Below are 55,673 nucleotides of genomic sequence, written 5' to 3'. Positions count from 1 at the left end.
CCCTGCATCTGCTGGGCGGCCTGTGCCTGATCTGCGTGCATCGCGAAGGGCCAGGGCAAGTCATCCATCAAGCCTTGGGCGCGGTGAACGTCGGTTATCACAGTGGTCCATCCAGCAATGACGCCGCCTGTATGGCGATTGTCGAGGAGGGTTCCGGGATGTTCCGCGCTGCCGGGATCGATTCCCAGGCGATGCCCAATCTGCAGCAGGCGCGCTGGCAGAAACTGGTGTGGAATATTCCCTACAACGGCCTGTCGGTGCTGCTTGGTGCTGGCACCACCCAGCTGATGGCTGATGCCGACAGCCGCGCATCGATTCAGGCATTGATGGCTGAAGTGGTGCAGGGTGCCAAGGCCTGTGGCCATGAAGTGCCGCCGGGATACGCCGACTATCTGTTCATGATGACCGAGAAAATGCTCGACTACTGGCCGAGCATGTACCACGACTTTTTACATAAACGACCGCTGGAGCTGGAAGCGATCTACGCTCGGCCACTGGCAGCGGCGAAAGCGGCAGGCTGTGAGTTGCCGCGCATCGAAGCGTTGTATCGCAATTTAAGTTTTATCGACCGGCGCAACGTTTAAGCCGGTCGCTCTGGGGGAAGGCATGGCCAAAAACATCGATGACAAACTGGTGCTGGCGATTTCGTCGCGCGCGCTGTTCGACCTGAGCGAGAGCCACAAGGTCTATCTGTCGAGCGGCGTCGAAGCCTACCGGCAATATCAGATCGAGCACGAAGACGAAATCCTTGCGCCCGGCGATGCCTTCCCGCTGGTGGAAAAACTCCTGAGCCTCAACAGTCGCCTCGGGCGGGCGCGGGTCGAGGTGATTCTGGTCTCGCGCAACAGCGCCGACACCGGGCTGCGTGTGTTCAACTCGATTCACCACTACGGCCTGGCGATTTCCCGCGCGGCGTTCGTTGGCGGGCGCAGTCCGTATCCTTATTTGAAGGCGTTTGGTTGCGACCTGTTTCTTTCCACCCATGCGGAAGATGTGCGCGCGGCGCTGGACGCCGGGTTCGCGGCGGCAACGATTTTGTCCGGTGGTGCCAGCCGTGCCGCGAGTGATGAATTGCGCATCGCCTTCGACGGTGACGCGGTGATTTTTTCCGATGAGTCGGAGCGCGTCTATCAGTCTGGCGGGCTCGAAGCGTTCCAGGCCAAGGAGCGCGAAGCGGCCCGCGAGCCTTTGCGTGGCGGCCCCTTCAAAGGCTTTCTGGCGGCGCTCAATCTGTTGCAGCGCGAATTCCCCGACGACGATTGCCCGATCCGCACGGCGCTGGTAACCGCGCGTTCGGCCCCGGCTCATGAACGGGTGATCCGCACGTTGCGCGAATGGGACATTCGTCTCGACGAGTCGTTATTTCTCGGTGGCCTGACCAAATCGGCGTTTCTCGAAGCGTTCGCCGCCGACGTCTTCTTCGATGATCAGGCCGGCCATTGCGAACTCGCCCGCGAAGTCGTTGCCACTGGCCACGTGCCGCATGGCATCAGCAACGAACCGTCGATCTAAACCCCTGTGGTTCAAGACGTTGCGCCGCACGTCGTACTCGCCAAGGCACTGCTAAGCTGAATCAAATCTCCGCCATGTTGGCACGCGAGGAGGTCATATGATTCGTTCGATGCTGTATGCCACTGACCTCGGTCTGTACGCACCGTTAGTGATGCAGCATGCCTTGGCATTGGCGCGAACATTCAATGCCGATTTATACGTGGTGCACGCGGTAGAGCCGATGGGGCTGTTTGCCGAGTCGGTGTTGCAGAGCTATCTCGACGAGCAGGCATTGAACGAATTTCACAGCCAGGGTCTGAAAACCGTCATCGCCAATATCGAACAGCGGGTGCTGGAAAGCTTTCGTGAAGAACTGGGGGAAGAGGGCGAACAAGACCTGCAGCGCATTCGCGCAGTGCGCGTGCTGCAGGGCGATCCGTCGCAGGTGATTCTCGACCAGGTGCAGAAACTCTCTGTCGATTTGCTGATCGTAGGAAGTCACAGCCACGGGGTGGGTGCGGAAACGCCATTGGGGCGCACGGCGGCCCGGGTCCTGCAATTGGCCAAGGTGCCGGTTTATCTGGTGCCGCTGGTGGAGCGTCGGCGCCGGGAGGATCGCTGAGGCAGGAATAATGGCACTATGATAAAAAAGTTCTAGATTTATTCTTCAAACCATTAATATAGTTATATACCGTCGCTGATGCCCGTGGCGTCTACCTGCTTTGAGGGATTCATATGAAGCTTCAACAATTGCGCTACATCTGGGAAGTGGCGCACCACGACCTCAACGTTTCCGCTACAGCCCAAAGCCTTTACACCTCGCAACCGGGCATCAGTAAACAAATCCGTCTGCTCGAAGACGAACTCGGCGTTGAAGTCTTTGCCCGCAGTGGCAAGCACCTGACCCGCGTCACCCCGGCCGGCGAGCGCATCATCACCACAGCCGGTGAGATCCTGCGCAAGGTAGAAAGCATCAAGCAGATCGCCCAGGAATTCTCCAACGAGAAAAAAGGCACCCTGTCGATCGCCACCACCCACACCCAGGCGCGTTATGCCCTGCCGCCGGTGATCAGCAATTTCATCAAGCAATACCCGGACGTGGCGCTGCACATGCACCAGGGTTCGCCGATGCAGATCGCCGAAATGGCCGCTGACGGCACCGTCGATTTCGCCATCGCTACCGAAGCGCTGGAGCTGTTCGGCGATCTGGTGATGATGCCGTGCTACCGCTGGAACCGTTGCGTAGTCGTGCCGCAGGGCCACCCGCTGACCAAGCTGCCGAAGCTGACCCTTGAAGCTCTGGCCGAATACCCGATCGTGACTTACGTGTTCGGTTTCACCGGCCGTTCGAAACTCGACGAAGCTTTCAGCCATCGCGGCCTGACGCCGAAAGTGGTGTTCACCGCCGCCGACGCCGACGTGATCAAAACCTATGTGCGTCTGGGTCTGGGTGTGGGCATCGTCGCTAAAATGGCGGTCGACACCAAACTCGATAACGATCTGGTGGTGCTGGATGCCAGCGAACTGTTCGAGTCGAGCATCACCAAGATCGGTTTCCGTCGCGGCACCTTCCTGCGGGGTTTCATGTGCGACTTCATCGAGAAGTTCGCCCCGCACCTGACCCGCGAAGTCATGGCCAAAGCGATTCAGTGCCACAACAAGCAAGAGCTGGAAGAACTGTTCGACGGCGTCGAACTGCCGGTTCACTGATCAGTTGTTTCAGAGCACCTCGGTGACAGCGAACTGTTGCCGGGTGCCCGCCACCAGAATCTCCACCTCATCGCCTTCGAACTTGCCCAGCAGGCTTTTGCCCAGCGGCGAGCGCGGGGTGATGACGGTAATCGGCTGACCGACCACGTCGACTTTCAGACCCGCCGCGTCCGGCGCCAGAAACAGCCATTGTTCGCGACCCTTTTCGTCCTCCAGACCAAGCAGGGCGCCGATTTCGATACCGCGATTTTCATCGTAGGCACGTAGCGTCAGGTTCTGACACAGCGCCAGTGACTGACGAATTTCCTCAACCCGTTTCGCCTGACCCGCCGCCAGATACGACGCCTCAAGCCCCAGCGTGTCGTACTTGTTTTCGGCGATGTTTTCTTCGTGGGTCGCGGTTTCGTAAGCGGTTTGCGCAGCGCGTTCGGCAACGTCGAGGTCGATGCGCAGTTTGTCGAGAATCAGTTGGTGGACGATGTGCTTGTTCATGATCAATCGCAGAATTGCAAAACGTTGGCGCGGCTTTTTTCGCTCGGGGCGGTCTGGTCCTGTTGCAACCAGAACTGGCATTTTGGGTTGGACTGATTTCGCGAGCTGCTGCGCGCTTGATCGAGTCGAGCCTGCTGTTCGTTCTTGCGCAGGTTTTCTTCGTACTGGTCGAACAACGGGCTCTGCGCTGGAATATCCGGCTGCACCTGCACGGCCGCCGGTGGCTTGGCCAGTTCCTGCACCGCCTGCGCGACCGGTGCCAATTGTTCGCTGAACAGAAAACGCGACAGCAGCCAGCAGGTCAGCGCGATGGCGAGAAAACCCAGCCACATGCCCAAGGCAATGCTGCCGGTCAGATGCAGCGCGCTAAGCTGTACAGGCAATGGGCGGCGCGGATTGGGACGATAGGGCATGGCTGCCTCCTGGCGGATGATTACGGGCAAGTGGCGATTGTCGCACGAAGATTAATACTCGTCGGCTCTTCTGCACGAGGTCATTTATGCGGACAATCGCTGCTTTTGCCAACGGGAGTCTTGAATGCCGGAAGTGAACACCCGCTGGGATATTTTTTGCACCGTAGTCGACAACTATGGCGATATCGGCGTGACCTGGCGTCTGGCCCGGCAATTGGTCGCCGAGCACTCTTTGGCGGTGCGCCTGTGGGTCGATGACCTGCGTGCGTTCGAACGGATCTGCCCGGACATCGACGTCAACGCCGTGCAGCAATGGCGGCAGGGCGTCGAGGTGCGGCACTGGCCGAGTGAGTGGGCACACACTGAAGCGGCGGATGTGGTCATCGCTGCGTTTGCCTGTCAGTTGCCCAGTGATTACATGGACGCCATGGCCGAACGCGAAAAGCCGCCGTTGTGGATGAACCTCGACTACCTCAGCGCCGAGGACTGGGTCTTTGGCTGTCATGGTCTGCCATCGGTGAAATACAAATCGGTGCAGAAAATCTTCTTTTTCCCCGGCTTCCGGCCCGGTACTGGCGGCTTGCTGCGTGAGCGTGGATTGCTTGAGCAGCGTCAGCAGTTTCAGCAGGATCCCGAGGCGCAGCGACAATTCCTGCAGGGCCTGGGCATTGATCGCACGCCTGAGGCGCAGCTGATTTCGTTATTTGCCTACGAGAATGCCGGGCTGGCCAGTTGGCTGGACGTATTGGCAGCGGACGCCACGCCAACCCATCTACTGGTGCCGGAAGGGCGCATTCTTGGCGATGTTGCGCGCTGGCTCGGGGTTGAAACCCTGACGGTCGGTGCGATCCATGTGCGGCAGTCATTGACCGTGCAGGTCCTGCCGTTCGTCCGACAGGATCAATATGATCACCTGCTGTGGTGCTGCGATTTCAACGCCGTGCGCGGCGAGGATTCGTTCGTTCGCGCGCAATGGGCGGGGCGGCCGATGCTCTGGCACATCTATCAGCAGGACGAAGACATCCACCTGGACAAACTCGACGCGTTTCTTGCGCTGTACACGAAAGGCCTGTCGCCGGCTGCTGCTGAGGCGATGAACGGTCTTTGGCGAGCCTGGAGTGCCGGGCAGCCGATCGGTGATCACTGGCTGGCGAGCCGCAAACACTGGCCCGAACTGCAGGAAAATGCCGAAAAATGGTGTCTGGAACAAGGCTTGCAGGCCGATCTTGCCGCAGCGCTGGTACAGTTTTACCTAAATTGGATATGATACGCGGCCTAGATTTTTGTAAATCCCATCCAAATTCGGATATTCGCAATGAAAACTGGTAAAGAACTGAAACCCGGTACCGTGATCCGTCTCGAGAACGATCCTTGGCTGGTTCAGAAAGCTGAATTCACCAAGTCGGGCCGTAACAGCGCGATCATGAAGACCAAGCTGAAAAACCTGCTGACCGGTTACAAGACCGAGATCGTTTACAGCGCTGACGACAAACTGGACGACGTAATCCTCGACCGCAAAGAAGCGACCCTGTCCTTCATCAGCGGCGACACCTACACGTTCATGGACACCACTGACTACACCATGTACGAGCTGAACGCTGAAGACATCGAAGCTGTTCTGCCTTTCGTTGAAGAAGGCATGACCGATGTTTGCGAAGCGATCTTCTTCGAAGAGCGTCTGGTTTCCGTAGAGCTGCCGACCACCATCGTACGTGTAGTTGACTACACCGAAGGTTCGGCCCGCGGCGATACTTCCGGCAAAGTCATGAAGCCAGCCAAGCTGGCCAACGGTACCGAGCTGCAGGTTGCTGACTTCATCGAAATCGGTGACAAGATCGAAATCGACACCCGCGAAGGCGGTTCCTACAAAGGCCGTGCCAAATAAGCACTGCTTTTCGCGGAAAGAAAAAGCCCGACCATTGAGTCGGGCTTTTTTGTGCCTGGGTTTTGTGCTCCACACCTATTCCCTGTGGGAGCGAGCCTGCTCGCGAATGCGTTCTGTCAGCCAGCACATCACCGGATGACACTCCGCTTTCGCGAGCAGGCTCGCTCCCACAATGGGATTGTGGTTACTTCAGGTGTTCCTTGAGTTCTTCAGATGCCTGCAACATCGCCGAACGCACTGCTGGCACCTGACTGACCACGTTGAGCAAACCGTAATCGTGAATCATGCCGTTGTACCGCACTGACGTCACCGGCACTCCGGCCTCGTCCAGTTTGCGTGCGTAGGCTTCGCCTTCATCACGCAAGACATCGGCGCCGGCGGTCTGCACCAGCGCGGGCGGCAGGCCCTTCAGTTGTGCGGTGGTGGCCCGCAGCGGCGAGGCGTAGATCTCGCTGCGCTGTTTGGCGTCGGTGGTGTAGTTGTCCCAGAACCACTTCATCATGTTGCGCGTGAGGAAGTGTCCTTCGGCGTACTGGTTGTAGGAACCGGTATCGAAATTGGCATCCGTCACCGGCCATAGCAGCACCTGGAACTTAATCGCCGGCGTGCCCTTGTCTTTGGCCATCAGTGCAACCACAGCCGCCATGTTGCCGCCGACGCTGTTGCCCGCCACGGCCAGACGTTTGCCATCGACATTGATCTCTTTACCGTGCTCTGCGACCCACTTCGTTGCGGCGTAGGCCTGGTTGATCGCCACCGGGTAATGCGCTTCCGGCGATGGCGTGTAATTGACGAACACCGCCGCCGCTCCAGAACCGACCACCAGATCCCGCACCAGCCGCTCGTGCGTCGGGAAGTCGCCCAGCACCCAGCCGCCGCCATGGAAGAACATGAACACTGGCAGCTCGCCCTTGACCCCGGCCGGCCGGACGATGGTCAGGCTCAACGGTTGGCCATCGACCTGGATGGTTTTCTCGCTGACGTCCGCTTTGGGCAGCGTCAACTTGACCCCGGACTGCGCGCCGACCAGCACGGCGCGGGCATCTTTGGGCGTCAGCTGTTCCATCGGTTTGCCGGTGCCGGCATTCAGCACATCGAGGAATGCCTGAGTGTTGTGTTCGACATCACCGGCAAATGCACTGTGGATGGACAGGGCGAGAAGGGTACCGGTCAAGACTTTGCTGAAAGTGTGCATGTTCATTTCCTGTTCGGGCCTGGGCTATCAGCAGTTAAACGGTGACGTGCAGACGCACATCGACGTTGCCGCGGGTGGCGTTGGAGTACGGGCAGACCTGGTGAGCAGCGTCGACCAGCGCTTGTGCGTCGGCTTGTTCCAGGCCAGGCAGGCTGATGTGCAGGTCGATGTCCAGACCGAAGCCACCGGGGATCTGGCCGATACCGACGTGGGCGGTGATCGAGGCATCGTCAGGGATTTTGCGTTTGCTCTGGCTGGCGACGAATTTCAGTGCGCCGATGAAGCAGGCCGAGTAGCCGGCAGCGAACAGTTGCTCCGGGTTGGTCGCCGCGCCGCCGGCACCGCCGAGCTCTTTCGGGGTGGCGAGTTTGACGTCGAGAATGCTGTCGCTGGAGATCGCACGACCATCACGGCCGCCAGTGGAGGTTGCGATTGCGGTGTAGAGAGTTTGCATGGTGTGAGCCTCATTGGGTGTGGTTGTGTGCGCTAATTGTTTGCGCGCTAAGTAAGTGCGAGATAAATGTATCGCGCGAATATATTGCGCGCAAGACAAATTTTAAAAAAAGCTGCGCTTTGACGAAGCGGCGGGTATGAGAGGGTGGCTGTAAGGCTCGAGTTAGAGCGGATTGCGCGGTAGATCAGATGGTGAAAATATTTTCTTGTCGATGAAATCAATGTGGGAGCGAGCCTGCTCGCGAATGCGGTGTATCAGTCACCATTCATATCGACTGACACTACGCATTCGCGAGCAGGCTCGCTCCCACAGGGACTGTGTGGAAGTCAGATCAGGCTTTCTTGCAAGTGACCGCGCAGTGCCTGCAATTCCGCTTGCAGCTTTTGCAGGCGTTCCAGGGTGAAGCCGCTGGCGCCGAGGATGCATTGCGGAATGGTCTGCGCCTTGTCTCGCAGCGCGCGGCCTTGCTCGGTCAACTCGACAATCACCACCCGCTCATCCTCTCGACTGCGCGTGCGGCTGAGTAACCCTTCGCCTTCCAGGCGTTTGAGCAGTGGAGTCAGCGAACCGGGGTCGGTCAGCAACCGTGTGCTGATCTCTCCGACCGTCAAACCATCCTTTTCCCACAACACCATCATTGCCAGGTACTGCGGATAGGTCAGATTCAACGCTTGCAGCAGTGGCTTGTAGACCTTGGTCATCATCAGTGAAGTGGAATGCAGGGCGAAGCAGGCCTGGTTATCCAGTAGCAGTTCTTCGCAAAGGTCGGGGGTATTGCGCTCGGATTTCATAACAAAGCCTTGATCGGTGATGGTCATGAATCTAGCGCCCGAATGTTTAATGCGCTAGATAATTCTCCAGCCTCAGTGGCGGCCCAAATCTCGCTGTAGCGCCAGATCCCAGGGCGGCACCGGGCTGAAGCGGCTTTTCAGATACTCCAGCAACAAGCGACTACGCGAATTCGTCTGCTGTTCCATGCGCAACGCGTAAATGCCGGTGGACTCCGGATTGGGTAGCCCGCTTTCGCAAAACAAAGGCAGCAATTCGCCGCGTAACAGGTATTCACTGGCCAGCCAGGTCGGTAGATGAGCAATGCCCAATCCGGCCAAGGCGCCACAGACCAATGCTTCGGCGTTGTTGGCGCTCATGCGGATTCGCCCCGGGCGGTGCAGTTGCATCTGGCCGTCCTGTTCAAAGCGCCAGGCGAAGGGCGGTGCGAGGCCGTCCCAGTCGAGGCCGTCATGCTCGCTCAGTTGCGCCGGCCTGCCGGGCACACCACGGCGTTTGAGGTAGTCAGGGCTGGCGCAGGCAATTCGCACCATGCTCGCCAAGGGTGTGGCGACCAATCGGGTATCAGCCATTTGCCCTGCGCGCAGGACCAGATCGACTTTGCCAAGATTGGAACCGGCCATATCGACGAAGCTGTCGATCAAGTGCAATTGCACGTCCAGGCCCGGATACAGAACGAGAAAGTCAGCGATTACGGGTGCCAGATGCCGTCGCCCGAAGGCTGCCGGGGCATCGATGCGAATCAGGCCCTCTGGCGCACTGCTTAGCGACACCGCTTCAGCTCGGGCCAGTTGCAATTCGGCGACGATCCGCCGGGCCCGTTCGGCAAACGCGAGACCGGCCGGCGTGGCGAGTACGGCGTGAGTGCTGCGAATGAACAACTGGCTGCCGACCGCGCTTTCCAGGCTGTCGATCCGCCGCGCGACCGCCGAAGGTGTCAGCGGATGACGGCGCGAAGCGGCGGAAAAACTGCCACTCTCCAATACATCGAGAAACAGCCCGAGTTGCTCGGTCAATAAATCAGGGTTCATGTTCAGTGCTGCGCTTGTGCGAAATCGGCATAGCCATTGTGCGTTGCTATGCGTTTCCACGCCAGCCGCGACTGCGTAGGATGATTCGCCTGACGTGAGAGGAATTCGGCTGTGATGGAGTTTTTGTTGTACCTGCTGTTCGGCGCGGCGCTTGGCACACTGGGTGGCATCTTCGGCATCGGCGGCGGCTTGATCGCCATTCCGTTGCTGGGCGTTTGGTTCGGCCTGGATCAACAGATCGCCCAAGGCACGGCGCTGGTCATGGTCGTGCCTAACGTGATGCTGGCGCTGTGGCGGTATCACCAGCGCAATCGCATTGAGTTGCGTCACGCGCTGCCGCTGGCGGTGATGGGGTTCTGCTTTGCCTGGATCGGTTCGATCTGGGCGGTCGGCATTGACGCGCAAACCATGCGCGTCGGTTTTGTCGCGTTCCTTGTCGTTCTGTCGGCTTACAACCTGTTGAAGATGTTCGGTCGCCAACCCGCAGCAACGTCAGAGATGCGTTATTCATGGCCGTGGCTGGGTGTTCTCGGGGCTGCATCAGGAACCATGGGCGGTCTGTTCGGTGTCGGCGGGGCAGTAGTGGCGACGCCCGTGCTGACCAGTCTGTTCGGCACCACGCAGGTGGTCGCGCAAGGCTTGTCGCTGGCGCTGGCGCTGCCAAGTACCGGCGTGACCTTGGTGACTTACGCGGTGCATCAGGAAGTGGACTGGATAATCGGCCTGCCGCTGGCCCTAGGTGGTCTGGCGAGCATCAGTTGGGGGGTGAAAGTCGCCCACGCCATGCCGGAAAAATACCTGCGCGGGCTGTTCTGCGGTTTTCTGGTGCTGTGCGCGGTGATGCTCGCGTTTAAAGTTTGAAGCCTTCGACGATGTGCTCGGCCAGGCACTCGGTGATCGGCGAAGGGTTGTTAAGGTTGCGGATCAGCATGATGCTGGCTTCCGGCAACAGCGGCAGTTCTTCCTCGGCTCCGAGAATGCGCATGTCCGGGGTAATCAGACTCTCCAGTTGCGCAGTGATCGCCAGACCCGCGCTGACCACGGCCATCAGCGCCGATAGGCTGGTGCTGTTGTAAGCGATGCGGTAATCGCGGCCCATCGCATCCAGCGCATTGCACGCCCACAAGCGGCAGAAGCAATCACTGTTGAACATCGCCAGCGGCAGCGGTGTTTGTTCGTGGGCGCTGAAATTCTGCGCCTCGGCCCAGACAAAACGCTCCTTGCGCAACAACTGGCCGATCTCGTTACCCGGTTCGCGGGTGACGATCGACAGATCCAGATCGGTACGCTGCAGCAATTGTTTAGTCGACTCGCAATGCACTTCGATCTGGATCAGCGGATAGAACTGCGCAAACCGCGACAGGATCCCCGGCAGAAAACGCATCACGTAATCATCCGGCGTGCCGATGCGCACGGTGCCGACCATGTGCGGCTCGCGCAAGGTGTTGAACACTTCACTGTGCAGCTTGAGGATGCGCCGCGCGTAACCGAGCAACACCTGACCTTCGGCGGTCAGGCGCACCTGACGTCCATCACGCTCGAACAACTGGCGCTGCAACACGTCTTCTTCCAGGCGCTTCATCTGCATGCTCACCGCCGATTGCGTGCGGTTGACCATTTCGCCAGCGCGGGTGAAACCGCCCTGATCAGCGATGGCGACAAAGGTGCGCAGGACATCGGTATCGATACTGGGGTAGGCCGACAATTGATGAATCTCCGTGATGCATGCCATCAGAAACATTCGTTGGATTGATCTTAGCGCCAGGCAGAGACTTGATCCATCCACAAGGAGGGCAACACGATGAAAGGTCAAAGAGAGTATGTAGACGAAGCAAAATTTTCCGGCCACGGCCATATCGTTTCCGATTTGCTGCACAAGTTTAGCCGCTGGTACGAACTGCACCGTGAACGCGAGTTGCTCGCCAGTCTGAGTGATGAAGCGTTGAAGGACATCGGCGTCAGTCGTGCCGACGTTGAACACGAAGCCGTGCGGCCGTTCTGGGATGACCCGATGCATAAATGACCCACTGCATAAATGATGAGCAAAGCGCTACACAAACCAACTTCCAGTGAGGTAGGTTGCGAGCAGACAAGGAGATGCTCATGCCCGCAACAGTGTCCTTTTCCCTCAAACAGGCGCGACGAGTGGCGCTGGCGGCCCAAGGGTTCAACGGGCGCCAGCCGCCGACTGTCAAAGCCGCTCACGTCAACCGGCTGATCGAACGGCTGGGTCTGCTGCAAATCGACTCCGTCAACGCCGTGGTGCGCTCGCACTACCTGCCGCTGTTTTCCCGTCTCGGTGCCTACTCTTCTGATTTGCTCGACCAGGCTGCCTGGAGTTCGGGGCGACGTCGCACGTTGTTCGAATACTGGGGGCATGAAGCGTCGTTGTTGCCGCTGTCGATGTATCCGTTGATGGCTTGGCGGATGCAGCGCGCCAGGCGTGGCGAGGATATTTATCAGCAACTGGCCAGATTCGGTCGCGAGCAGCAGGACGTGGTTCGTCGGGTCTTGAATTCGGTGGAAGAGCAGGGCGCGTTGGGCGCCGGCAGCCTTTCAACCCGTGAAGACAAGGCCGGGCCATGGTGGGACTGGAGTGCTGAAAAGCATGCGCTGGAGTGGTTGTTCGCCGCCGGTGAAGTCACGGTGGCGGGGCGTCGCGGTTTTGAGCGTTTGTATGATTTGCCGGAGCGGGTGATTCCTCCATCGATTCTGCAACAGACATTGCCCGGTGAGGCCGAAGCGCAGCGTGGCTTGTTGCTGCATGCAGCGCAGGCATTGGGCGTGGGTACAGAGAAAGACCTGCGTGATTACTTTCGCCTGAACCCGGCGGATGCGCGTCCGCGCCTTGCAGAACTGGTCGAAGCAGGGCAGCTGCAAATGTGCGAAGTCGCCGGTTGGCGGCAAATCGCCTATTGCCTGCCGGAGCCGAAAGTCCCGCGCAAAGTGGCGGCCAGTGCGTTGTTGTCGCCCTTCGATTCGTTGATCTGGGAACGCAGCCGGACTGAGCGCTTGTTCGACTTTCGCTATCGGCTGGAGATTTATACGCCGCAGGACAAGCGAGTCTACGGCTATTACGTGTTGCCGTTTTTGCACAACGAGCGGATTGCTGCGCGGGTGGATTTGCGTGCCGAACGGGCGGCGGGGCAGTTGGCGGTGCATGCGGTGCACGAGGAAGAGCCGGGGCTGGATGAGGAAGGGATGTTGGCGCTGGCCGTGAATTTGCGGCAGATGGCAGATTGGCTGGGGCTTGCGCGGCTGCAATTGAATTGTCAGCGCGAGAGTGCGGCGCGGTTGCGGGTGGCATTGGCAGAACTGGACTGATCCCTGTAGGAGCTGCCGAAGGCTGCGATCTTTTGATGTTGATCTTATAAAAAACAAGATCAAAAGATCGCAGCCTTCGGCAGCTCCTACAAGTTTGCGCGACGCGGTCTAGCGGCGAACCTGCTTGAGGGTTTCAGCAATCAAAAACGCCAACTCCAGCGACTGATCGGCATTCATCCGCGGATCACAATGGGTGTGATAGCGATCCGACAAGCCGTCTTCAGTAATCGGCCGCGCGCCACCAATGCACTCGGTGACATTCTGCCCGGTCATCTCGATGTGAATCCCGCCGGCATAGCTGCCTTCCGCTTCGTGCACCTGGAAGAACTGTTTAACCTCACCGAGGATCTGCGCGAAGTCGCGGGTCTTGTAACCGCTGCTGGCCTTGATGGTGTTGCCGTGCATCGGGTCGGAGCTCCACAGCACTTGCTTGCCTTCACGCTGTACCGCTTGAATCAGCGCCGGCAGGTGATCGCCGACCTTGTTCGCACCCATCCGCGCGATCAGGTTGAGGCGCCCCGGATCGTTGTCCGGGTTGAGCACGTCGATCAGGCGGATCAGATCATCCGGGTTCATGCTCGGGCCGACCTTGACGCCGATCGGGTTGTTCACGCCACGCAGAAATTCAACGTGCGCGCCATCGAGTTGACGAGTACGGTCGCCGATCCACAGCATGTGCGCCGAGCAATCGTAGTAATCGTTGGTCAGGCTGTCGCGACGCACGAAGGCTTCTTCGTAGTTCAACAGCAACGCTTCGTGAGCGGTGAAGAAACTGGTTTCGCGCAGTTGCGGCGAGCTGTCCATGCCGCAGGCACGCATGAACGCCAGGGTTTCATCGATGCGGTCGGCGAGGTGGCTGTACTTCTCGGCCAGCGCCGAGTTGGCGATGAAATCGAGGTTCCACTTGTGCACCTGATGCAGGTCGGCAAAACCGCCCTGAGCAAACGCGCGCAACAGGTTCAGCGTCGCGGTGGACTGGTGGTAGGACTGCAGCAGGCGTTCCGGATCGGGTACACGGCTCTTTTCGTCGAAACCGATGCCGTTGACGATGTCGCCGCGATAAGCCGGCAGCGTCACGCCGTCGATGGTCTCGTCGTTGGCCGAGCGCGGTTTGGCGAACTGACCGGCCATGCGCCCGACCTTGACCACCGGGCAACCGGCGGCAAAGGTCATGACGATTGCCATTTGCAGCAACACTTTAAACGTGTCGCGAATCTTTGCCGCAGAGAACTCGGCAAAGCTTTCCGCGCAATCGCCGCCCTGCAGCAGGAAGGCCCGACCCTGGGTGACTTCGGCAAACTGACGGCGCAGTTCGCGCGCCTCGCCGGCAAACACCAGCGGCGGATAGCTGGCCAGGGTTTGTTCGACCTGGCGCAGGTGCGCGGCGTCGGGGTATTGCGGTTGCTGCTGGATCGGCAGGGCGCGCCAGCTGTCAGGGCTCCACGGTTGGCTCATCACGGTCTCTAAGGTTCTACGCACGGAAGGCCATGTTAGCAGCAATTAGTGCGTGACCTGCTCCCGCCCCATCACCGACAATCGCCGCTTTGCCACGGCGCCACAGCGGTGCCATCGCGTCACCGCGCCCGGTGACCATCAGGAGACGAAATGACTGAGGAGCGCGTCGAGCATCTGCTCGCCGAAGTACAGGATGAGTTCGGCGTGATTCGCGTGCTGGAAGTGGCCGATTACCGCTTTCTCGAGTTCGGCGATGCCATCGAGCAGAGCTGTGTGTTCACCGCTGATCCGAGCTGGCTGGAATACGACTACACCCGGGCGATGCTGATTGGCGCGTTGTGCCATGAGCAACCGGAGAGTGCGCTGTTTCTCGGGCTCGGTGCCGGAACGCTGACTCAGGCCTGCCTCAGGTTTTTGCCGCTGGAAGATGTCGAAGCCATCGAGTTGCGCCCTGACGTGCCGCGTCTGGCCATCGAATACCTGGGCCTGGATGATGATCCGCGTTTGTACATTCGCGTCGGTGACGCCATTGAACTGCTGCCGACGGCAGAGCCTGCGGATCTGATTTTTGTCGACCTGTACACCGATGTCGGCCCGGGTGTTGGGCATCTGGCCTGGAGTTTTCTCGGTGACTGCCAGAAACGCCTGAATCCGGGCGGCTGGCTGGTGATCAACCAGTGGGCCACCGATGACGGCAAGCCGCTGGGCGCGGCGTTGTTGCGCGGGCTCTATCACCGGCATTACTGGGAGCTGCCGGTGAAGGAGGGCAATGTGATTCTGATTGTGCCGGCGGACCTTGATCAGATGTTGGACATGCAGGCACTGACTGCGCGGGCCGAGGCGCTGGCGCCGCGGTTGGGGTATTCGTTGCAGTCGTTGATCAACAGTATTCGCCCGGCCACCTGAGGCTGTTGGCCTTGCTGGCCCTATCGCGAGCAGGCTCACTCCTGCATTGAAATGCGTTCCCTTGTAGGAGTGACCCTGCTCGCGATGGCGTCATGACAGGCGCCAAATTTTCAGATCCCTTTGAAGATCCCGGGTCGCCGCTCCACCAACGACCGCACTCCCTCCCTGGCATCCTCACTCGCCAGCAACTTCTTCACCAGTGCCGGCAACCCTTGCGCCGCCGCCGTCTCACCTTCATATCGGGCCTGCCGCGCCGACATCAACGTCGCCTGCACCCCCAACGGCGCCTGCCGGGCAATCCGTTCAGCCAGTTCAATCGCCCGTGGCAGCAGATCTTCACTGGCCATCACTTCCTGCACCAGTCCCAAGTGCAAGGCTTCGTGCGCATCAAACTCATCGCCGGTCAGCAGCCAGCGCATGGCATTACCCCAACCGGCAATTTGCTGAAAACGTAAAGTCGCGCCACCAAAAGGAAAAATCCCACGCTGCACTTCCATTTGTGCGAAGCGGGTATTGCTCGCACACAGGTTGATATCCGCCGCCAGCATCAGCTCGATGCCGATGGTCAGGCAGTAACCCTGCGCGGCGACAATCACCGGTTTGCTCACCCGCGGCCCGACGAAAACACCCCATGGATCGCAACCGCCGGTCGGAACCTGCCAGCCTTGGGCCAAAGCCGAGCTGGCGTTGACCAGATCCAGACCGGCGGTAAAGTGCTCGCCGTGGCCAAACACCACTGCTACCCGCGCCTCACTGTCGGCCTCAAACTCGCCATAAGCCAGGCTCAGGTCATTGAGCAGGTCGAGATCGAAAGCATTGCGTTTGGCCGCTCGATCCAGGCCAATCAGGTGGACGTGACCTCGGCGTTCTCGGCTGACGCGGCCGGCACAGGGCTGATTCATGGCGAAATCCTCGGGCGGGAAGGGCGGGGCAGCGACGGTATGCCGCAGCGCAGTGAATCGTTTAAGCGTCATCACCCGCAGGGCCGGGCCTTTGAAAAATAGACCTTGGCGCGATTATCCGCAAAACCCCGTTACATAGCGGTGACACACGCATTCAGCCGATAAAAAAAGCTCCCTTTTCGGGCGAAATCCGGTATAGTGCGCGCCGGCCTTTAACCGGGCCGCGTTTAGGTAGCGCAATTCCCCGAAGTCAGCTTCGGCTGCACGTCCGCATTGCGGGCTCTTCCCGGACGATTCTTTTTTTTCATTCATTCGTTTTCGCAAATCCCCGCCGACAAAGCTGCCAGGGCGACTCTTGAGTCTCAACACGGCATGCGCAGCTTTGGAGCATGGGTCTTTGCGGATGCACTTAGAGGCAGACCCATGACCCAGGAAACCGGCGGATTCGCCGCTTTTAATCTTAACCCGAATATTCTTGCAGCCGTCGCAGCGACCGGCTACGAAGAGCCTTCGGCGATTCAGCAGCAATCGATCCCGATCATCATGGCCGGCCAGGACATGATTGGTCAGGCGCAAACCGGTACCGGTAAAACCGCCGCGTTCGCACTGCCTATTCTGCACCGCATCGATCCTGCCAAGCGCGAACCGCAAGCCCTGATCCTGGCGCCAACTCGTGAGTTGGCGCTGCAAGTAGCAACCGCTTTTGAAACCTACGCCAAGCAAATGCCGGGCGTTACCGTTGTGGCCGTTTACGGCGGCGCGCCGATGGGCCCACAACTGAAAGCAATCCGTAATGGCGCACAGATCGTTGTCGCCACTCCGGGTCGTCTGTGCGACCACCTTCGTCGCGACGAAAAAGTTCTGTCGACCGTTAACCACCTGGTTCTCGACGAAGCTGACGAAATGTTGAAACTGGGCTTCATGGATGACCTGGAAGTCATCTTCAAGGCTCTGCCAGCGACCCGTCAGACCGTTTTGTTCTCGGCTACCCTGCCGCAGTCGATCCGCGCCATTGCCGAACGCCATCTGCGCGATCCGCAACACGTGAAGATCCAGACCAAGACTCAGACTGTTACCGCGATCGAACAGGCTCACCTGTTGGTTCACGCTGACCAGAAGACTTCGGCCGTTCTCAGCTTGCTGGAAGTGGAAGATTTCGACGCTCTGATCATGTTCGTACGTACCAAGCAAGCGACCCTGGATCTGGCCAGTGCCCTCGACGCCAAAGGCTACAAAGCTGCGGCGCTGAACGGCGACATCGCCCAGAACCAGCGTGAGCGCGTCATCGACTCGCTGAAAGATGGCCGTCTGGACATCGTTGTCGCGACCGACGTAGCTGCTCGTGGTCTGGACGTTCCGCGCATCACTCACGTGTTCAACGTTGACATGCCGTACGATCCAGAGTCCTACGTTCACCGTATCGGCCGTACCGGCCGTGCCGGTCGCGAAGGTCGTGCACTGCTGCTGGTGACTCCGCGTGAGCGCCGCATGCTGCAAGTGATCGAGCGTGTAACCGGTCAGAAAGTCGCTGAAGTCCGCCTGCCGGACGCTCAAGCCGTTCTCGATGCGCGCATCAAGAAGCTGACCAACAGCCTGTCGCCGCTGGTCGCTGATGCCGAGTCGACTCACGGTGAGCTGCTCGATCGTCTGACTGCAGACATCGGCTGCACCCCGCGTGCTCTGGCTGCAGCCCTGCTGCGCAAAGCCACCAACGGTCAAGCGCTGAACCTGGCTGCCATCGAGAAGGAACGTCCACTGGTGCCGAACAACGCACCGCGTGGCGACCGTCCTGAGCGCACTGGCGACCGTCCTGATCGTGGTGACCGCGAGCGTCGCGCGCCAATGCCTTTGGGCGAAGGCCGTGCTCGTTGCCGTACCGCGCTGGGTGCGCGTGACGGTATCGCTGCGAAAAACCTGCTGGGCGCCATCCTTAACGAAGGCGGTCTGGCCCGTGAAGCGATCGGTCGCATCCAGGTGCGTGACAGCTTCAGCCTCGTTGAGCTGCCGGAAGATGGTCTGGACAAACTCCTGACCAAACTGAAGGACACTCGCGTTGCCGGTAAGCAGTTGAAGCTGCGTCGCTATCGCGAAGATTGATCCGCCTCTGGGCTGATTGATCAAGCATGAAAAATCCCCGACTGGTTCGGGGATTTTTTTTGCCTGCTTTTCGAGATCAAAGGATCGCAGCCTTCGGCAGCTCCTACAGGGGGAACGCATTCCAAATGCAGGAGCTGCCGAAGGCTGCGATCTTTTGATTTTGCTTTTAACCGAAGCGGTAAATATCCATGCCCAGCGCGCCCATCGTGAAGCCCTGATGTGCCACGCTGAACTCACCGCCCGCGCCTCGCGCGAAATACAGCGGCAACAAATGCTCATCACTCGGATGACTGCGCACCGCATGCGGCGCCTGCTGGCGATAATCATGCAGCGCCGCCTCATCGTCGGCCGCCAACTTCTCGATCACCCAGTCACGGAAATCCCGAGCCCATGGCTCGACACTTTCCGGGCCGGCGTGCCAATCCAGTTCGCGCAGGTTGTGCGTGATGCTGCCGGAGCCGATCAGCAAGATACCTTGATCGCGCAGGCTCGCCAGTGCCCGGCCGACGCGGGTTTGCAGCGCCGGGCCTGCGCGACTTGGTAGCGAAACCTGCACCACTGGAATATCCGCCTGCGGATACATCAGTGACAAAGGAACCCAGACGCCGTGATCGAATGGACGCTGCGGATCGAGGCGTGCGGGCAGGTTGTTGGCTGTCAGCAAATCAGCCACTTCGGTAGCCAGTTGCGGATCGCCCGGTGCCGGGTATTGCACTTCAAACAGTGCGCGGGGGAAGCCGCCGAAGTCGTGCCAGGTTTCTGGTTGCGCATGGTTGCCGACCAGCAACTCATGGCTTTCCCAATGCGCAGAAACGATCACGATGGCTGTGGGTTTCGGTAATTCGGCTGCCAGCCGCGCCAGCGCCGGGCCACTGGCACCGGGCTCCAGCGCCAGCATGGGTGAACCATGGGAAATAAACAGGCTGGGAAACATGATGGGTTCCTGAGCGTTAAGATGCCTCATCTTCAGTCAGATCATTGATCTAAATCTAATATAAGTTTTAACGCTTTTTGATCGAATTATTGGGAGTGATGCATGCAGCCTGAGTTTTGGCACAAGAAGTGGGATTCGGGGCAGATCGGTTTTCACCAGCCGGAGGTGAATCCGTATTTGCAGCGACACTGGGCAGTAGCGGAAACGGCGCGAGTGCTCGTGCCTTTGTGTGGGAAAAGTCTGGATTTGTTGTGGCTGGCCGGGCGCGGTCATCAGGTGCTCGGGATTGAACTGTCGCAAAAGGCTATCGAGGACTTTTTCAATGAGCATCAGGTGCAGCCGCAGATCAGCCAGAAGGGCGCGTTCAAGGCCTATCGTGGTGGCGCCATCGAGCTTTGGTGCGGTGACTTCTTTGCGCTGACGGCGAGCGATGTGGCCGATTGCACCGCGTTGTACGACCGCGCCGCGCTGATCGCCTTGCCAGCGCCGATGCGTGAGCGTTATGCGGCGCACCTTCAGCGGATTCTGCCGTTGGGTGTGCAAGGGCTGTTGATTACGCTGGATTACGATCAGACGCAGATGCCGGGGCCGCCGTTTGCGGTGGGGGATGATGAGGTCAAGCGGTTGCTGAGTGGTGCTTGGCAGGTGCAGGCGCTGGAAGAGCAGGATGTGCTGGGAGAGAGCGGGAAGTTCCTGCAGGCGGGTGTGACGCGGCTGGAGGAGCGGGTATACCGCGTGTCTTCCCGATAAATAGCGTGGGATTTTCTGGCCTCATCGCGAGCAGGCTCACTCCTACAGTGATTTGTGCTGAATCGCAGATTGTGTGGCCGGCACAGAACCTGTAGGAGTGAGCCTGCTCGCGATGAGGCCAGTGAGAACAGCCAATTAATCAAGGCAAAAAAAAGGCCCGCATCACTGCGGGCCTCTTGTTTTTACGCCAATCTGATCAACCGCGACGACGCAGAGCGTCAATACGCTCTTCCAGCGGCGGGTGGCTCATGAACATGCGGGCAAAACCCTGTTTGATGCCACCGTTGATGCCAAAGGCATTCAGGGTGTCCGGCATGTGCACCGGCAGGCCCTGCTCGGCGCGCAGACGTTGCAGTGCGCCGATCATCGCGCTGGTGCCGGCCAGACGTGCACCGGCTTCGTCGGCACGGAATTCGCGCTTGCGCGAGAACCACATGACGATCGCACTGGCGAGAATGCCGAGAACCAGTTCGGCGAAGATGGTCGCCACGTAGTAGGCGATGCCCTGGCCTTCTTCGTTCTTGAAGATCACCTTGTCGACGAAGTTGCCGATGATCCGCGCGAAGAACATCACGAAGGTGTTCACCACGCCCTGGATCAGCGCGAGCGTCACCATGTCGCCATTGGCTACGTGACCGATTTCGTGGGCCAGTACGGCTTTCACTTCATCGGGCGAAAAACGCTCCAGCAGGCCCTGACTGACCGCGACCAGCGCGTCGTTCTTGTTCCAGCCAGTAGCGAACGCGTTCGCCTCGTAGGCCGGGAAAATACCGACTTCGGGCATCTTGATCCCGGCTTCGCGGGACAGTTGCTCGACGGTTTGCAGCAGCCATTGCTCATGACGGGTACGTGGCTGGCTGATGATCTGGGTACCGGTGCTCATCTTTGCCATCCACTTGGAGATGAACAGCGAGAACAGCGAGCCGGCGAAACCAAAGACCGCACAGAAAACCAGCAGCTGACTAAGGTCGAGATCAACCCCGTTGGCCGCCATGAACCCGTTGAAGCCGAAAAGGCTCAGGGTGATGCTGGCTATCAGCACGACCGCCAGGTTAGTGGCCAAAAACAGCAGGATGCGCATCATGGTTGTAGAAATCTCCTCAAGCTAAAGATGTAGCGTACTGCGGGGTATATAAGGTGCCGCACCGGGCTATTCAACTGAGTGACTATTTCAAACTGTGTCCTACAGCGGATTCCTCGGTGTACAGTCCGTTTCCCACAGCCAATACCGACATGGGCGACGACCAGCCGCGTCCCGTCGCCATTACGTCAGACGCAAGTGAGCGGTACGAATCGCAAGTGTAGAAGGCGTGCACGGAGGTGCGATGCAGAAGTGTTGCTGAATCAGACAGTGCGCAACGTTCGAGCCGTTGCGCACTGCTGGCCAGTTACTGGCGGTAGGACTTGAGGAAGTTGCCGATACGACCGATGGCCATTTCCAGATCGTCGACGCGGGGCAGCGTGACGACGCGGAAGTGATCCGGCCACGGCCAGTTGAACGCTGTGCCCTGTACCACCAGTAGCTTCTCGGAGAGCAGCAGATCAAGGACGAATTTCTCGTCGTTGTGGATCGGGCAGACTTTCGGGTCAATCCGCGGGAAGGCGTAGAGCGCGCCCATCGGCTTGACGCAACTCACCCCCGGAATATCGTTGAGCAGCTCCCAGGTGCGGTTGCGCTGCTCGAGCAGACGCCCTTGCGGCAGCACCAGATCGTTGATGCTCTGATAGCCACCGAGGGCGGTCTGGATGGCATGCTGGCTCGGCACGTTGGCGCACAGGCGCATGTTGGCCAGCATGTCGATGCCTTCGATGTAGCTCTGGGCGTTGTGCTTCGGCCCGGAAATGGCGATCCAGCCGGAGCGGAAACCGGCCACGCGGTAGGACTTCGACAGGCCGTTGAAGGTCAGGCACAGCAGGTCCGGCGCCAGCGAAGCGGTGCAAATGTGCACGGCATCGTCGTACAGGATCTTGTCGTAGATCTCGTCAGAGAACACCACCAGGTTGTGCGCACGGGCGATTTCCAGCATGCCCAGCAACACTTCCTTCGAATACACCGCGCCGGTCGGGTTGTTCGGGTTGATGATCACCATGGCTTTGGTGTTCGGGGTGATCTTGGCCTTGATGTCGGCCAGGTCCGGGAACCAGTCGGCGCCTTCGTCGCACAGGTAGTGCACGGCGTTGCCACCGGCGAGGCTGACGGCGGCGGTCCACAGCGGATAGTCGGGGGCCGGCACCAGCACTTCGTCGCCGTTGTTGAGCAGCGCCTGCAACGACATCACGATCAGTTCGGAGACGCCGTTACCCAGGTAGATGTCTTCGATGCCGACACCTTCGACATTCTTCTGCTGGTAGTACTGCATCACCGCTTTGCGCGCGCTGAACAGGCCTTTGGAGTCGCTGTAGCCTTGCGCGGTCGGCAGGTTGCGAATCACATCCTGAAGAATTTCGTCCGGCGCCTCGAAACCAAACGGCGCCGGGTTGCCGATGTTCAGCTTGAGGATGCGCTGGCCTTCCTCTTCCAGTCGTTTGGCGTGCTTGAGCACCGGGCCGCGAATGTCGTAGCAGACGTTGGCGAGCTTGTTCGATTTGCTGAACTGCATGGCGATGTGATCCCGAAAATGAACGATCCAGACGCTGTATGAACTACCGTACTGGGAATCCTGCATGTGCACGCCAATCGGTGGCCGGCACTCAACGCTGCAAAAAATCCGTTTGAGTGCGTGTAACGTGGCTGCCAGACTGGCGTCAAAACAAGGCGCAATCATACGTGCCACCCGATCCGTGGAAAAGGTACAGATCGGGCTTTTTCAGCTGCTGAGGTGTGATGATGGAAAAGTTGGAAAAAACCCTGGAAGAATGGAAGGCCATGCTCGATCCGCAGCAGTACGAGGTTTGCCGCCTCAGTGCGACCGAGCGACCGTTCTCCGGCAAATACAACGACACCAAAACCGATGGTGTTTACCACTGCGTCTGCTGCAACGAGCCGCTGTTCGATTCCAAGACCAAATTCGATTCCGGTTGCGGCTGGCCGAGCTTCTACGCGCCGATTGGCGACAGCGCGATGACTGAAATCCGTGATACCACTCACGGCATGATCCGCACTGAAGTGAAGTGCGCACGCTGCGATGCGCACTTGGGTCATGTGTTCCCCGACGGCCCACCGCCAACCGGTCTGCGTTATTGCATCAACTCGGTGTGCCTGGATCTGGTACCCCGCGAGTAATGCGAGCCCCGTAGGAGCTGCCGAAGGCTGCGATCTTTTGATTTTGATTTTGTTTTTCAAGATCAAGATCAAAAGATCGCAGCCTTCGGCAGCTCCTGCACGTATCAATTTCAAATATTAAATTGCACACAATTTAATTGCTCGCTATGTTTGGCCTTTCCCGACAGTCTGCGGAGCCCCCTGCCATGAGCGACAACCTGCTGAATATTCCGTGCACCACTATCAAAGGCGAGCAAAAGACCCTGGCCGATTTCGCCGGCAAAGCGGTATTGGTGGTCAACACCGCGAGCAAATGCGGTTTCACCCCGCAGTACAAAGGCCTCGAAGAGCTGTGGCAGACCTACAAGGATCAAGGCCTGGTCGTGCTGGGCTTCCCGTGCAATCAGTTCGGCAAGCAGGAGCCGGGCAACGAAGGCGCAATCAGCGAATTCTGCGAGCTGAACTTCGGTGTCAGCTTCCCCCTGTTCAAGAAGATCGACGTCAACGGTGCCGGTGCCCATCCGCTGTTCGTGCAGTTGAAGAAGCGCGCTCCCGGCGTGCTCGGCTCCCAAGGCATCAAGTGGAATTTCACCAAGTTTCTGATCGGCAAGGACGGCCAGTTGGTCAAGCGCTTTGCCCCGGCCACCAAGCCGCAGGATTTGAGCCGCGAGATCGAAGCCCTGCTCAAATGAACAATCTGTCGGTCGATTCGCTGAAGCTCGACAATCAGTTGTGCTTCAAACTGTATGCCGCATCCCGGGCAGTGATTCGTGCCTACAAGCCGATGCTCGATCAACTCGGCCTGACCTATCCGCAATATCTGGCGATGCTGGTGTTGTGGGAATGGCAGGACGCCGCACCGGAACAACCGACGGTCAAGGCGTTGGGCGAACGCCTGGCGCTCGACTCCGGCACGCTGACGCCATTGCTCAAGCGTCTTGAGCAATTGCAACTGGTGCAGCGGCAGCGCTCGGTGCGCGATGAGCGGGAAGTGCACTTGAGTCTGACGTCTGCCGGCCAGGCGTTGCGCGAGCAGGTCGGGCCGCTGAAGGCGCGCCTGCTGTGCGACAGTGGTGTGGATCTGGACCGGCTCAATGATTTGCGCGCCGGCCTCGATCACCTCTTGGGTCAGATCAAAGCGTTGTCGTAGTCGGCATCCATTGATCCAGCAGTGCCGCCAGTTCCTCCCGGCGGAACGGTTTCGCCAGATAGTCGCTCATGCCCGCCGCCCGGCAGCGCTCGCGCTCCTCGGACATGGCGTTGGCGGTCAGGGCGACAATCGGCAGATTCGGCCAGCGCCCGCTCTGGCGAATCTGCCGGCTGGCTTCGTAGCCGTCCATGACCGGCATGTTGCAGTCCATCAGGACCATGTCGAACTCGTGATACTCCAACTGATCCAGTGCTTCGGCGCCATGCGCGGCCACCACAACCTCGCAGCCGAGCTTGCCGAGCATGCCCTTGGCCACCAATTGGTTGACCGGGTTGTCCTCGACCAGCAGCACCCGCCCGCGTCGCACGCCGGGTGAGGATTCGAGGCGAGCATCGTTGATCGTGACGGTGTCCGGTTGCAGCGTGCGACGCAGATTCTGATAGAGCGCATTGCGCGCCAGCGGTCGTGCCTGTTGCTGCAAGGGCGCGAGCGCGGCGGCCTCTTCGCTGGGCAGGAAACTGCCGTAGGCAGTCACCAGCAGAATCGGCGCGACGAGTGTCGGGCGCAAACCGAACAGGCATTCCGGACAATCGGTGATCAACACATCGGGCGTCAGGCCCAGGAGCGAATCGTCGATGGTGCGCTGTTCATACTCGAGACCCCAGACCGGCAACATGCTTTGCAGCAACTCGGCCAGGCCGCTGCTGCCCGCAGTGATAGCAAGTACTTTGCCGTGCAGTGGCGCCGGGGACAGCGCCCGGGTATGGCAGGGCAACGGCAACTCGGCGCAGAACTGACTGCCGAAACCGGTCTCGGAACTGATGGTCAGGCGTCCCTGCATGGCCTCGCAGAGATTGTAGGTCAGCGCCAGTCCCAGCCCGGTGCCGCCGTACTGACGGGTAATCCCGGCGCCGGCCTGGGTGAACGGCTGGAATATTTTCACCTGGGCGTCCTGGGCGATGCCGATTCCGGTGTCGCAGACCTCGATGCGCACGCCATCCTTATAGGCCGACAGGCGTACATCGACGCGGCCGAAACGGGTGAATTTCAGCGCGTTGGACAGCAGATTGCTGACAATTTGCCGAACCCGGGTCGGATCGCCCAGTACCAGTGCGGGGAAGTGTGGATCGATGAGGCAAGTCAGCTCGACGCTCGGCGCGGCATTCTGCGACAGCAGGTTGGCGGTGTCTTCGATCAGCGAGCCGAGATCGAAAGGGATATTTTCCAGTTCCAATTGCCCGGCATCGAATTTGGACAGGTCAAGAATGTCGTTGAGCAACTCCACCAGCACCTTGCCGGAGTCATGGGCAATCGACAGCTGTTGCTGCTGTTCGGCATTCAGCGGACCGTCGAGTGACAGCGCGATCATTCCCAGTAAACCATTGAGCGGCGTGCGGATTTCATGGCTCATGTTGGCGAGGAAGGCCGAGCGCGCTTCGGCCATTTCCAGCGCAGTACTTCGCGCTACTTCAAGTTCCTGGTTGGACTGGCTGAGCCGGGCGTTGATTGCCTTGAGTTCGGCAGTGCGCGCCGAGACGATGTTTTCCAGCTGACCGAGATAGTCGGTCAGGCGGTTTTCGGCGTTACGTCGTTGCTGGATCTCGGTGGCAATGTTTTCGAACTGCTGGTTGGCGACTTTGACCAGTACGCCAATTTCGTCATTGCCATGTCCGGCCGGACATTCCAGGGTCGTCGGCTCGGCTGCACGGGGGTCACGCCCGCTGAGTTCGCGGATTACCCGCACCAGTGGTTTGGTCAGCATGACGTAAAACAGCGCCAGCAGGATCCCGGTCAGAATCAGGCTGCGGGCGAAACCATTGAGCAGGGTGATTTCCGCGCGGCGCAGAAAGCGGCTGCCGAAGGCATAGGTATCGACTTCAAGGCTCAAGACACCAAGAGATTCGTTGGGCAGGTGATCCAGATAGAGGCGGTCTTCGAATTGCCGCTTGGCGCCGAACAGGAAGTCGCTGATCACCCGATAGCTGTTCTGCAGCTCGGGGCGTTTGACACTGGCCAGCACCGTACCGTCGTTGTCGGTCAGTTGCGCCGAGATGATCGCCGGCGAACGCAGCAATCCCAGCGTGAGTTCCTGGGCCAGTTCCGCGTCGATGTTGTAGGCGATGCGCGATGCCGGGTTATGGCTGATTTCCAGCAAAGACAGGATTTCACGATTGATGGAGGCGTCTTCGCTGGCATAATCGATGCCGATTTGCAGCAGGCTGAGCAGCGTGCCCAGAATGAACCCGACCAGCACAGTAAGCCTGGCTTGCTTGTACGACAGCCGGTGGGTGAATTTGATATCCATGGGGTGTTGAACCACTTCCGTTTCCCTTCGCTGCTCAAGCATAGTCGATCATGTATGGATACCGAGGTTCTCGAATCGCCTTGTAACAAGGCGCGGTGCGGGGGTTTAAATCTGTGTGTCGTCGCAGGGTTACCATCATCACTTTGAAACTGCCTGAGGAGAAGACGTGGATTCCCGATTGAATGCTTTTCTTGAACGCGCCGAGTCGGTTCTGGCGCGGATCGAACCGCTCCTGCCGGCACCACGCCCCATCATTGACTGGAGCACCTGTCTGGCGGCGCGCTGGCAGCGTGACGGGCGCAATGGCTACCTGTTGCCGCTGGAGGTCAGCCTCGACATGCGCCTGTCCGACCTGATTGGCGTCGACCGTCAACTCGAGCAACTGGGGCGCAATACCCAGCAATTCCTCGACGGCATGCCGGCTAACCATGCGTTGCTCTGGGGCTCGCGCGGCACCGGCAAATCCTCGCTGGTACGGGCGCTGCTCGCGGAACACGCCAATGCCGGCTTGCGTCTTATCGAAATCGAGCGCGACCATCTGGCTGACCTGCCCCGCGTGGTCGAACAGATCGGTAAACTGCCACAACGCTTCGTGCTGTTTTGTGATGATTTGTCGTTCGAGTCCGGTGAAGGCGATTACCGGGTCCTTAAAAGCGTGCTCGACGGTTCTCTGGAGCAGGCACCGGATAACGTCTTGCTCTACGCGACCTCCAACCGTCGTCACCTGGTGCCTGAAAAGGAAAGCGACAACGAGAACTGGAAACGCGTCGATGGCGAGCTGCACCCAAGCGAAGCGGTCGAAGACAAGATCGCACTGTCGGACCGATTTGGCTTGTGGCTGTCGTTCTACCCTTTTACCCAGGAACACTTCCTCGACGTCGTCGAACACTGGATCGGCCAACTGGCCGCCAGGGCCGGCCTGAGCTGGCAGCGCGACGAAGAACTGGACATCCTTGCCGTGCGCTGGGCCACCGGCCGCGGTAATCGCAATGGACGTTGCGCGTATCAATTCGCCCGATACTGGGTGGGACTGAAATTGTTGGAGCACAAGGCATGATTGATTTGCAACAAAGCGGCCAAGGCCTCGAAGGCTATGGCATGTTGGTCGCTCAACTGGAGTCGCTGCTGGCTGACGAGCGCGATTTCATCGCCAACGCCGCGCAGTTTTCGGCGTTCCTGTTCAACCAGCTCGATGATCTGAACTGGGCCGGTTTCTATCTCAATCGCAACGAAGAACTGGTGCTCGGCCCGTTCCAGGGGCAAATCGCCTGTGTGCGTATTCCATTCGGTCGTGGTGTGTGCGGCGCGGCGGCAGCTACTCTGCAAACTCAGCGAGTCGAAGATGTGCATGCGTTTCCCGGGCATATCGCCTGCGACAGCGCGTCGAACAGTGAGTTGGTGGTGCCTTTGGTCAAGGACGGGCGCCTGATCGGTGTTCTCGATCTGGACAGCCCGAAACTTGCGCGTTTCGGCGCCGATGATCAGGCCGGCATCGAGCAATTGGCGTCGATCTTCCTGCGTCTGACCGACTGCTGATCATGTGGTGAGGCCAGCCTTGTGCAACAGGCTGGCCGGATCCACGGTGTCGATTTGCTGTGGGTCGAGAAAACGTGCGGCGTATTGCAGGTACACGCCTTCGTTGACGAATAATCCAAACAGCTGTGCATCGATGTGCGCCTCGCGGCACATCGTCGCCATGATTCCCAATGCCTCGCTCAGCGATTTGGCCTTCTTGTAGGGGCGGTCGGCTGCCGTCAGCGCCTCGAAAATATCGGCAATCGCCATCATCCGTGCCGGCAGGCTCATTTCTTCGCGTTTCAAGCGTTTCGGGTAACCGGAACCGTCCATTTTTTCATGATGACCGCCAGCGATTTCGGCGATGCTGTCGAGGTGCCCGGGGAAGGGCAGGTGACTGAGCATCATGATCGTTTGCACCATGTGGTGATTGATGATGTAGCGCTCCTCGCGGGTCAGCGTACCGCGGGTGATGCTCAGGTTGTACAACTCGCCGCGGTTGTATTTATAGCGTGGCACATCCAGCTTGAAACCCCATGGATTGTCTTCGGGTATCAGTTCGTTCCTGTCTCGTTCAAATAAATGTTCCGGTTTGTCCGCCAGCAGGGGCTCGCTGATCGGCAGCGTCGGCGCAGGCGTGCGTGCCTGACGGCGGTTTTCGTCCCAGGAAACGCCTAATCGATCATCCAGTGTGCGCGTCCAGGTTCGTCGGGCGAGCTCATCAAGGCGTTGCAGATCTGCTTCGGCCATGGCCTCACCGCCCAGATTGCAACGTGCGACGAAGGCGAAGTCTGCGTCCAGCGCAGCCAGAGTGGCATCACGCAGGTCGCCCAATGCTGCTTCGTCACCGCCCTTTGCCAGCGCTTGCCAATAATCGACCCAGGCATCGCGCTTGAGCACCTCGAAGCGGGTGCGGATCTCGTGGATACGGTCGTTGAGTGTTTCCAGTTTGGTGGCTTTGTCGACCACGTACTCCGGTGTCGTGACCTTGCCGCAATCGTGCAGCCACGCCGCGATGTGTAGCGCCTCCCAGTCATCCTCGGTGGGCTGGTAGGCACTGAACGCCGGTGCCTGGCTGGCTGCTGCGGCTTGGGCGAGCATCAGGGTCAGCTCCGGCACGCGCTGACAGTGGCCGCCGGTGTACGGACTTTTGGCATCGATTGCCCCGGCGAGCAATTGAATGAAAGCGTCCAGCAGCTGTTTCTGTTTCGCCTGCAGGCGCTGGCTTTCAATACTCACTGCTGCAGCGCCGGATACCGCTTGCAGGAAGGCGATGCGATCGGGGCGCAGTTTATCCAGATCGGCAGGAGTGCCGCTGTCATTGACCAGCAGAATCAGCAAGCCAATGGTTTCGTTGTGGCGGTTGCGCAGGCGTATACCGATCAGATGCACGCGCGGTGAAGTCATCGCCAGCAATACCTTTTGCAGATCCCTGGCCTGTTCAAAGCCGAAATTGCTCACCACATTGTCGGCGTGCACCAATTGCTCGAACCATGCCGGCCCCTGATTCGTTTGCAGGTCGTGCCCCTGAATATCGAATGTTTCCAGGGTTTGCGAGGCGCCATCGATCACCAAACCGTAAGGCTCCATGCGGCTGCCATCGCTCTCGCGCAGGTAAATAAGACCTGCCTGCGCCTGAGCGATCTGCACCGTCTCGAACAGTACCCGTTGCAGTAACGGCGCGAACCGGGTTTCGGCGCACAGACTGTCGGTGATGCGAAAGAAGCTCGCCAAGGTGTCCTTCATGCGCGCCATAGACAGGCTCAGTTGGTCAACTTCCAGCACGGGCGAGCGCCGGGTCACCGGGAAATTGAAATCGAAACTGCGGATCGCATCGGCTTCCTTGACCAAGGCGTGCAAGGGTTTGACCAGCGTGCGCGAAATCAGCCAGCCCAATGGAAGGCACAACAGCAAGGTTGCCAGCGTTATCAGCGCACCTTGCCAGCGCATGCGGTAAGCGTCGACGAGCAATTCATCCTCTGGCACCAGCAAGGCCATTTGCAGGCCTTGCGGTCCGCCTTCCTGCATGCTGCTGCGGGCAACGATCCATTGGCGGCCATCGACTTTTATGCGATTGCCTTGATGCTCGCCGGACAACAAGGCGTGCAGGCGCGGGCTCAAGTCCGCAGCCTTGGCCAGGCGCGCGGTGCGGTCGTCGACGATCAGTCGACGGCTGTCCGGCCAGGCCACGGCGTTGCCCTCGGCATCAAACAGGACGATCTCGGTGGCCGGCGTCACTACATGCTTGATCAGCGTCGCCGAGAGTGCGGCGAGAGTCAGGTCAGCGCCGATGACTGTCGTGTCACCGCTGCGCCGGGCCAGAGTGGTACCGACATTGTGAGTGGAGAAAAATACATAAGGTTCGGTGGTGATCTGGTCGCCACTTTCTCGTGCATTGCTGTACCACGCCCGGTTACGCGGATCGTAATGGTCATCGGGGTTGTCCTGGCGGGCAAGGAGCGACAGACCCTGATCGAAAAACAATGACTGTGAACGCGAGCCTGCACCGCCGTCGCGCTCAATGCTCCAGATTTGATAAGCCGCTGCCGGCGGCGCCTTGAGTTGGGTCTTCAGGGCTTCGCTGCGCAAGGCCCGCACCATGAAAAAATCGCCATTGCCGAAGCCGAGGTAAAGCGAGGCGAGGTCAGGGTTGTCCTTGAGTGACTGGCTGAAAGGTCTGAGCAGAGCCAGGCGCTGTTGCAGATCAGGTGCCTGGGCGGCGGGGTTGTCTGCCAGCAGGCTCAGCAAGTGGCGTATCGGCTGGTAGGTGGCGTGCAGATCCAGGCGCACGTCCTGTTCGATGCGATTGAACAGATGCTCACTGCTCGAAAGAATGATGCGGGTCGTCTGGCTGTAATTGAACAGCCCCAGCACCACTGCAGTCAGCAACATCAAGAAGGTGAACATCACGCTGATATGCACGTGCAGAGGGAACCGGCGTGGATCCGTGCGCAGTGGGCTGGGCATTGCTGACTCTCCATGGGGAATAAACACACTGCTCAGCGCCCAAGCATAGTTAAGGCTCGGTCATTCTGCTTTTACGGTTCTGTTCCAGCTGTTGCTGCAGTGCCTGCTCCAGTTCAACCATGGCCGCGTCGGTGGCTTCGCAGCGCTGAGCGATGATCGGTGGGGACTGCATTTGTACACAGGCCTGCTCCAGCGCTTCGCAACAGGTAATCAGGCGCGACGCCTGAGCGATCCGCGCGGCACCCTTGATCTTGTGTGCCGTCACGATCAACGCTTCGCGGTCGGTGTGCGGCGACAAGGCCAGCAGTTCCTGGCGATCCAGCCGGCTGCTGTTGAGCAGTTCGTGGAGCAAACGCTGGATCTGCACAGGACTCTCACCCGTTAGCTGACTGAGACCTTCAAGGTTGAAGGTCGGCGCCGGGAAGGCCGGTTTCAGTTCGTTGACCCATTGGCTCAGCGCGCTGAGGCTCAGTGGTTTGAACAGGCAGTCGTTCATGCCAGCCTGTTTGCAGCGCTGGATCTCCTCGGGTTGGGCGTTGGCCGTGAAGCCCAGTACGGTACACGGTGGTTTCCCTGTCAGATGCTCCTGCTGGCGAATCGCCCGGGTCAGTTCATAGCCATTCATGACCGGCATATTGCAGTCGGCGATGACCAGATCGAATTCGCCGGTCTGCCATTTCTCCAGTCCGCTTTGACCCTCTTCGGCCAGACTGAAACGGTGTCCAAGGAACTCCAGTTGCTGGCACATCAATAGACGATTGGCCGGATGGTCATCGACCACCAATATGTTCAACGGCGCAAAAGCCATCCGGATCGGCGGCTCGCGCCGAGCGGTGCTCACTTCACTGGGTAGCGTCTGTAGTGGCATGGACAGGCAGACCTGGGTGCCGATGCCGGGCTGACTGCACAATTGCAACCGGCCACCCATCATTTCGCAGAGGCTGCGACTGATGAACAAACCCAGGCCTGCGCCGCCACGGGTTTGCTGTTGAGCGTTGTCGGCCTGGGAAAATGGTTCGAACAGTCGTTGCTGGTCTTCGGCGCTGATGCCGACACCGGTATCCTGAATCGTCAACTGGACCAGTGAGTGCTCGGGCGTGCCACCGGGCAGTATGTCGAGGTTGATACGAATGCGCCCGTGTTCGGTGAACTTGATGGCGTTGCTTATCAGGTTCGACAGCACCTGCTTGAAGCGCAACGGATCCAGCTGTACATCGACGTCCAGTTCCGGTGGATTGACGCTCAGTGTCAGGGGCAGGTTTTTCTGTCGGGCCAGGCCATCGAAGATTCTCACCACCGACGCCACAGTTTCAACAAGGTTGACCCGTTCCGGGCTCAGGCTCAGGCGGCCGGACTCGATTCTGGCGATATCGAGGATGTCGCCGATCAGTCCCAGCAGATCCTTTGCCGAGTGGTAAGCGGTGTCGATGGACGAGCGGTCCGGATGCTGCGGGTTCATGCGCTTGAGAGTCAGTTCGAGCATGCCGATTACCGCATTCATCGGCGTGCGGATCTCGTGGCTCATGGTCGCCAGAAAGGTACTTTTGGCACGGTTGGCATCATCGGCCTGTTCCTTGGCCAAGCGCAGCTCATCGAACAGTTGGCGGCGCTCGCTGATGTCGATCCAGCCACCGATGATGCCTTTGACTTCGCCGCTGGAATCACGGTAGGGCAATATCCAGTGATAGATCGTCAAGCGTCGGTTACCGATATGCAACGGACGATCAAGCACCAACGGCCTCCCTTCAGCCACCACCCGTTGGTAATCCGCCTGGTATGTCTGGGCTTCGAAAGCGTTGCTCAGTGTGCCCTGCATGACACTTTTGCCGATGACATCTTCGCGTTTGGCATTGAACGCATCAAGGTAGCTGTCGTTACAGCTCTGCAGCAAACCCTGACAATCACGCACATAGATGGGATGGGGCGTGCCGTTGACCAGCGAACTCATGAATTCGAACTGATCATTCAAGGCCCGTTCGGCCATCTTGCGTTGTTTGATCTGCCGACGCATGTAGGCGTTCCAGAGCAGTGACAGCAACAGGAGCAGGCAGGCAACGCCAATCAACTGATAGAACAGGCGCTGGTAATGACGCCAGTTACTTTGCGCCGCTGTCGAGAAACCCCGCCAGCGACTATTGATCACGCCCAGTTCTTCGGGCGTGATGCTCAGCAGCGCCTTGTCGAGGATTGATCCCAGCTCGGTGTTGCCTCGCGCAATGGCCAGTGAAAAAGCCGCCTGACGTGTGCCCAGGGTGGTGGTGATCTGCAATGGGTGTTCGAAGATGCGCGATGAAATCAGATAGTTGGCAATCACCAGCGAGCTGACGGCGCCGTCAACCTTGCCCTCGGCGAGCAAGGTCGCGGCACTGAAGGTATCGGATGTTTCAATGACGTCGATGTGCGGAAACTCGCGGCGCAGATAATCGGTCAAGGGACTGCCCTGGGCGATCGCCAGGTATTTATCTTTGAGCTGGCTCAGATGAGAAGGGCTGTCAGCGGCTTTGCGCGTCAGCAGAACATAGGAGTTTTCCAGGTATGGGCGGCTGAATTGCAGGTCTTTCTCACGTTGCGGACTCGGTAGCAGGGCGGCGATCAGATCGGCCTGATGCTGGCTGATCTGTTCGATCATTGCGTCATCGCTGCGGCTGCGGCGAATCTCGAAGCGTAATCCGGTGCGCAAGCGCAGCAGTTCCAGCAGATCGGCGGTGATGCCACGGAAATTGCCGTCGCTGTCGAAGAATGTCAGCGGAGCGAGGGCGTCGTTCACCACCACTCGAATAACCGGGTGCTGCTTGAGCCATTCTTCCTCATGACGGGTCAATTGCAACTTCTGGTCGGTCAACAGAATGTCGCTGCCGGCACTCCAGCGTTTGGCGATACTGTCGCGTTCACTGCGCGGAACAGCATTGAGCACGGTGTTGATGATGCTCAGCAGTTGTGCGTTGCCGGTGTGTACGGCAAAGCTGAAGCCATGGGCTTCCTGTTTGCCGAAGTTGGCCATGCGAATGTTGTTCAGGTAACCCTTGTTGATCATGTAGTGAGTGGAAATAGTGTCACCGAGAAACACATCGGCCTGGTCGAACGCGACCGCGTTGATTGCATTCTGATAGGACGGGTAGGAGGTGAGGATGGCCTTGGGGTAAAGAGCCTTGACTTCTTCCTTTGGCAAATAGTGATAGACCATGCTCAGACGCAATCCGGCCAGCCCTTCGGTCAGCGAGCGAGTCTCATCCTCTCGGGTCACCAGCACTGGTTGATCAATGGCGTAGGGGATGGAAAGCACGATGTCGGGGTTGCTTGCTTCGAATCCGTTGGCGCTGCCGAGCATATCGACCTGACCTGCCAGCAGCGCCTTCAGGGCCGCGTCCCGGGAGGCGAAGCGCTCGATGCGCACTTGCAGGCCCGTGGCCTGGCCGAGAAAACCAGCGTAGTCCGCCGTAAAACCCTCGTAGTCGCGTCCGCTGGCCGTCATGTCGAACGGCGGATAGTCCGGGGCGGAGGTGCCCAATACCAGTTCATGTCGTCCCTGCAACCATTGCCGTTGTGAGGCATCCAGAGGCAAGGCCATCAATTCGAACGTCGACCGGCTACGCAGGACATAGCTTTGCGGGGCGAGAAGGGAGGCCAGAACCTGGGTGCTCAGGAACAGGCCGGCAATAAACCCGGCAACATGGACAAAGCGAATGGGCATGCGGGCTCTCACACTAACGCGTTACGTTTGGCCATCTCGATAAGTTCCACCAGGGACTTGGCTTTGAGTTTTTGCATCAGGCGTTTTTTGTAAGTACTGACGGTCTTGTTACTGAGGAACATGCCTTTGGCGATTTCCTTGTTAGTGCGTCCTTGGGCAAATAACTGCAAGACCATTAATTCGCGGTCATTGACGGATTTGAACAGCTCAAGTTCGGCATAACGGATATCGTCGCTGCGTACAGGATTGAGTGCCTGGCTGGGGAAATAGTTATAACCGGAGAGAACGGCTTTGATGGCGCTCACCAGTTCGCTGAGGTCTTCTTCCTTGCACACGTAACCGGATGCACCGGATTGCATGCAGCGAATACCGAAGAGTGTCGGGCATTGTGCGGTCAGTACGAGAGTCTTGAGCGGGGTGCTCATGGCGTTGAAACGGGCGAGAACCTCCAGGCCATCGAGCTTGGGGATGCTGATATCAAGGATGACCAGATCGGGCATGCATTCGCGGACCATTTGCATGGCATCGACCCCATTATCGGTTTCGCCGACGACCTTGTAGCCTTCGTGCTCCAGCAGCATTCGAACGGCAAGTCGGATGACGGGGTGATCATCGACAATAAAAACGGAGTTCATAATCAAATCCCATACGTACGCGAATAAAGCGCGCACCTTAGCTCAGATGGATGAGCGCTCGCATGAGCTGAGGGGGCTCCAGCGGCAATATAGGATTATTCCTACACACTAAAGGGAATTCGACTACGGTTGAACTAGGTGCGGTGTTAGGAAGTGAGGGATGTATGTTTGTCGGAGCGTTTAAGTTGTTTCAACAATACCGGATTAATGTTTATTAATGTTTCGGCAAATATTCTAAAGATTTATTAGCCTCATAAGGGGCCGATGGCTGCTCACAATGCCCGCACTCAACCGGCCACGCAGGCTGACCGGTTGAGACGAACACGTCAGTGACTGGAACGACCGGTCATTTCCAGCGCCATGTCGCTGGCGTAACTGTCGGTCATGCCGGCGATGAAATCGATCATGCGCAGAAAGGACGCGTGCAGAGGCCCATGCGGGTCAGGTGCATTGTTTCCCAGCAGGTCGAGGATTCGTCGGCTCTTGAACGACGGCGTGCGGCCATTGTGCTGCTCGAGTGCCGCACCGCAAAACGCGTTGAGGAGGATCTCCAGCGTGGTGTAGGCACCGATTTCATGCAGAGTCTTGCGTTTATCCTGAAAGATTTTCTTGCGGGCAATGTCCTTGGCGTTCAACACGCAGCGTTTGGCCGGACCGTGCATGTGCTCCACCAGATCGCCTTGCAGGGTGCCGGCGAGCAATGCCTCCTGCTGCTCGACGAATGCTCGCGCTGCCGCATTGGTCAAATGCTCGATGGCTTTGCCGCGCAGAATCGCCAGTTTGCGCCGGCGTGAGTCCTGCGGACCGAGCTGGCGGTAAGTCTCCGGGAGGTCATCGCCGACCAGACCGAGCAGTAGCGACTCTACTTCGGCGTATTCGAGCAACTCCATCTCCAGACCGTCTTCCAGATCGATCAGCGCGTAGCAGATGTCGTCGGCGGCTTCCATCAGATAAACCAGCGGATGGCGCGCCCAGCGCTGGTCTTCCAGCTGTGGCAGACCCAGCTTGTGGGCGATTTGCTCGAGCAGCGGCAGTTCGCTCTGATAGCAGCCGAACTTGTGCTTCTTGTAACCGAGCGAGTCAGCGTGACGGGCCGTCCACGGATACTTCAGGTAGGTGCCGAGGGTCGCGTAGGTCAGGCGAGTGCCGCCGTCGAACTGGTGATATTCCAGCTGCGTCAGTACCCGAAAGCCTTGGGCGTTGCCTTCGAAATTGAGGAAGTCACCGCGCTCGGCTTCGCTCATTGCATCCAGCCAGCCACGCCCGGCAGCCTGTTGGAACCAGTGACGAATGGCATCTTCACCGGAGTGTCCGAAGGGCGGGTTGCCGATGTCATGGGCCAGACATGCCGACTGCACCACCATGCCCAGATCACTCGGGTCGCACCAGTCGGGCAGGGCGCTGCGCAGGGTTTCGCCGACACGCATGCCCAGCGAGCGGCCCACGCAACTGACTTCCAGCGAGTGGGTCAGACGCGTGTGAATATGGTCGTTGCTCGACACCGGGTGCACTTGGGTCTTGCGCCCCAAGCGGCGGAAGGCGCCGGAGAAGATGATGCGGTCGTGGTCTTTGTGGAAAGGGCTGCGGCCGAGTTCTTGCGGGCTGTGCAGCGGCTTGCCGAGGCGTTCGCGGTTGAGCAGGGTTTGCCAATCCAAGGCTGATTCTCTCCGTCAGGATGACTGTTGCCCTAGCTTCCCGGTTCGTGCGCATGCCTGCAAGCGGAACTACAACCCCGCCGCATCAATGTCGATCAACAATAGCCGCTCGCCGTTGTCGAAAAACTGCCCGGCCGTCAGGCAATACTGATTGCTGGTGGCGTCACGGTAGGTGTTGGACAAAGTCAGGCGCCGCTCCTCCCAGCCTTCGGCGAGCAGGTGATAGAAGTACGGACGCCACGACCAGTTGTGGCCCAGGTAGCGGTTATCGGCGACCCAGCCGTTGTGCCGCCATTCGAGGTTGGGGGTTAGCTGCGTGCCATGCCGGTCGCACTGATAAAAGCGCAGCAGCCAGGGAAAGGCTTCCAGTTGCGGCAGTGCGCTGAGCGGTGCGTGTGCCCCGGCCCAGCCTTGCAGGATGGCCATCAATTCGCCGAGTTGCTGGCGCATCTGCATCAAGCGCCCGCGCTCGGCGAGTTTTTGTTGCACGTAGCGCTGGCGCAGTTCGGCGAAGCGCGGCACGAAAGTATCGGTGGCAAAGAACGCTTCCTGCGCGCGGGCGAAGAGAAAACCCTGCACGTAACGCGATCCGCACTCGAGGGCGAAATTCAGCTGGGCATCGGTCTCGACTCCTTCGGCAATGATCCAGCAGCCGGTTTTCTCGGCCATCTGCGCGAGTGCCTTGACCACCTCACTGCTCGGCCCGCCAAGGGCGGCTGCCTGGAACAGGCGCATGTCGAGTTTGAGGATGTCCGGTTGCAGCGCCAGTACGCGATCGAGTTGTGAATAGCCCGCGCCGAAATCGTCAATGGCGATTCTCGCGCCAGCGTCGCGATAACGCGCAACGACTTCGGCCAGACGTTGGCCGTTCCCGCCCAGTTCAGTGATTTCAAACACAATGCGTTGCGGATCGACATGGTGTCGCGCCAATTGTTTAAGGCTGGGCAATGCCTGGTCCGGGCGCAAACGGCTGATCCAGCGCGGCGACATGTTCAGGCTGAGAAACCAGTCTGCCGGCGCTTCATGCAGACGGCTCAGGGCATTGTCACGGATCTGCCGGTCGAGGCGGCGCAAGGCAATGGCTGGCAGGCGCGGGTCGGCGAACAGCGGCCCGACTGACGTCAGTTGACCGTCATTCTGGCGCAGGCGGCCCAATGCTTCGACGCCTGCAATACGTCCGGTGGCGGTATCGATGAAAGGCTGAAAGCAGGCGAGCGGTTGCCCGTCGATCACGGAGCCTCCTTAGTCGTTCTTGTTCTGATTGAACCCCGCCGACCGGGTAGGCGCGCGGGATTGAACCTCCGGGTAAAGAGGTTCATCCCTGCGACAGTGCAAGAATGTAGCCAGATATATCGGCTTAGCGCTTGCTTGAGTTCTGCATCACCAGTTTGATCAATGGGCCGAGGCTGGTGCCCAGGCGAATCAACCGGGTCAGACCGCCGACGCCGCCGCTTTTTGCGCCTTTGCCGGTCAGAAAACCCAATAGCGTGACTGCTGCCACGCCCCACAACGGCGCGTGTTTGATGCCAAAACCGTCGTGCAGGTTTTGCGTCATGCCACGCACGCGCTGCAAGGGTTGCAGCACTTGTCCGGCTTCATGACGGATTTCCTGGCGATGCATTTCCATGCGCAAGCGGATCAACGCCTTGCGCATTTCCCGCCGCGAGCTGTTGTGTGGAAGTTCGGGCAGGCTCATGGCAGCAGGCGCTCCCGGTCGTTGGCGAGCTCTTCGAGCGTGCCGTGGAAGGGCGAGGACTCATCGAAAATCGCGGCTTTGAGGCGCAGCCCGCAGAAGATCGAAGCCAGGGTATAAAAGACGCACAAGCCGATGATCGCGGCAAGGCGATAAGTGTCCCAGAAGATGATCATGACCAGTGTCGATAAACCCACCAGCAACAACAGAGCAAACACCAGAGCCAAGCCTGCGAACAGCAACAGGCTGACGGTTCGTGATTTTTGCTCCTGCAATTCGATGCCGAACAATTCGACATGGCTGTGCAGCAGACCGAGAACGGCTGCGCCCAGGCGCCGGGTGGAGGAGGCGGTGCCCGCAGTCGGGCCGGATTCACCGATCGACATGATTCAGCGCCGAGTGGCCAGCAGGCCAATCAGAAAGCCAACGCCCGCTGCAATGCCGACCGATTGCCATGGGTTGGCCGACACATAATCTTCAGTGGCGCTGACGGCAGCCTGACCGCGCTCGCGCAAGGTGTCTTCAGTCAACTTCAAGGTTTCCCGGGCGCGTAGCAGACTGTCGTGAATCTGGCCGCGCAGTTCATCTGCCTGATCGCCGGCCAGGGTGGCGGTGTGCTCGAGCAAACGCTCGGTGTCGGCGACCAGGGTCTGGAAGTCGTTCATGAGGATTTCTTGAGCAGTCTTTGCCTTGATGCTGGCCATGGGTGGATCTCCGTAATTGGCGTCTGAAGCGTTCGAGTATGAGCCTTGCGCGAAGGTTCAGTACAAATGACTGGTACAACTTTTGCTGTGTCGTGGTGCGTCGCCCGCACGCCGTGCGCTGTTGCCGGGCGCGTATGCAGGAAAACCTTAACTCAAATATTGCGGTGGGTGTCAGCACATCGACCTTGTGCGCCAAAGCGGATCAGCCGAAACCCCGATCGGTGACTGCGCGGTCGCAACTTGGTGCATGAAATGTGCGCACGAACCGCTTTGGTGCCTTTTTAGCCTCCAGGTCTGCCTATTCATGGAAAATCTGCAAAGCGCTGTGGACACGCTGGTTCACAGCTCCAATACGTTGTTCATTCTGATCGGCGCGGTAATGGTCCTGGCAATGCACGCCGGCTTCGCCTTTCTGGAGGTCGGAACGGTCCGGCAAAAGAACCAGGTCAACGCATTGTCGAAAATCCTCAGTGATTTCGCCGTCTCGACACTGGCCTATTTCTTTATAGGCTATTGGATCTCCTACGGCGTGACGTTCATGCAGCCTGCTGCTGTGCTGAGTGCCGATCATGGTTACGGGTTGGTGAAGTTTTTCTTCCTGTTGACCTTTGCTGCGGCTATTCCAGCGATCATTTCCGGCGGCATTGCCGAACGTGCGCGCTTCGTTCCGCAGTTGTGCGCCACGGCGCTAATCGTAGCGTTCATCTACCCGTTTTTTGAGGGCATGATCTGGAATGGCAACTATGGTTTGCAGGCCTGGCTGGCGTCGCAATTTGGTGCCGCGTTTCATGATTTCGCCGGATCCGTCGTGGTGCATGCCATGGGCGGCTGGCTGGCGCTGGCCGCCGTGCTTTTGCTGGGCCCGCGCAACGGCCGTTATCGCGATGGGCGACTGGTTGCATTCGCGCCATCGAGCATTCCGTTTCTGGCGCTCGGTTCGTGGATTCTGATTGTCGGCTGGTTCGGCTTCAACGTGATGAGTGCACAGACGCTGCAAGGCGTCAGTGGTCTCGTCGCGGTTAACTCGTTGATGGCGATGGTCGGCGGCACCATGGCGGCTTTGCTCGTCGGGCGCAATGACCCGGGCTTTCTGCACAACGGCCCGTTGGCTGGCCTGGTGGCGGTCTGCGCCGGTTCTGATTTGATGCACCCGGTCGGCGCATTGGTGACCGGGGCGATTGCCGGCGCATTGTTCGTCTGGTGCTTTACCGCTGCGCAGGTCAAATGGCGTATCGACGATGTGCTGGGTGTCTGGCCGTTGCACGGTTTGTGCGGCGTATGGGGTGGGGTTGCCTGCGGTATTTTCGGCCAGACTGCGCTGGGTGGAATCGGCGGCGTCAGCCTGATCAGCCAGTTTATCGGCACCGCGCTGGGCGTTGCGGTGGCGCTGCTCGGCGGGTTCGTTGTGTACGGCACAATCAAGGCGCTGCACGGGCTGCGCCTGAGTCAGGAACAAGAGTATTACGGCGCCGATCTGTCGCTGCACAAGATCGGCGCGGTGAGCCAGGATTAGGTCTCTTCATCGACTGCGCCCGGGTAAAAGCCGTGCAGCAGGCGATAGCGATCAATACGCACCTGATCGACTTTCTCCTGTACCTGATGCGCTGGCAGCCCGAGCATGATCAGTGCGTGAGAGGCGAGCATCAGGCTCGACTCCAACAGTTCCGGCACCACTTCGGTGGCGCCGGCGGCTTTCAGCTCGGCCCATTGGCTGTCGTCGCGAGTGCGCACCAGAATCGGCACGTGCGCATGGAGATGACGCGCCTCCTTGAGAATGCGCAGGGCCACATCACTCTGGTCGACGGCGATCACCAGTAACTTTGCGCGCAACAGGCCGACCGCAGTCAGCAGATCGCCGCGTGACGAGTCGCCGTAATGTACGTCGCTTTCGCTCGAGGCGGCTTCCTGTACACGCACCGGGTCATTGTCCAGCGCAATGAAAGGTTGCCTGGCGTTGCGCATGAAACGGCCGATGGACTGGCCGACCCGGCCGTATCCGCAAATCACCACATGCTTATCGAGGCCGGCGTTGAGTGCGCTGATCTGTTCGATCTGCGCCTCTTGATTGGGCTTGCGGTGCAGGGCTGCGGCGATGCGTGGCGCGGCGCGCAATAACAACGGGGTCAGCAGCATCGAACAGAAGGTTGCTGCGAGCAGCAGAGCGCCCAGTTGGTCAGGCATCAAGCGGTTTTGCTGCATCTGCGCCATCAATGCAAAACAGAATTCGCCACCCTGCGCCAAGGCCAGGCCGCTGCGCCATGCCGTTTCACTGTCATTGCCGCGCCACTTCACCAGCAGCGTGACGACGATGCCCTTGATGATCATCAGTCCCAACGTGAGGCCGAGGATCAGCAGGCTGTGGCTGACGAACAATTGCAGATCGATCAGCATGCCGATGCTGACAAAAAACACGCCAAGCAGAATGTCGCGGAACGGCCGAATGTCAGCCTCGATCTGATGCCGATAATGGCTTTCACCGAGCAACATGCCGGCAAGGAAAGCCCCCAGAGCAGGCGACAAGCCCAGCAAATGCGTGAGCCATGCTGTCAGCAGCACGATCACCAGCGCCAGCAGCACGAACAATTCCGCCGAGCGCGACGCAGCGACTTCATGGAACAGCCGTGGCAACAACCAGCGACTGGCCAGTAGCAGACCGACAAACAACACCACGGTTTTTGCCAGGGTCAGCGGCAGGGCCCAATACCAGGCCTGATCGCTGCTGCCGGCAAACACCGGGACCAGCGTCAGCAGCAATACGGCGACGACGTCCTGAAACAGTAAAACGCCGACCGCATTCTGGCCGTGACTGCTGAACACCTCGCCAAGGCTGCCCAACTCTTTGGTAACGATGGCCGTGGATGACAACGACAGCCCCGCGCCGAGCAACAGCGCAGGCGTCAGCGGCATGCCCAGCAACATCAGCACCGAGCCCAGCAGCGCCGTGCTGATCAATACCTGCTGACTGCCCAGGCGAAATACCACCTGACGCAATGCAATCATCTTCGACAGGGAGAACTCCAACCCAAGCGAAAACAGCAGGAACACCACGCCCAGCTCTGCCACATCGGGCAGATGTTCACTTTCGTTGACCCAGTCGAAGGCGCTCGGCCCGACCAGCAGTCCGACGCACAGGTAACCCAGAACCGGTGGCAGGCGCAGGCGCCGGAACAGGGCAATCACCACGAGGGACGAGGCGAGGATGATCAACAGATTGGCAAACACTGGACACTCCGATGTCAGGCTCAGGCTTCTCAAGCGTAGAGGCAAAAAGTCCGGGAGGATTGCGTATTTGCCATTTGTGCCAACTGATTTGCGTCAGCGTTTTGCGTGTGAAACCTTTGGGCGGTAGCGGGTCGACGGTTTTCGAGGGCGGGCCTAGAATAGGCGGATAAATTGTCGGTTGAGCGCACATGCTTCCTGAATGTCAGCTGTTCGGCACCCTGGGGTGTCATCTCTGTGAGGTTGCTGAAGCCGAACTAATGCCTTTTGTCGAGCATGGTCTGCTGGTCGAACTGCTCGACATCGCTGACGACGAGAGCTGGTTCGAGGCTTACAGCCTGCGCATCCCGGTGCTGCGTCGGGTTGATACCGGAGCGGAACTGGATTGGCCGTTCAGTGCCGATCAGGTCGTGGCGTTCCTGCGCTGAGCGGCTTTCGCAACGTTGCCCCGCTGGTCGTCATTGCACATCCTTCCCTTGGCACTTCCCGGTTTATTCGGTTACTGTATGTTCATACAGTTATTGCGTCAGAGGGATGAACCGTGGTGAATGTCGAACAGTTGAAAAACAGCGTGAACCGGATGTCGGTTGACGTGGTGCGCGAGGCCGTCCTCGAATTGCGCCTGGACGGGCTGGTCACGGAAGGCAAGACGCCATTCAACAAGCTGCATTTCAACACTTGTTTCGCCGAGATCGAGGCGCTTTTCCAGCGTGCCGGTTACCATCGGCAACTCGATGTGGTCGGCTACCAGGGTTTGCTCTACGCCTTGTATGACCCGGGCCGCTGGGAAGCCGTCGATGTGCTGCGCTGGCTCAAGGAGTTCACCGAGGCCGCGGCGCTCAAATCGATTCCCGCCTGAGGATTCGCGCTAGGTTCGTTTCCGCCGGTGTTGGATAATGCCGGTCTGCCTTGAGGATTCGAATTCCCGTATGTCCACATCTACTTTCCATGCTGCTCAGAATCAGGCCAGCACACTTTATCTGCCGGCCGGTGCCTGGCTGACCGTATTCGATTGCCTGTGCGAGCATTTCAGTGCCATTGGTCGCGAGCAATGGCTGGACCGCATTGCCCGCGGTCGGGTTCTGGATGCTCAGGGCCAGCCGATCTCGCTGGATCTGCCGTACAGGGAAGGTTTGCGGATTCACTATTTCCGCGAAGTGCCGGACGAAAAGCCGATTCCGGTGGTCGAATCGATCCTCTATGCCGATGACCATCTGGTGGTAGCCGACAAGCCGCATTTTCTGCCGGTGACACCCGCCGGTGAATATGTCGAGCAAACCTTGCTGCGCCGCTTGATTCGACGGCTGGACAACCCAAATCTGGTGCCGCTGCACCGGATCGATCGGCACACTGCGGGGCTGGTGATTTTTTCGGCCAATCCGCAAACCCGTTCCGCCTACCAGTCGCTCTTCCCGACCCGGCAGATCGACAAGCGCTACGAGGCAATTGCCAAGGCCTTGCCCGACCTGAACTTTCCACTGATCCACAAAAGCCGATTGGTCGATGGTCAGCCGTTCTTTCGCATGCAGGAAGGGCCGGGTGTCAGCAATACCGAAACGGCGGTGGAAGTTCGCGAAAAGAATGGCGAGCTCTGGCGTTACGGGCTGTTCCCGGTGACCGGCAAGAAGCATCAGTTGCGTGTGCATATGACCGCACTGGGCGCGAGCATCTGCAACGATCCGTTTTATCCTGAGGTGTTGAAAAACGTCGAGGATGATTACGCCAACCCGCTCAAGCTTCTTGCACAGGGGTTGCGATTTATCGATCCGGTGACGGGTGAAGAGCGTAAATTCGAGAGCCGCATCACTCTGCAGTGGTAAGCGTCAGTCCACTTTCCAGCGCCCATGAAAAAGCCCGCAATAATGCGGGCTTTTCTGTATCCGGTGTCGACGCAGAGCTTACAGCTCTTTAACGGTACGAACCTGATCCTTGTTGATGCGAGTTTCTTTGCCGTCCAGTTGTTGGAACTCGTAGAAACCCGAATCGTCATCGTATTTCGGGGTGTCGACGGCCTGGATTTCGCGACCGTCATTCAAGGTGATCACTGTAGGCGACGAGCAACCTGCGAGGGTAGCCAGGCCCAGTGCGAGCATGAAAGTGGCGAGGGTCCGTTGAGTCATGGGTGTGTCTCCGAATGGGAATTCTTTTGGTTACTGAGCTTGAGACGTATACAAGGCGTGAGAGTTCCTTGAGTGCTGTCAGTCTGACACAGTGTTGTGCGAATTTAACAGTTCGGGGGTGTTGAGGTTCGCCAGCCGCGGGTCATTGTCAGGACATTCCAGTGCACTGGCATCGAGCCTGCGCATTACCCGGCCAGGGCTGCGCTCACCGGCGTTCCAGGCCTCTTCGAATGCCGGCAAAAGGGCGACAGGAATCACACACAATAGCGGTTCCCAATGCTGATCATGGCGCAACATTAAAGGTTTTTCAGGATTCTGGCTGGCAGTCTCGCGCATGTCTTGCAGCAATGTTGCGTCAATCCGCGGAACATCGCACGGCAAGACCAGCAGGTGCGAGTGGCGCGCGGCTTTCAGACCCGCACGGATACCGGCCAGTGGTCCGGGGAAATCGCTTTGGTCATCTACGACCAATTGATCGGCGAACGGCGCATAGCGTTCACGATTGCGGTTGCACGAGATGATCAGGTCGTCAGTCAGCGCTCGCACCTTGCGTTGCAAATGCGCAATCAACGGCTCGCCCAGCCACTCCACCAGTCCTTTGTCCTGCCCGCCCATGCGTTGGCCGCGTCCGCCTGCCAAAAGCAGAATGGAGCAGGGTGGCAGTTGCGTATTCAGGGGCATGGCGGCTCTCCACGGGGGCGGCGAAAAAATGGGGCGCTGTGATATAACACCGGGCTGTTTCTCCTACAACTGGACGAGCCTATGAAAGCCAAGGCTGATGTACCTTTCGTGCCGCTCAATATAGCGGTACTGACTGTCAGTGATACCCGAACCCTGGAAACCGATACCTCAGGCCAGGTCTTCGTCGACCGCTTGACGGCGGCCGGTCACCATCTGGCGGAGCGGGTTTTGCTCAAAGATGATCTCTACAAAATTCGTGCGCAAGTCGCCAACTGGATTGCCGACGATGTCGTACAGGTGGTGCTGATCACTGGCGGCACGGGTTTCACCGGTCGCGACAGCACGCCAGAAGCAGTAGCGTGCCTGCTCGACAAGCAAGTGGATGGTTTCGGCGAACTGTTCCGGCAGATTTCGGTAGCCGACATCGGCACCTCGACCGTGCAATCGCGCGCCCTCGCCGGGCTAGCCAACGGTACGCTGGTTTGCTGTTTGCCGGGCTCGACCAACGCAGTACGTACGGGTTGGGACGGCATTCTTGGCGAACAGCTCGATGCCCGGCACCGCCCGTGCAATTTCGTTACGCATCTGAAACAGGCGGCGCCTTGTGAATCCCGTGGGTAAGCCGGGCAAGACCGCTAGCCTGATGCCCGTCGAGGCGGCGTTGGCGCGCTTGCTGGAACTGGCCGCAGCCTCGCCCGTCAGCGAGCGTGAGTATTTGCCTCTGGCCGAGGTTCAGGGGCGGGTGCTGGCCGAGGATCTGATTTCGACCCTGGATCTGCCACCCTGGCCGAACAGTGCCATGGATGGCTATGCCTTGAACCTGGGCGACTGGACAGGCGAACCGTTGCCGGTCAGCCAGAAGGTTTTTGCCGGTCAGGCGCCCGAGCCTTTGCAGCGGGGAACCTGCGCGCGGATTTTTACCGGTGCGCCGGTGCCAGCGGGTGCGGACTGCGTCGAGATGCAGGAAAACGCTGAGGTCCAGGCCGATGGCCGCGTACGTTTCATCGAGACGATGGCGGCGGGGCAGAATATCCGCCCGCAAGGTCAGGAGACCACGGTCGGTGAATTGATTCTCGAGGCTGGAACCCGGCTGGGGCCGATCGAGCAGGGTTTGTCTGCGTCGTTGGGATATGCCGGGCTTGATGTCATACGCAAGGTCCGTGTGGCGGTGCTGTCAACCGGTGATGAGCTGGTCGAGCCGGGGCGGGCGCTGGGCCCGGGGCAGATCTACAACAGCAATCGCGTGGTGCTGTGCAGCTGGTTGCAGCGGCTTGGATGCGAGGTGATCGATGCCGGTATTCTTCCGGATGATCTGGCCACGACCCGAGCTCGCCTGGGTGAACTGCAGGACGTTGACCTTATTCTCTCCACTGGCGGCGTTTCGGTCGGAGAGGCCGACTTCCTCGGCATCGCGTTGCGGGAGGAAGGAGAGCTGGCGTTGTGGAAGCTGGCGATCAAGCCAGGCAAACCATTGACCGTCGGCCATTTTCGCAATGTACCCGTGATTGGTTTGCCGGGAAACCCGGCTTCGACGCTGGTGACTTTCGCCTTGCTGACTCGCCCTTATCTGTTGCGCCGACAAGGTGTGAAGGATCTCGAGCCGCTGAAGTTCAAGGTGCCTGCGGGGTTCGACTGGCCGCAGCCCGGCAATCGGCGGGAATATTTGCGTGGCCGTCTTGAGCAAGGTCAGGCAATCATTTACCGCAATCAAAGTTCCGGTGTCCTGCGCAGTGCTGCCTGGGCCGATGGTCTTGTCGAGGTACTGGAGGGAAGAACACTGGTGGCCGGTGATGAGGTCGGTTTCATCCCGTTAAGTGATCTTCTCGGTTGAAGATCGGCGCCGTGAGTGCCACGCCGGTGGAAAACAGCCGGCGCCGGCACTCCGGGCATTCAGCCTATGAGCGTCACGAGCTGGTCAAATCGGCTGTTGGCCACCCAACCCAGTAAACCCAATACCACAGCGGTAGCCCCTGCCGCATAGGCAAGGCGATGCTTGATCGATTTGACGTCACCTCTGACTTCGTCCATGTCGCGTCGAATGTACTTGAGGTGGGTTTCAAGCTCGGCAAATCGAGGTTCCATATCAATGTCTCCAGTGGCTTTGGCGCGGCCTTTCGTATCGGTTTTATGCAACATGTGACAGTCACTGGCGGGTATGGCCGGGCTCACAGGTTTTTTGGCATCAATGCTCTGCATGAAAGCATCCGCCTTCTGCTGCGGGTCGGCGTTGGCAACTGATGTCACCCGATTGGTAGTCGATGGTCGTCAGGGTGTATCCACTCATTACATGCACATCCTTGTGTATTGTTGGGTTGCAGATTGATAGCGCCGACACACGGTGGACTACACATGAAATCTGGTCAATTAAGCCGTTTCTGCATTTTTTGTAAGAATAAATACCGCCCTGTAGGACGCGGTGGCCATACGATTGAATTAATTGCGATTGCGGCGACTTTTTTGTGCGCTTGAAGGGTCAAGATGTCTCATACCCCAAACCATTTTCGGAGTGAGTGATATGAGTGAGCAAAGGGCGCTATTGATTCTGCATGGCAAGCAGGCACTCAACGAGTCCGTACGCGCGGCCGTCGAGGCCAAGCGTGAGAAAGGCTGGGAGCTGGCGGTCCGACTGACCTGGGAAGCCGGCGATGCACAGCGTCTGGTGGGGGAGGCGCTGGAGGCGGGGTACACGCGAATCATTGCCGGCGGCGGTGATGGCACTTTGCGCGACATCGCCGAAGCCCTTGCGCAGCAACCCAAAAAGGCCAGTCTGGTGCTGCTGCCGCTGGGTACGGCCAACGATTTTTCTCGCGCGGCGGGTATCCCGCTCGAGCCGGCCGATGCGCTTGAACTGCTCGATACACCGCCATCGGATATCGATCTGGGCGAAGTAGGCGGGCAGATTTTCCTCAACATGGCCACGGGTGGTTTTGGCAGTCAGGTCACCGCTAACACCTCCGAAGACCTGAAGAAGGTTCTGGGTGGCGCTGCCTACCTGTTCACCGGATTGTCGCGCTTCAGTGAGCTGCATGCCGCCTATGGTGAACTGCAAGGGCCGGATTTCCATTGGCGTGGCGAACTGCTGGCATTGGGTATCGGTAACGGCCGTCAGGCCGGCGGCGGGCACGTGCTGTGTCCGCAGGCTCTGGTCGACGATGGGATGCTGGATATCAGTATCCTGCCGGCGCCACAGGAGTTGGTCGGTACATTGAAGAATCTGCTGAGCGACGGGTTCGGTATCGACAACATGTTCGTCCGTACCCGTTTGCCGTGGGTCGAGATCAAGGTGGCCGAGGGGCTTTATATCAATCTTGATGGCGAACCGCTGGAGGGCGACAACATGCGCTTTGAAGCGCGTCCGGCGGCGTTGCAGGTGCATTTGCCCGAGGGTTCACCACTGTTGAGCGGCAAACCTTCGGTCAATCATCAAGGCTGATGATCTGCTCGCGCACGGCGAACAGCACCAGGCCTGCCACATCGTAGATTTGCAGGCGTTTCATGATTTGCGAGCGGTGGGTCTCGACAGTCTTGATGCTCAGGCCGAGGCCGTTGGCAATTTCCCGGGTGGATTTGCCGCGCACGATCAGACGGAGAATTTCCAGCTGACGCGCCGTCAGATTATGCGAGTCGGCGACTTCCGGTTGTTGCTTCTGATTACGGGTCAACGCCTGGGTAATCACCGTGTGGGCGATCGCCGGACTCAAATAACGCTCGCCGTTGCGCAAGGCTTCCAGCGCGTGTTCGAGCTCGGTGGCTGTGGTGTCTTTGAGCAGATAGCCGTGGGCACCGGATTCCAGCGCCTGCATGATCAATGAAGGATCGGTGTGCATCGACAGGATCAGCACTTTGCTTTGTGGGCGCACGCGTTTGAGCCGTTGCAGGGCTTGGAGGCCGCCGGTTTCCTTCATGGAAATATCCAGAAGCACGATGTCGGGACTCAATTGCTCAACCATTTCGAGCAGTTGCGAGCCGTCATTGGCTTCGCCGATTACTGCGTAACCGGGAATATCCAGTACCAGAGCGCGCACGCCGGCCCTGATCAGCGAGTGGTCATCCACCAGAAGTAAGTTACAAGTCAACGCATAACCTTATTCGTACTGGCCCGCTCGAGTGCCCGGGGCGCCCAGGGGAAAAGTGCTTCGATCCGAGTGCCATTGCCCGGCTCACTGGTGACGCTCAGAGTGCCACCCAATTGCTCGATACGTTCGGCCATCCCGGCCATGCCCCGTTGTCCTTCCCGCCCCGGGTTGGCGGCAGGGGCAAATCCCTGACCATCATCAGTAATCATCAGCGTCAGTCCTTGGGGCAGTCGCTGCACGCGTATCAGCAGGTTTTTCGCCTGGGCGTGACGCAGAATATTGGTGACGGCCTCCTGAGCGATACGAAACGCGGCAACCGCCATTTCTTCAGGGATACCGTTGAGGCGCTGCTGGCAATCGAGGCTCCAGTGCACCGAAGTGTTGGCCAGTGCCTTGAGCAAGTGCGCGCGCAGGCTGGCCTCCAGGCCAAGGCTGGTCAGTTGACGCGGGTTCAGGATCGCCGAGACGTCGCGCACTTTATTGAGGGTTTCTTCGAGTGTGTCGCAGAGCGTCGTACAGTGCTCCTGCAAGTCCTCCGGCAGGCGCCGCCTGAGCCACTCGCTTTGCAGTTTGGCGGCGGTCAGCAACTGGCCAATGTCGTCGTGCAATTCGCGGCTGAGGCGATGACGTTCGTTTTCCTGAACCTCCAGCAAACGATCAGCGAGTTCCTGCGGCTGGAACTTGATCGATTTGCGTGACAGCCGATATTGCACCCATACGCAAGCCGTGGCCGCGATGTTGAGCAGCAGCAACCCCAGGCAAAGTGGCAGGGAAAAAGCATAGGTCAGCAGACTGCCCACTGCCGCGAGCACACACAATATGAGGGTGAACCGACGGGCATTTTCCCGGGAGGGTGGCCATGTAGAGATTGACTTGAGGCTGGCGTACATAACGGATGGAGCCAATGGATGTTCGCTGCGGGTAGACCTGCCGGAGGTTTGACGGGTCTCTGTCTGGAAATGCTGATAAATATATTATTGATTTCAACAGGCTTCAGTGAGCGGTGTTTGACCGTCAACTTCGAGCGATGTCGATCTCTGAAGTCACTGTGCCATTAATTCGAAAGCAACTAACGGCCGGCATAATACCACTTAAGATACCGTTGGTCGCGTTCGCCATATATGTCCAATGAGTCAGAAAACACGGTATGTTGGACGTAAGTTCCATAATGGAAAATGTCGGTTAATTGAGTTTGATAGATATTGCTGCGTGCCCGAAGTTGAGTTACCTGGACACAGGAAAACCCTGAGGCCTGCTGGAATGTATCCGCTCTGGTCAGGTTGGTTATTTAATTGGTTTTGTCGCTGGCAGGTATGAACTATTCAATTACGACATGCGCGCTCATCAGGCCTGTCGCTCTGAATAGGACATCAGTGACAAAGGCTGCGGCGCGAGGAGGGGCTTGAACCGGCTTTGGCCGACCTGAAAGGCGAAGGCCTCGATCAACGAGGTCTGTTCACTGTCATCCAGGCCTAGTTGCCCCGTGTTCTGATCAACCAGTTCGAGTTGCCAGGCCATCAGCGTGAAGCAGTCTTTCAAGGCCGCGAGCGCCTGTTCGTGCAGGTCGACATGATCCTGTGCCAGGTTGAGCAAGCCGTAGATGTGCAGGGAAAACTCGGAAACTGCCTCCAGTGCCAATGCCTGGGCTCTGCCCGCGAGCTTGAGGAGGGTATTGAGCATGCAGTCGATGGCGTCTTTGTCGTTGCTGATCAATTGCAGGTGGCTGAGGCACTCCTCGGACTTGGCCAGCAGCGTTTCGGCCTCGACAAGAAATTCGGGGAACCGCTGGGCCCACTCTTTATGGTCGATTGGCATGCTTATCTCCACCACGTCATGTCTGATGAGGGAATGCCGTGTGTGTCGACGATCATGAACCGTCGCGAGATCGCGCCCCGGTGCGCAGGTGCACAAATTCGGGGTTTCAAGAGGATGTGTTTCCACTGAACTGCGATCGCACACAATAGCCTGACTCCGTTCATGCAATGAGAATGGCGTCACATTAATGGCTATTGGATATTGCGAATATCAGGTTGGGCCTGATTGTCGGTAGGGGAATCCCTTAGGCGCGGGAACCTGGAGCGCAAACCGAGGTCGCGCCACAAGGGTTGTAACAGATGAAATCACGGGGGCCAGTAAAGCATGATGTTAATGTGACATCAATGACCGGTTGTGGCATTTTGATGGCGAATTTGGCAGTGATCAAGATTTGCCGCACGCAGCCGATAAACCCTCTTAGTGAATTCTTCAGAACAAGCCCAGGAGTCATTGATGGCCGGCATTCTCGACACGGTAGACCAACGCACACAACTGGTGGGTGAGAATCGCCTCGAAATTCTCATGTTTCGACTGGCCGGGCGCCAATTGTTCGCGATCAACGTGTTCAAGGTTCAGGAGGTGCTGCAGTTGCCTAAACTGACCCTGATGCCTCAGCGTCACCCATTTGTTTGTGGTGTGGTCAATTTGCGCGGGCAGACGCTGCCGGTAATCGACCTGTCTCAGGCAATTGGCATGCGACCACTGGTGCCGGGGCCGAACAGCACGATCATCGTCACCGAGTACAACCGCTCGGTACAGGCTTTCCTGGTCGGTGGCGTTGACCGTATCGTCAACATGAACTGGGAAGCCATTCTGCCGCCGCCAACCAGCGCTGGCCGTCAGCACTACCTGACCGCGATCAGCAAGGTTGACGATCAACTGGTGGAAATCATTGACGTTGAAAAAGTCCTCGCCGAGATCGTCCCGTACAACGCCAAAGTCTCGCGTGAAAAGCTCGATGATCCGGTGCTGGAGCGTGCCCGTGGCCGTGAAGTATTGCTGGTGGACGATTCCAATGTCGCGCTTTCGCAATTGCGCGACACCCTTGGCCAGCTCGGGGTGAAAATGCACATTGCCAGCGACGGCCTGAAAGCGCTGAACATGCTCAAGGCCTGGGCCGACACCGGCGTGAACATGACCGATAAGCTGCTGATGATATTCACCGACGCGGAAATGCCGGAAATGGACGGTTACCGTCTGACCACCGAAATTCGCAACGATCCGCGTCTGCGAGGCCTGTATGTGGTGTTGCATACGTCGCTGTCCGGTAGCTTCAACGACTCGATGGTGAAGAAGGTCGGCTGCGACAATTTCCTCTCCAAGTTTCAGCCGGACAAACTGGTCGACGTGGTGCGTCAGCGCCTGATGCTTGACGAAGTGCCGGCCTGATCACGCACCCCTTGTAGGAGTGAGCCTGCTCGCGATAGAGGGGGGTGTCAGCCCCAAATCATTGCTGACCCAACGCTATCGCGAGCAGGCTCACTCCTACGGTTTTTGCTCTTTGATTCCTGCTCCAGCTCGTATAGGGTGGCGTTTTTATCCTCCAGGGAGCTGGCCATGCTGCGTCTGAGCGCGCTTTATCGTTACCCGTTGAAATCCGGCAAGGTCGATGTGCTGCAAAGTGTCGACCTCGACAAGCTGGGGCTTGATGGCGACCGACGCTGGATGCTCGTGGACGAAGCCAGTGGCCGTTTTCTGACGCAGCGTGCCGAAGCGAAGATGAGCCAGTTGTCGGCCCTGTGGAATGAACAGGGCGGTCTGACGTTGAGTGCGCCGCAGCAGGCTGCCATCGACATCGCCCTGCCGGGTAACGATGCCGAGTTGCGCGGCGTGACGATTTGGCGTGACACCTTGCGCGTGCCGGATGCCGGTGAAGAAGCGGCCCGTTGGGTCAGCGATTTCATTGGCAAACCGACGCGTCTGGTGCAGGTGCCACTGGATCGCGCCCGCACCACGCAAGCCGGCTATGGCAACGAAGATGATCAAGTCGCGTTCGCCGACGGTTTTCCGCTGCTGTTGATTGGCGAGGCGTCGCTGCAGGACCTTTCGCAAAAGGTTGGGCGGCCGCTGGAGATGCTGCGCTTTCGACCGAATCTGGTGATCGAAGGCAGCGAAGCGTATGCCGAGGACAGCTGGAAACGCATTCGTATCGGTGATGTCGAGTTCCGCGTGGTCAAGCCGTGCTCACGCTGCATCCTGACCACCATCGATCCGCAAACCGGTGAGCGCAGCGCTGATCGTGAGCCGCTGGCGACCTTGCAGAAATACCGAGCCGAGGCCGACGGGGCGATGTTCGGCCAGAACCTGGTGAACGACAGCAATGGTCTGCTGGAGGTCGGGATGTCGGTGGAAATCCTCGAATAACCCGTCACCGAAACGAAAAATGCCCGTGTCCTTGGACACGGGCATTTTTTTGCGCAGTACTTCTTTTTTCGCTGCGGGCCGCGGGCTTAGCCGCGGGCTTAGCCGCGGTATTCGCACAGGTAAGCGGTATCGACAGCGACTTTCAGCTGGAACTTGCTGTTGGCCGGGACGTTGAACTGGCTACCGGCGGCGAAGGTTTCCCAGTCGCCGCTGTCTGGCAGTTTGACCGTCAGTGCGCCGGATACCACGTGCATGATTTCACGCTGGGCGGTGCCGAATTCGTATTCGCCCGGGGCCATGACGCCGATGGTCGCCGGACCTTCAGCGGTGCCAAAGGCGATCGACTTGACGGTGCCGTCGAAGTACTCGTTGACTTTAAACATGGGCGATTCCTCGAAAAGGGCTAAAAAATTGAGGCGGCCAGTATGCACAAGGCTTTCAACGCCGTCACCTGCCCGGCGTCTGTCCGGTGAGTTCTCGAATTGACCCTAGAGTGGCAACACCAGTGGCAATAACCGCGCGGTGTTGCGCGCATCTTCCAGCGCCCGGTGTTGCTGACCGCTGAACTGCATTCCCGCCAGTTGCAGTGCACCGTTGAGGCCCAGCGGGCGCTCGAGGCGTCGGGCCTTGGCGAAACGTTGCTTGAGGTTCATGTGCGGCACGCGGCTCAAGCCGCTGTCGATCTGCAGGCGCTGCCACTCCTGAAGCAATTGCTTGCGGTCGTAATCGCCCCAACTGGCCCAGCCTTCGAGGCGTGACTGATGCTGCGCAAGCCAACGTTCGAACGCCGGCCAGACTTCGTTGAGTGGCTGCGCCGCATCGATATTGGCTTGAGTGATGTGCGTCAGCTCGCGACAAAACGGCGTGAGCAGGGGCCGTCGTGTCGGTTTGACGAAGCGCTGGAAGTGATCCTGCTCGCGCCCGGCACGATCGACCAGCGTGGCGCCGATCTCGATAATTTCCATCTCGGTGACTGGCCAGCCACCCTCGTCGGTAGTGGCTTCCAGATCTATGACCAGCCAGTGGGGCATCGCAGGGTTCCTGATTTCCGCGTTCTGATAATTCAGAGCTTAGCCAAACCCTGCATTTGCGCTCGGCTGACTACTCGACCTGCAACAGAACCTGACGATTTTTTACCTGATCGCCGACCTTGACCTGCACCCGCTTGAGCACGCCGTCGATGCCGGCCTTGAGCGGGTGCTCCATTTTCATTGCCTCCAGCACCACCAGCAATTGACCTTTGCTGACCGGGCTGCCTTCGCTGACCAGTACGTCGACGATGGCACCGTCCATCGGTGCTTTCAAGGTGCCGGAACTGACGCTGGTCTGACTGTCGATCACCGCGTGAGTTCGATCCTCCAGCCGCAGGGCGCCGGGATGGGTGAACAGCCAGAGTTGACCGGCATCGAGTCGATAGGCGTGACGCTGGCGCAGGCCGTCGATTTCCAGCGTCACCGACTGGGTATCGTGGTTGATCAGTTTCAATTCGAGAGTGCGTTCGGCGACCTTCACCTTGAACACGCCTTGCGGTTCAGCAAGCAGTTGCAGGTTCCAGTTCTGAGCGTTGAGACCGAGGCGGTAAAGCAGCGGCACGCTGGCGTTATTGCGCCAACCGGAAAGCGGTTTGCGGTGGATGAGGGCGCTGGTTTGATAAAACAGCACCGCGGCGATGGCCAGATCTTCTTCACTCGGCGCGTATGGATGCAGGCAGGGGTGATCGCTGAAATGCTGCCCGATGAAGGCTGTGCTGAAGTTGCCACTGATGAACTGTGGGTGTTGCAGCACGCTGACCAGCAAGCGCTGATTGCTTTGCACACCGAGCAGCACCGTGTCCTGCACCGCGCGCAGGAGTTTGCGTCGTGCCTCCTCGCGAGTGGCGCCGTGGGCGACCAGTTTGCCGAGCATCGGGTCGTAGAACGGGCTGATCAGTTGCCCTTCGCGCAGGCCATGATCAATGCGTGTGCCGTGTTGCTGCGCCGGCTCCCACGCCGTGATGCGGCCGGTTTGTGGCAGAAAACCCTGTGTTGGGTCTTCGGCATAGAGTCGCACTTCC

At 58.9% G+C, this 55,673-nt stretch carries 57 protein-coding genes (2 of these 57 only partly in view); 26 read left to right on the top strand and 31 right to left on the bottom strand.

Features of this window, described 5'->3' with window-relative positions:
• The 4 genes from CQ009_RS06475 to cysB all read left to right on the top strand — a co-directional run.
• On the top strand, positions 1-584 hold the 3' portion of the coding sequence (locus tag CQ009_RS06475) for a putative 2-dehydropantoate 2-reductase (protein ID WP_177431005.1). The gene continues 388 nt to the left of window position 1, outside the view; the window shows 584 of its 972 coding nt (coding positions 389-972); its start codon lies off the left edge, out of view; it ends in the stop codon at positions 582-584.
• Between the two features lie 22 nt (positions 585-606).
• Entirely contained in the window at positions 607-1,512 is a 906-nt protein-coding gene (locus tag CQ009_RS06470) for a 5'-nucleotidase (RefSeq protein WP_064391400.1), read from the top strand.
• A gap of 97 nt (positions 1,513-1,609) precedes the next feature.
• Positions 1,610-2,113: a universal stress protein gene (locus CQ009_RS06465; protein ID WP_064391399.1), complete on the top strand. Its 504-nt coding sequence runs from the start codon at positions 1,610-1,612 to the stop codon at positions 2,111-2,113.
• Positions 2,114-2,226: 113 nt separating this feature from the next.
• On the top strand, positions 2,227-3,201 hold the full coding sequence (gene cysB, locus CQ009_RS06460; protein WP_007908591.1) for an HTH-type transcriptional regulator CysB: 975 nt from the start codon (positions 2,227-2,229) through the stop codon (positions 3,199-3,201).
• 9 nt (positions 3,202-3,210) lie between these two features.
• Here the strand turns inward: cysB and CQ009_RS06455 are convergent, their stop codons facing one another.
• Positions 3,211-3,693 (bottom strand): GreA/GreB family elongation factor, encoded by a 483-nt coding sequence (locus tag CQ009_RS06455; protein WP_105705221.1) that lies wholly within the window; start codon positions 3,691-3,693, stop codon positions 3,211-3,213.
• Between the two features lie 2 nt (positions 3,694-3,695).
• Positions 3,696-4,106, bottom strand: coding sequence for a hypothetical protein (locus tag CQ009_RS06450; protein ID WP_105705220.1), 411 nt, complete (start codon positions 4,104-4,106; stop codon positions 3,696-3,698).
• A gap of 124 nt (positions 4,107-4,230) precedes the next feature.
• On the opposite strand from CQ009_RS06450, the gene earP reads away from it, so the two are divergent.
• A complete protein-coding gene (earP, locus tag CQ009_RS06445) occupies positions 4,231-5,373 on the top strand; it encodes an elongation factor P maturation arginine rhamnosyltransferase EarP (RefSeq protein WP_105705219.1) in 1,143 nt (380 codons plus the stop codon).
• Between the two features lie 48 nt (positions 5,374-5,421).
• Positions 5,422-5,991 carry an elongation factor P gene (locus CQ009_RS06440; protein WP_007908599.1) on the top strand — a complete coding sequence of 190 codons (570 nt, stop codon included), beginning with the start codon at positions 5,422-5,424 and terminating at the stop codon, positions 5,989-5,991.
• 184 nt (positions 5,992-6,175) lie between these two features.
• On the opposite strand, the gene CQ009_RS06435 is transcribed toward CQ009_RS06440, so the two are convergent.
• The 4 genes from CQ009_RS06435 to CQ009_RS06420 all read right to left on the bottom strand — a co-directional run bounded on the left by CQ009_RS06435 (position 6,176) and on the right by CQ009_RS06420 (position 9,460).
• Positions 6,176-7,186 carry an alpha/beta hydrolase gene (locus CQ009_RS06435; protein ID WP_064391395.1) on the bottom strand — a complete coding sequence of 337 codons (1,011 nt, stop codon included), beginning with the start codon at positions 7,184-7,186 and terminating at the stop codon, positions 6,176-6,178.
• 34 nt (positions 7,187-7,220) lie between these two features.
• On the bottom strand, positions 7,221-7,640 hold the full coding sequence (locus CQ009_RS06430; protein WP_105705218.1) for an organic hydroperoxide resistance protein: 420 nt from the start codon (positions 7,638-7,640) through the stop codon (positions 7,221-7,223).
• 326 nt (positions 7,641-7,966) lie between these two features.
• Entirely contained in the window at positions 7,967-8,431 is a 465-nt protein-coding gene (locus tag CQ009_RS06425) for a MarR family winged helix-turn-helix transcriptional regulator (protein ID WP_064391673.1), read from the bottom strand.
• Between the two features lie 72 nt (positions 8,432-8,503).
• Complete coding sequence (locus tag CQ009_RS06420) at positions 8,504-9,460, bottom strand: LysR family transcriptional regulator (RefSeq protein WP_105705217.1); 957 nt, start codon at positions 9,458-9,460, stop codon at positions 8,504-8,506.
• 111 nt (positions 9,461-9,571) lie between these two features.
• Here CQ009_RS06420 and CQ009_RS06415 point away from each other — a divergent pair, with 111 nt between their 5' ends.
• Complete coding sequence (locus tag CQ009_RS06415) at positions 9,572-10,321, top strand: sulfite exporter TauE/SafE family protein (RefSeq protein WP_177431006.1); 750 nt, start codon at positions 9,572-9,574, stop codon at positions 10,319-10,321.
• On the opposite strand, the gene CQ009_RS06410 is transcribed toward CQ009_RS06415, so the two are convergent.
• Positions 10,311-11,165: a LysR substrate-binding domain-containing protein gene (locus CQ009_RS06410; RefSeq protein ID WP_177330971.1), complete on the bottom strand. Its 855-nt coding sequence runs from the start codon at positions 11,163-11,165 to the stop codon at positions 10,311-10,313. The two genes, CQ009_RS06415 and CQ009_RS06410, sit on opposite strands and share 11 nt — an antisense overlap.
• A 96-nt stretch (positions 11,166-11,261) precedes the next feature.
• On the opposite strand from CQ009_RS06410, the gene CQ009_RS06405 reads away from it, so the two are divergent.
• Together CQ009_RS06405 and CQ009_RS06400 are read left to right on the top strand one after the other, a co-directional pair.
• Positions 11,262-11,483 (top strand): DUF1127 domain-containing protein, encoded by a 222-nt coding sequence (locus tag CQ009_RS06405; protein ID WP_016985493.1) that lies wholly within the window; start codon positions 11,262-11,264, stop codon positions 11,481-11,483.
• An 80-nt stretch (positions 11,484-11,563) separates the two neighbouring features.
• Complete coding sequence (locus CQ009_RS06400; RefSeq protein ID WP_105705215.1) at positions 11,564-12,784, top strand: winged helix-turn-helix domain-containing protein; 1,221 nt, start codon at positions 11,564-11,566, stop codon at positions 12,782-12,784.
• Between the two features lie 108 nt (positions 12,785-12,892).
• On the opposite strand, the gene CQ009_RS06395 is transcribed toward CQ009_RS06400, so the two are convergent.
• Positions 12,893-14,239: a class II 3-deoxy-7-phosphoheptulonate synthase gene (locus CQ009_RS06395; RefSeq protein WP_064391390.1), complete on the bottom strand. Its 1,347-nt coding sequence runs from the start codon at positions 14,237-14,239 to the stop codon at positions 12,893-12,895.
• A gap of 150 nt (positions 14,240-14,389) precedes the next feature.
• Between CQ009_RS06395 and CQ009_RS06390 the strand changes: the two genes are divergently transcribed.
• Entirely contained in the window at positions 14,390-15,145 is a 756-nt protein-coding gene (locus tag CQ009_RS06390; RefSeq protein WP_064391389.1) for a spermidine synthase, read from the top strand.
• A gap of 110 nt (positions 15,146-15,255) precedes the next feature.
• Here CQ009_RS06390 and CQ009_RS06385 read toward each other — a convergent pair whose 3' ends face one another.
• Complete coding sequence (locus CQ009_RS06385; RefSeq protein ID WP_064391388.1) at positions 15,256-16,047, bottom strand: crotonase/enoyl-CoA hydratase family protein; 792 nt, start codon at positions 16,045-16,047, stop codon at positions 15,256-15,258.
• Between the two features lie 423 nt (positions 16,048-16,470).
• Here CQ009_RS06385 and CQ009_RS06380 point away from each other — a divergent pair, with 423 nt between their 5' ends.
• Positions 16,471-18,144 carry a DEAD/DEAH box helicase gene (locus CQ009_RS06380; RefSeq protein WP_008088238.1) on the top strand — a complete coding sequence of 558 codons (1,674 nt, stop codon included), beginning with the start codon at positions 16,471-16,473 and terminating at the stop codon, positions 18,142-18,144.
• Between the two features lie 166 nt (positions 18,145-18,310).
• On the opposite strand, the gene CQ009_RS06375 is transcribed toward CQ009_RS06380, so the two are convergent.
• The gene (locus CQ009_RS06375; protein ID WP_105705214.1) at positions 18,311-19,078 is read right to left on the bottom strand and encodes a class III extradiol ring-cleavage dioxygenase; all 768 of its coding nucleotides are present in this window, start codon (positions 19,076-19,078) and stop codon (positions 18,311-18,313) included.
• Between the two features lie 102 nt (positions 19,079-19,180).
• Here CQ009_RS06375 and CQ009_RS06370 point away from each other — a divergent pair, with 102 nt between their 5' ends.
• Positions 19,181-19,828 (top strand): thiopurine S-methyltransferase, encoded by a 648-nt coding sequence (locus tag CQ009_RS06370; protein WP_105705213.1) that lies wholly within the window; start codon positions 19,181-19,183, stop codon positions 19,826-19,828.
• A gap of 196 nt (positions 19,829-20,024) precedes the next feature.
• Here the strand turns inward: CQ009_RS06370 and htpX are convergent, their stop codons facing one another.
• Together htpX and CQ009_RS06360 are read right to left on the bottom strand one after the other, a co-directional pair.
• Entirely contained in the window at positions 20,025-20,912 is an 888-nt protein-coding gene (htpX, locus tag CQ009_RS06365) for a protease HtpX (RefSeq protein WP_007908619.1), read from the bottom strand.
• 304 nt (positions 20,913-21,216) lie between these two features.
• Positions 21,217-22,428, bottom strand: coding sequence for a pyridoxal phosphate-dependent aminotransferase (locus tag CQ009_RS06360; RefSeq protein ID WP_003226761.1), 1,212 nt, complete (start codon positions 22,426-22,428; stop codon positions 21,217-21,219).
• Positions 22,429-22,655: 227 nt separating this feature from the next.
• On the opposite strand from CQ009_RS06360, the gene msrB reads away from it, so the two are divergent.
• The 3 genes from msrB to CQ009_RS06345 all read left to right on the top strand — a co-directional run bounded on the left by msrB (position 22,656) and on the right by CQ009_RS06345 (position 24,180).
• Positions 22,656-23,051, top strand: coding sequence for a peptide-methionine (R)-S-oxide reductase MsrB (gene msrB / locus CQ009_RS06355; protein WP_064391385.1), 396 nt, complete (start codon positions 22,656-22,658; stop codon positions 23,049-23,051).
• Between the two features lie 185 nt (positions 23,052-23,236).
• Positions 23,237-23,722, top strand: a complete 486-nt coding sequence (locus tag CQ009_RS06350; RefSeq protein WP_064391384.1) for a glutathione peroxidase — start codon at positions 23,237-23,239, stop codon at positions 23,720-23,722.
• Positions 23,719-24,180 (top strand): MarR family winged helix-turn-helix transcriptional regulator, encoded by a 462-nt coding sequence (locus CQ009_RS06345; RefSeq protein WP_064391383.1) that lies wholly within the window; start codon positions 23,719-23,721, stop codon positions 24,178-24,180. The genes CQ009_RS06350 and CQ009_RS06345 overlap by 4 nt, the downstream gene beginning before the upstream one ends.
• On the opposite strand, the gene CQ009_RS06340 is transcribed toward CQ009_RS06345, so the two are convergent.
• Positions 24,164-26,485 (bottom strand): response regulator, encoded by a 2,322-nt coding sequence (locus tag CQ009_RS06340; protein WP_105705212.1) that lies wholly within the window; start codon positions 26,483-26,485, stop codon positions 24,164-24,166. The genes CQ009_RS06345 and CQ009_RS06340 overlap by 17 nt on opposite strands.
• Positions 26,486-26,651: 166 nt before the next feature.
• Between CQ009_RS06340 and CQ009_RS06335 the strand changes: the two genes are divergently transcribed.
• Together CQ009_RS06335 and CQ009_RS06330 are read left to right on the top strand one after the other, a co-directional pair.
• Positions 26,652-27,542, top strand: a complete 891-nt coding sequence (locus CQ009_RS06335; protein ID WP_064391381.1) for an ATP-binding protein — start codon at positions 26,652-26,654, stop codon at positions 27,540-27,542.
• Positions 27,539-28,021 carry a GAF domain-containing protein gene (locus CQ009_RS06330; protein ID WP_064391380.1) on the top strand — a complete coding sequence of 161 codons (483 nt, stop codon included), beginning with the start codon at positions 27,539-27,541 and terminating at the stop codon, positions 28,019-28,021. The genes CQ009_RS06335 and CQ009_RS06330 overlap by 4 nt, the downstream gene beginning before the upstream one ends.
• Here the strand turns inward: CQ009_RS06330 and CQ009_RS06325 are convergent, their stop codons facing one another.
• From CQ009_RS06325 to CQ009_RS06290, 8 genes are all read right to left on the bottom strand, one after another.
• Complete coding sequence (locus CQ009_RS06325; RefSeq protein ID WP_105705211.1) at positions 28,022-30,967, bottom strand: HD domain-containing phosphohydrolase; 2,946 nt, start codon at positions 30,965-30,967, stop codon at positions 28,022-28,024.
• Between the two features lie 49 nt (positions 30,968-31,016).
• Complete coding sequence (locus CQ009_RS06320) at positions 31,017-34,658, bottom strand: transporter substrate-binding domain-containing protein (RefSeq protein ID WP_105705210.1); 3,642 nt, start codon at positions 34,656-34,658, stop codon at positions 31,017-31,019.
• 8 nt (positions 34,659-34,666) lie between these two features.
• Entirely contained in the window at positions 34,667-35,293 is a 627-nt protein-coding gene (locus tag CQ009_RS06315) for a response regulator transcription factor (protein WP_064391377.1), read from the bottom strand.
• Positions 35,294-35,619: 326 nt separating this feature from the next.
• The gene (locus CQ009_RS06310; protein WP_064391376.1) at positions 35,620-36,948 is read right to left on the bottom strand and encodes a deoxyguanosinetriphosphate triphosphohydrolase; all 1,329 of its coding nucleotides are present in this window, start codon (positions 36,946-36,948) and stop codon (positions 35,620-35,622) included.
• Positions 36,949-37,017: 69 nt separating this feature from the next.
• Positions 37,018-38,181, bottom strand: a complete 1,164-nt coding sequence (locus tag CQ009_RS06305; protein ID WP_105705209.1) for an EAL domain-containing protein — start codon at positions 38,179-38,181, stop codon at positions 37,018-37,020.
• 124 nt (positions 38,182-38,305) lie between these two features.
• Positions 38,306-38,644: a hypothetical protein gene (locus tag CQ009_RS06300; protein WP_064391374.1), complete on the bottom strand. Its 339-nt coding sequence runs from the start codon at positions 38,642-38,644 to the stop codon at positions 38,306-38,308.
• Complete coding sequence (locus CQ009_RS06295; RefSeq protein WP_008079909.1) at positions 38,641-39,027, bottom strand: phage holin family protein; 387 nt, start codon at positions 39,025-39,027, stop codon at positions 38,641-38,643. Before CQ009_RS06295 ends, CQ009_RS06300 begins: the two co-directional genes overlap by 4 nt.
• Positions 39,028-39,030: 3 nt before the next feature.
• The gene (locus CQ009_RS06290; protein WP_064391373.1) at positions 39,031-39,345 is read right to left on the bottom strand and encodes a YqjD family protein; all 315 of its coding nucleotides are present in this window, start codon (positions 39,343-39,345) and stop codon (positions 39,031-39,033) included.
• A gap of 304 nt (positions 39,346-39,649) precedes the next feature.
• Between CQ009_RS06290 and CQ009_RS06285 the strand changes: the two genes are divergently transcribed.
• Positions 39,650-40,858 carry an ammonium transporter gene (locus CQ009_RS06285; RefSeq protein ID WP_105705208.1) on the top strand — a complete coding sequence of 403 codons (1,209 nt, stop codon included), beginning with the start codon at positions 39,650-39,652 and terminating at the stop codon, positions 40,856-40,858.
• Here CQ009_RS06285 and CQ009_RS06280 read toward each other — a convergent pair.
• Complete coding sequence (locus CQ009_RS06280) at positions 40,855-42,567, bottom strand: monovalent cation:proton antiporter-2 (CPA2) family protein (protein WP_064391371.1); 1,713 nt, start codon at positions 42,565-42,567, stop codon at positions 40,855-40,857. The two genes, CQ009_RS06285 and CQ009_RS06280, sit on opposite strands and share 4 nt — an antisense overlap.
• Before the next feature lie 188 nt (positions 42,568-42,755).
• Here CQ009_RS06280 and CQ009_RS06275 point away from each other — a divergent pair, with 188 nt between their 5' ends.
• The 3 genes from CQ009_RS06275 to CQ009_RS06265 all read left to right on the top strand — a co-directional run bounded on the left by CQ009_RS06275 (position 42,756) and on the right by CQ009_RS06265 (position 44,384).
• A complete protein-coding gene (locus CQ009_RS06275; RefSeq protein WP_064391370.1) occupies positions 42,756-42,992 on the top strand; it encodes a glutaredoxin family protein in 237 nt (78 codons plus the stop codon).
• Positions 42,993-43,105: 113 nt separating this feature from the next.
• Complete coding sequence (locus tag CQ009_RS06270) at positions 43,106-43,423, top strand: transcriptional regulator (protein WP_095189592.1); 318 nt, start codon at positions 43,106-43,108, stop codon at positions 43,421-43,423.
• Between the two features lie 70 nt (positions 43,424-43,493).
• Positions 43,494-44,384 carry a pseudouridine synthase gene (locus CQ009_RS06265; protein ID WP_105705207.1) on the top strand — a complete coding sequence of 297 codons (891 nt, stop codon included), beginning with the start codon at positions 43,494-43,496 and terminating at the stop codon, positions 44,382-44,384.
• 78 nt (positions 44,385-44,462) lie between these two features.
• On the opposite strand, the gene CQ009_RS06260 is transcribed toward CQ009_RS06265, so the two are convergent.
• Entirely contained in the window at positions 44,463-44,684 is a 222-nt protein-coding gene (locus CQ009_RS06260; RefSeq protein WP_016770600.1) for a YgdI/YgdR family lipoprotein, read from the bottom strand.
• Between the two features lie 78 nt (positions 44,685-44,762).
• Entirely contained in the window at positions 44,763-45,365 is a 603-nt protein-coding gene (gene mobA / locus CQ009_RS06255; RefSeq protein WP_105705206.1) for a molybdenum cofactor guanylyltransferase MobA, read from the bottom strand.
• Positions 45,366-45,446: 81 nt separating this feature from the next.
• On the opposite strand from mobA, the gene moaB reads away from it, so the two are divergent.
• Together moaB and glp are read left to right on the top strand one after the other, a co-directional pair.
• Positions 45,447-45,986: a molybdenum cofactor biosynthesis protein B gene (gene moaB, locus CQ009_RS06250; protein ID WP_064120226.1), complete on the top strand. Its 540-nt coding sequence runs from the start codon at positions 45,447-45,449 to the stop codon at positions 45,984-45,986.
• On the top strand, positions 45,970-47,196 hold the full coding sequence (gene glp, locus CQ009_RS06245) for a gephyrin-like molybdotransferase Glp (RefSeq protein ID WP_064391366.1): 1,227 nt from the start codon (positions 45,970-45,972) through the stop codon (positions 47,194-47,196). Before moaB ends, glp begins: the two co-directional genes overlap by 17 nt.
• Before the next feature lie 59 nt (positions 47,197-47,255).
• Here glp and CQ009_RS30045 read toward each other — a convergent pair whose 3' ends face one another.
• Entirely contained in the window at positions 47,256-47,561 is a 306-nt protein-coding gene (locus tag CQ009_RS30045; protein WP_177330967.1) for a hypothetical protein, read from the bottom strand.
• A gap of 319 nt (positions 47,562-47,880) precedes the next feature.
• On the opposite strand from CQ009_RS30045, the gene yegS reads away from it, so the two are divergent.
• Positions 47,881-48,798, top strand: coding sequence for a lipid kinase YegS (gene yegS, locus CQ009_RS06235; protein ID WP_064391365.1), 918 nt, complete (start codon positions 47,881-47,883; stop codon positions 48,796-48,798).
• Here the strand turns inward: yegS and CQ009_RS06230 are convergent.
• The 3 genes from CQ009_RS06230 to CQ009_RS06220 form a co-directional block, all read right to left on the bottom strand.
• Complete coding sequence (locus tag CQ009_RS06230) at positions 48,782-49,441, bottom strand: response regulator transcription factor (protein WP_064391364.1); 660 nt, start codon at positions 49,439-49,441, stop codon at positions 48,782-48,784. The two genes, yegS and CQ009_RS06230, sit on opposite strands and share 17 nt — an antisense overlap.
• Positions 49,438-50,331 (bottom strand): sensor histidine kinase, encoded by an 894-nt coding sequence (locus CQ009_RS06225; protein ID WP_064391363.1) that lies wholly within the window; start codon positions 50,329-50,331, stop codon positions 49,438-49,440. Before CQ009_RS06225 ends, CQ009_RS06230 begins: the two co-directional genes overlap by 4 nt.
• A 454-nt stretch (positions 50,332-50,785) precedes the next feature.
• Positions 50,786-51,256 (bottom strand): hypothetical protein, encoded by a 471-nt coding sequence (locus CQ009_RS06220; RefSeq protein WP_064391362.1) that lies wholly within the window; start codon positions 51,254-51,256, stop codon positions 50,786-50,788.
• A 453-nt stretch (positions 51,257-51,709) separates the two neighbouring features.
• On the opposite strand from CQ009_RS06220, the gene CQ009_RS06215 reads away from it, so the two are divergent.
• Both CQ009_RS06215 and CQ009_RS06210 read left to right on the top strand, forming a co-directional pair.
• On the top strand, positions 51,710-52,645 hold the full coding sequence (locus CQ009_RS06215; RefSeq protein WP_064391361.1) for a chemotaxis protein CheV: 936 nt from the start codon (positions 51,710-51,712) through the stop codon (positions 52,643-52,645).
• 168 nt (positions 52,646-52,813) lie between these two features.
• Positions 52,814-53,620 (top strand): MOSC domain-containing protein, encoded by an 807-nt coding sequence (locus tag CQ009_RS06210; RefSeq protein ID WP_064391360.1) that lies wholly within the window; start codon positions 52,814-52,816, stop codon positions 53,618-53,620.
• A 98-nt stretch (positions 53,621-53,718) separates the two neighbouring features.
• On the opposite strand, the gene CQ009_RS06205 is transcribed toward CQ009_RS06210, so the two are convergent.
• The 3 genes from CQ009_RS06205 to CQ009_RS06195 all read right to left on the bottom strand — a co-directional run.
• Positions 53,719-54,003, bottom strand: a complete 285-nt coding sequence (locus CQ009_RS06205; RefSeq protein WP_064391359.1) for a pyrimidine/purine nucleoside phosphorylase — start codon at positions 54,001-54,003, stop codon at positions 53,719-53,721.
• Positions 54,004-54,108: 105 nt separating this feature from the next.
• Positions 54,109-54,651, bottom strand: a complete 543-nt coding sequence (locus tag CQ009_RS06200) for an exonuclease domain-containing protein (protein WP_064391358.1) — start codon at positions 54,649-54,651, stop codon at positions 54,109-54,111.
• Positions 54,652-54,721: 70 nt separating this feature from the next.
• On the bottom strand, positions 54,722-55,673 hold the final stretch of the coding sequence (locus CQ009_RS06195; protein ID WP_105705205.1) for an acetyl/propionyl/methylcrotonyl-CoA carboxylase subunit alpha. The gene runs 1,010 nt beyond the window's last position; only the last 952 of its 1,962 coding nucleotides appear in the window; its start codon lies off the right edge, out of view; it ends in the stop codon at positions 54,722-54,724.

This window comes from Pseudomonas sp. MYb2, assembly GCF_002979955.1.
Lineage (GTDB): Bacteria > Pseudomonadota > Gammaproteobacteria > Pseudomonadales > Pseudomonadaceae > Aquipseudomonas.
The sequence above is the reverse complement of the archived record's forward strand: the minus strand, read 5'-3'. Positions and strand labels throughout refer to the sequence as shown.

Excerpts from the sequence above, each read along its gene's own strand:
- CQ009_RS06200 (WP_064391358.1), bottom strand. The coding sequence starts at position 54,651 with ATGCCCCACTGGCTGGTCATAGATCTGGAAGCCACTACCGACGAGGGT.
- CQ009_RS06290 (WP_064391373.1), bottom strand. The coding sequence starts at position 39,345 with ATGGCCAGCATCAAGGCAAAGACTGCTCAAGAAATCCTCATGAACGAC.
- cysB (WP_007908591.1), top strand. The coding sequence starts at position 2,227 with ATGAAGCTTCAACAATTGCGCTACATCTGGGAAGTGGCGCACCACGAC.
- CQ009_RS06265 (WP_105705207.1), top strand. The coding sequence starts at position 43,494 with ATGTCCACATCTACTTTCCATGCTGCTCAGAATCAGGCCAGCACACTT.
- CQ009_RS06455 (WP_105705221.1), bottom strand. The coding sequence starts at position 3,693 with ATGAACAAGCACATCGTCCACCAACTGATTCTCGACAAACTGCGCATC.
- CQ009_RS06360 (WP_003226761.1), bottom strand. The coding sequence starts at position 22,428 with ATGCAGTTCAGCAAATCGAACAAGCTCGCCAACGTCTGCTACGACATT.
- mobA (WP_105705206.1), bottom strand. The coding sequence starts at position 45,365 with ATGCCCCTGAATACGCAACTGCCACCCTGCTCCATTCTGCTTTTGGCA.
- CQ009_RS06350 (WP_064391384.1), top strand. The coding sequence starts at position 23,237 with ATGAGCGACAACCTGCTGAATATTCCGTGCACCACTATCAAAGGCGAG.
- CQ009_RS06430 (WP_105705218.1), bottom strand. The coding sequence starts at position 7,640 with ATGCAAACTCTCTACACCGCAATCGCAACCTCCACTGGCGGCCGTGAT.
- yegS (WP_064391365.1), top strand. The coding sequence starts at position 47,881 with ATGAGTGAGCAAAGGGCGCTATTGATTCTGCATGGCAAGCAGGCACTC.
- CQ009_RS06260 (WP_016770600.1), bottom strand. The coding sequence starts at position 44,684 with ATGACTCAACGGACCCTCGCCACTTTCATGCTCGCACTGGGCCTGGCT.
- CQ009_RS06370 (WP_105705213.1), top strand. The coding sequence starts at position 19,181 with ATGCAGCCTGAGTTTTGGCACAAGAAGTGGGATTCGGGGCAGATCGGT.
- CQ009_RS06285 (WP_105705208.1), top strand. The coding sequence starts at position 39,650 with ATGGAAAATCTGCAAAGCGCTGTGGACACGCTGGTTCACAGCTCCAAT.
- earP (WP_105705219.1), top strand. The coding sequence starts at position 4,231 with ATGCCGGAAGTGAACACCCGCTGGGATATTTTTTGCACCGTAGTCGAC.
- CQ009_RS06395 (WP_064391390.1), bottom strand. The coding sequence starts at position 14,239 with ATGAGCCAACCGTGGAGCCCTGACAGCTGGCGCGCCCTGCCGATCCAG.
- CQ009_RS06425 (WP_064391673.1), bottom strand. The coding sequence starts at position 8,431 with ATGAAATCCGAGCGCAATACCCCCGACCTTTGCGAAGAACTGCTACTG.
- CQ009_RS30045 (WP_177330967.1), bottom strand. The coding sequence starts at position 47,561 with ATGCAGAGCATTGATGCCAAAAAACCTGTGAGCCCGGCCATACCCGCC.
- CQ009_RS06315 (WP_064391377.1), bottom strand. The coding sequence starts at position 35,293 with ATGAACTCCGTTTTTATTGTCGATGATCACCCCGTCATCCGACTTGCC.
- CQ009_RS06320 (WP_105705210.1), bottom strand. The coding sequence starts at position 34,658 with ATGCCCATTCGCTTTGTCCATGTTGCCGGGTTTATTGCCGGCCTGTTC.
- CQ009_RS06380 (WP_008088238.1), top strand. The coding sequence starts at position 16,471 with ATGACCCAGGAAACCGGCGGATTCGCCGCTTTTAATCTTAACCCGAAT.
- CQ009_RS06390 (WP_064391389.1), top strand. The coding sequence starts at position 14,390 with ATGACTGAGGAGCGCGTCGAGCATCTGCTCGCCGAAGTACAGGATGAG.
- CQ009_RS06420 (WP_105705217.1), bottom strand. The coding sequence starts at position 9,460 with ATGAACCCTGATTTATTGACCGAGCAACTCGGGCTGTTTCTCGATGTA.
- CQ009_RS06220 (WP_064391362.1), bottom strand. The coding sequence starts at position 51,256 with ATGCCAATCGACCATAAAGAGTGGGCCCAGCGGTTCCCCGAATTTCTT.
- msrB (WP_064391385.1), top strand. The coding sequence starts at position 22,656 with ATGGAAAAGTTGGAAAAAACCCTGGAAGAATGGAAGGCCATGCTCGAT.
- CQ009_RS06210 (WP_064391360.1), top strand. The coding sequence starts at position 52,814 with ATGCTGCGTCTGAGCGCGCTTTATCGTTACCCGTTGAAATCCGGCAAG.
- CQ009_RS06275 (WP_064391370.1), top strand. The coding sequence starts at position 42,756 with ATGCTTCCTGAATGTCAGCTGTTCGGCACCCTGGGGTGTCATCTCTGT.
- CQ009_RS06400 (WP_105705215.1), top strand. The coding sequence starts at position 11,564 with ATGCCCGCAACAGTGTCCTTTTCCCTCAAACAGGCGCGACGAGTGGCG.
- CQ009_RS06450 (WP_105705220.1), bottom strand. The coding sequence starts at position 4,106 with ATGCCCTATCGTCCCAATCCGCGCCGCCCATTGCCTGTACAGCTTAGC.
- htpX (WP_007908619.1), bottom strand. The coding sequence starts at position 20,912 with ATGATGCGCATCCTGCTGTTTTTGGCCACTAACCTGGCGGTCGTGCTG.
- CQ009_RS06385 (WP_064391388.1), bottom strand. The coding sequence starts at position 16,047 with ATGAATCAGCCCTGTGCCGGCCGCGTCAGCCGAGAACGCCGAGGTCAC.
- CQ009_RS06465 (WP_064391399.1), top strand. The coding sequence starts at position 1,610 with ATGATTCGTTCGATGCTGTATGCCACTGACCTCGGTCTGTACGCACCG.
- CQ009_RS06345 (WP_064391383.1), top strand. The coding sequence starts at position 23,719 with ATGAACAATCTGTCGGTCGATTCGCTGAAGCTCGACAATCAGTTGTGC.
- CQ009_RS06435 (WP_064391395.1), bottom strand. The coding sequence starts at position 7,186 with ATGCACACTTTCAGCAAAGTCTTGACCGGTACCCTTCTCGCCCTGTCC.
- CQ009_RS06330 (WP_064391380.1), top strand. The coding sequence starts at position 27,539 with ATGATTGATTTGCAACAAAGCGGCCAAGGCCTCGAAGGCTATGGCATG.
- CQ009_RS06440 (WP_007908599.1), top strand. The coding sequence starts at position 5,422 with ATGAAAACTGGTAAAGAACTGAAACCCGGTACCGTGATCCGTCTCGAG.
- CQ009_RS06205 (WP_064391359.1), bottom strand. The coding sequence starts at position 54,003 with ATGTTTAAAGTCAACGAGTACTTCGACGGCACCGTCAAGTCGATCGCC.
- CQ009_RS06375 (WP_105705214.1), bottom strand. The coding sequence starts at position 19,078 with ATGTTTCCCAGCCTGTTTATTTCCCATGGTTCACCCATGCTGGCGCTG.
- CQ009_RS06295 (WP_008079909.1), bottom strand. The coding sequence starts at position 39,027 with ATGTCGATCGGTGAATCCGGCCCGACTGCGGGCACCGCCTCCTCCACC.
- CQ009_RS06300 (WP_064391374.1), bottom strand. The coding sequence starts at position 38,644 with ATGAGCCTGCCCGAACTTCCACACAACAGCTCGCGGCGGGAAATGCGC.
- CQ009_RS06470 (WP_064391400.1), top strand. The coding sequence starts at position 607 with ATGGCCAAAAACATCGATGACAAACTGGTGCTGGCGATTTCGTCGCGC.
- moaB (WP_064120226.1), top strand. The coding sequence starts at position 45,447 with ATGAAAGCCAAGGCTGATGTACCTTTCGTGCCGCTCAATATAGCGGTA.
- CQ009_RS06325 (WP_105705211.1), bottom strand. The coding sequence starts at position 30,967 with ATGCCCAGCCCACTGCGCACGGATCCACGCCGGTTCCCTCTGCACGTG.
- CQ009_RS06405 (WP_016985493.1), top strand. The coding sequence starts at position 11,262 with ATGAAAGGTCAAAGAGAGTATGTAGACGAAGCAAAATTTTCCGGCCAC.
- CQ009_RS06225 (WP_064391363.1), bottom strand. The coding sequence starts at position 50,331 with ATGTACGCCAGCCTCAAGTCAATCTCTACATGGCCACCCTCCCGGGAA.
- CQ009_RS06215 (WP_064391361.1), top strand. The coding sequence starts at position 51,710 with ATGGCCGGCATTCTCGACACGGTAGACCAACGCACACAACTGGTGGGT.
- CQ009_RS06340 (WP_105705212.1), bottom strand. The coding sequence starts at position 26,485 with ATGGATATCAAATTCACCCACCGGCTGTCGTACAAGCAAGCCAGGCTT.